Annotated in this window: 53 protein-coding genes and 1 riboswitch (2 of these 54 only partly in view); of the genes, 15 read left to right on the top strand and 38 right to left on the bottom strand. The window is 62.8% G+C overall.

Annotated elements, in window-relative coordinates; genetic code table 11:
• The 4 genes from ACXAHG_RS03575 to ACXAHG_RS03560 form a co-directional block, all read right to left on the bottom strand.
• Positions 1 to 179 carry the beginning of a glycerophosphodiester phosphodiesterase family protein gene (locus ACXAHG_RS03575; RefSeq protein WP_475041049.1) on the bottom strand. Its footprint begins 595 nt before the window's first position, so the window shows 179 of its 774 coding nt (coding positions 1–179); it begins with the start codon at positions 177 to 179; the stop codon falls past the left edge of the window.
• A complete protein-coding gene (locus ACXAHG_RS03570; protein ID WP_475041047.1) occupies positions 176 to 634 on the bottom strand; it encodes a RidA family protein in 459 nt (152 codons plus the stop codon). Before ACXAHG_RS03570 ends, ACXAHG_RS03575 begins: the two co-directional genes overlap by 4 nt.
• 150 nt (positions 635 to 784) lie before the next feature.
• Positions 785 to 2089 (bottom strand): HlyD family type I secretion periplasmic adaptor subunit, encoded by a 1305-nt coding sequence (locus tag ACXAHG_RS03565; protein WP_475055901.1) that lies wholly within the window; start codon positions 2087 to 2089, stop codon positions 785 to 787.
• Entirely contained in the window at positions 2086 to 3819 is a 1734-nt protein-coding gene (locus ACXAHG_RS03560; protein WP_475055899.1) for a type I secretion system permease/ATPase, read from the bottom strand. Before ACXAHG_RS03560 ends, ACXAHG_RS03565 begins: the two co-directional genes overlap by 4 nt.
• 162 nt (positions 3820 to 3981) lie before the next feature.
• On the opposite strand from ACXAHG_RS03560, the gene ACXAHG_RS03555 reads away from it, so the two are divergent.
• Together ACXAHG_RS03555 and ACXAHG_RS03550 are read left to right on the top strand one after the other, a co-directional pair.
• Positions 3982 to 4743: an MlaA family lipoprotein gene (locus tag ACXAHG_RS03555; protein WP_475041042.1), complete on the top strand. Its 762-nt coding sequence runs from the start codon at positions 3982 to 3984 to the stop codon at positions 4741 to 4743.
• A 2-nt stretch (positions 4744 to 4745) separates the two neighbouring features.
• Positions 4746 to 5333, top strand: a complete 588-nt coding sequence (locus ACXAHG_RS03550; protein WP_475041041.1) for an MlaC/ttg2D family ABC transporter substrate-binding protein — start codon at positions 4746 to 4748, stop codon at positions 5331 to 5333.
• Positions 5334 to 5547: 214 nt separating this feature from the next.
• Here ACXAHG_RS03550 and ACXAHG_RS03545 read toward each other — a convergent pair whose 3' ends face one another.
• Positions 5548 to 7761 carry a transglycosylase domain-containing protein gene (locus ACXAHG_RS03545; protein ID WP_475055897.1) on the bottom strand — a complete coding sequence of 738 codons (2214 nt, stop codon included), beginning with the start codon at positions 7759 to 7761 and terminating at the stop codon, positions 5548 to 5550.
• Between the two features lie 285 nt (positions 7762 to 8046).
• On the opposite strand from ACXAHG_RS03545, the gene ACXAHG_RS03540 reads away from it, so the two are divergent.
• Both ACXAHG_RS03540 and ACXAHG_RS03535 read left to right on the top strand, forming a co-directional pair.
• Positions 8047 to 8385, top strand: a complete 339-nt coding sequence (locus ACXAHG_RS03540; RefSeq protein ID WP_027257453.1) for a P-II family nitrogen regulator — start codon at positions 8047 to 8049, stop codon at positions 8383 to 8385.
• A gap of 26 nt (positions 8386 to 8411) precedes the next feature.
• Positions 8412 to 9746: an ammonium transporter gene (locus ACXAHG_RS03535; RefSeq protein ID WP_475055896.1), complete on the top strand. Its 1335-nt coding sequence runs from the start codon at positions 8412 to 8414 to the stop codon at positions 9744 to 9746.
• Positions 9747 to 9892: 146 nt separating this feature from the next.
• On the opposite strand, the gene ACXAHG_RS03530 is transcribed toward ACXAHG_RS03535, so the two are convergent.
• From ACXAHG_RS03530 to sseA, 3 genes are all read right to left on the bottom strand, one after another.
• A complete protein-coding gene (locus tag ACXAHG_RS03530) occupies positions 9893 to 10150 on the bottom strand; it encodes a hypothetical protein (protein WP_475041037.1) in 258 nt (85 codons plus the stop codon).
• Between the two features lie 331 nt (positions 10151 to 10481).
• On the bottom strand, positions 10482 to 11666 hold the full coding sequence (locus tag ACXAHG_RS03525) for an amino acid aminotransferase (protein ID WP_475055894.1): 1185 nt from the start codon (positions 11664 to 11666) through the stop codon (positions 10482 to 10484).
• Positions 11667 to 11669: 3 nt separating this feature from the next.
• Positions 11670 to 12524: a 3-mercaptopyruvate sulfurtransferase gene (gene sseA / locus ACXAHG_RS03520; protein ID WP_475055893.1), complete on the bottom strand. Its 855-nt coding sequence runs from the start codon at positions 12522 to 12524 to the stop codon at positions 11670 to 11672.
• A gap of 365 nt (positions 12525 to 12889) precedes the next feature.
• On the opposite strand from sseA, the gene ACXAHG_RS03515 reads away from it, so the two are divergent.
• The gene (locus ACXAHG_RS03515; RefSeq protein ID WP_475055892.1) at positions 12890 to 13897 is read left to right on the top strand and encodes a leucine-rich repeat domain-containing protein; all 1008 of its coding nucleotides are present in this window, start codon (positions 12890 to 12892) and stop codon (positions 13895 to 13897) included.
• Positions 13898 to 14195: 298 nt separating this feature from the next.
• Here ACXAHG_RS03515 and smpB read toward each other — a convergent pair whose 3' ends face one another.
• The 3 genes from smpB to ACXAHG_RS03500 all read right to left on the bottom strand — a co-directional run bounded on the left by smpB (position 14196) and on the right by ACXAHG_RS03500 (position 16220).
• Positions 14196 to 14678 (bottom strand): SsrA-binding protein SmpB, encoded by a 483-nt coding sequence (gene smpB, locus ACXAHG_RS03510; RefSeq protein WP_475041031.1) that lies wholly within the window; start codon positions 14676 to 14678, stop codon positions 14196 to 14198.
• A 45-nt stretch (positions 14679 to 14723) separates the two neighbouring features.
• A complete protein-coding gene (locus tag ACXAHG_RS03505) occupies positions 14724 to 15578 on the bottom strand; it encodes a DMT family transporter (protein WP_475055891.1) in 855 nt (284 codons plus the stop codon).
• Between the two features lie 81 nt (positions 15579 to 15659).
• Positions 15660 to 16220, bottom strand: coding sequence for a helix-turn-helix domain-containing protein (locus ACXAHG_RS03500; RefSeq protein ID WP_475055889.1), 561 nt, complete (start codon positions 16218 to 16220; stop codon positions 15660 to 15662).
• Between the two features lie 105 nt (positions 16221 to 16325).
• Here ACXAHG_RS03500 and ACXAHG_RS03495 point away from each other — a divergent pair, with 105 nt between their 5' ends.
• Together ACXAHG_RS03495 and ilvD are read left to right on the top strand one after the other, a co-directional pair.
• Complete coding sequence (locus tag ACXAHG_RS03495) at positions 16326 to 17504, top strand: benzoate/H(+) symporter BenE family transporter (protein ID WP_475055887.1); 1179 nt, start codon at positions 16326 to 16328, stop codon at positions 17502 to 17504.
• A gap of 134 nt (positions 17505 to 17638) precedes the next feature.
• Complete coding sequence (gene ilvD / locus ACXAHG_RS03490) at positions 17639 to 19483, top strand: dihydroxy-acid dehydratase (protein ID WP_475055885.1); 1845 nt, start codon at positions 17639 to 17641, stop codon at positions 19481 to 19483.
• 457 nt (positions 19484 to 19940) lie between these two features.
• On the opposite strand, the gene ACXAHG_RS03485 is transcribed toward ilvD, so the two are convergent.
• The gene (locus tag ACXAHG_RS03485) at positions 19941 to 20288 is read right to left on the bottom strand and encodes a DUF6678 family protein (RefSeq protein ID WP_475055884.1); all 348 of its coding nucleotides are present in this window, start codon (positions 20286 to 20288) and stop codon (positions 19941 to 19943) included.
• Positions 20289 to 20290: 2 nt separating this feature from the next.
• Positions 20291 to 21109: a sulfotransferase family protein gene (locus ACXAHG_RS03480; protein WP_475055883.1), complete on the bottom strand. Its 819-nt coding sequence runs from the start codon at positions 21107 to 21109 to the stop codon at positions 20291 to 20293.
• A gap of 142 nt (positions 21110 to 21251) precedes the next feature.
• Here ACXAHG_RS03480 and ACXAHG_RS03475 point away from each other — a divergent pair, with 142 nt between their 5' ends.
• Entirely contained in the window at positions 21252 to 22829 is a 1578-nt protein-coding gene (locus ACXAHG_RS03475; RefSeq protein ID WP_475041021.1) for a DUF5928 domain-containing protein, read from the top strand.
• 58 nt (positions 22830 to 22887) lie between these two features.
• Here ACXAHG_RS03475 and rpiB read toward each other — a convergent pair whose 3' ends face one another.
• Positions 22888 to 23337 carry a ribose 5-phosphate isomerase B gene (gene rpiB / locus ACXAHG_RS03470; protein ID WP_475055882.1) on the bottom strand — a complete coding sequence of 150 codons (450 nt, stop codon included), beginning with the start codon at positions 23335 to 23337 and terminating at the stop codon, positions 22888 to 22890.
• Between the two features lie 119 nt (positions 23338 to 23456).
• On the bottom strand, positions 23457 to 24389 hold the full coding sequence (locus ACXAHG_RS03465; RefSeq protein ID WP_475041019.1) for a LysR family transcriptional regulator: 933 nt from the start codon (positions 24387 to 24389) through the stop codon (positions 23457 to 23459).
• A 119-nt stretch (positions 24390 to 24508) separates the two neighbouring features.
• Between ACXAHG_RS03465 and ACXAHG_RS03460 the strand changes: the two genes are divergently transcribed.
• Positions 24509 to 26167, top strand: coding sequence for a BCCT family transporter (locus ACXAHG_RS03460; RefSeq protein WP_475055881.1), 1659 nt, complete (start codon positions 24509 to 24511; stop codon positions 26165 to 26167).
• Positions 26168 to 26272: 105 nt separating this feature from the next.
• Positions 26273 to 27925, top strand: a complete 1653-nt coding sequence (locus ACXAHG_RS03455; protein WP_475055879.1) for an ABC transporter substrate-binding protein — start codon at positions 26273 to 26275, stop codon at positions 27923 to 27925.
• Positions 27926 to 27977: 52 nt separating this feature from the next.
• On the opposite strand, the gene ACXAHG_RS03450 is transcribed toward ACXAHG_RS03455, so the two are convergent.
• Positions 27978 to 29063 (bottom strand): FAD-binding oxidoreductase, encoded by a 1086-nt coding sequence (locus ACXAHG_RS03450; protein WP_475041014.1) that lies wholly within the window; start codon positions 29061 to 29063, stop codon positions 27978 to 27980.
• A 4-nt stretch (positions 29064 to 29067) separates the two neighbouring features.
• A complete protein-coding gene (locus ACXAHG_RS03445; protein ID WP_475041013.1) occupies positions 29068 to 30303 on the bottom strand; it encodes an aromatic ring-hydroxylating oxygenase subunit alpha in 1236 nt (411 codons plus the stop codon).
• Positions 30304 to 30411: 108 nt separating this feature from the next.
• Positions 30412 to 30610: riboswitch (cobalamin riboswitch) on the bottom strand.
• A gap of 250 nt (positions 30611 to 30860) precedes the next feature.
• Between ACXAHG_RS03445 and ACXAHG_RS03440 the strand changes: the two genes are divergently transcribed.
• Both ACXAHG_RS03440 and ACXAHG_RS03435 read left to right on the top strand, forming a co-directional pair.
• Entirely contained in the window at positions 30861 to 31418 is a 558-nt protein-coding gene (locus ACXAHG_RS03440) for a dihydrofolate reductase family protein (RefSeq protein WP_475055926.1), read from the top strand.
• A gap of 63 nt (positions 31419 to 31481) precedes the next feature.
• A complete protein-coding gene (locus ACXAHG_RS03435; protein WP_475055877.1) occupies positions 31482 to 31973 on the top strand; it encodes a TetR/AcrR family transcriptional regulator in 492 nt (163 codons plus the stop codon).
• Positions 31974 to 32041: 68 nt separating this feature from the next.
• Here ACXAHG_RS03435 and ACXAHG_RS03430 read toward each other — a convergent pair whose 3' ends face one another.
• From ACXAHG_RS03430 to ACXAHG_RS03380, 11 genes are all read right to left on the bottom strand, one after another.
• On the bottom strand, positions 32042 to 32686 hold the full coding sequence (locus ACXAHG_RS03430; protein WP_475055875.1) for a DUF1523 family protein: 645 nt from the start codon (positions 32684 to 32686) through the stop codon (positions 32042 to 32044).
• A gap of 10 nt (positions 32687 to 32696) precedes the next feature.
• A complete protein-coding gene (locus ACXAHG_RS03425) occupies positions 32697 to 32963 on the bottom strand; it encodes a hypothetical protein (RefSeq protein WP_019297329.1) in 267 nt (88 codons plus the stop codon).
• Positions 32964 to 33085: 122 nt separating this feature from the next.
• Positions 33086 to 34438, bottom strand: a complete 1353-nt coding sequence (locus tag ACXAHG_RS03420; protein ID WP_475041006.1) for a DUF6638 family protein — start codon at positions 34436 to 34438, stop codon at positions 33086 to 33088.
• 139 nt (positions 34439 to 34577) lie between these two features.
• The gene (locus ACXAHG_RS03415) at positions 34578 to 35342 is read right to left on the bottom strand and encodes a hypothetical protein (RefSeq protein ID WP_475041005.1); all 765 of its coding nucleotides are present in this window, start codon (positions 35340 to 35342) and stop codon (positions 34578 to 34580) included.
• Positions 35339 to 37276 carry an AAA family ATPase gene (locus tag ACXAHG_RS03410; RefSeq protein ID WP_475055873.1) on the bottom strand — a complete coding sequence of 646 codons (1938 nt, stop codon included), beginning with the start codon at positions 37274 to 37276 and terminating at the stop codon, positions 35339 to 35341. Before ACXAHG_RS03410 ends, ACXAHG_RS03415 begins: the two co-directional genes overlap by 4 nt.
• A gap of 105 nt (positions 37277 to 37381) precedes the next feature.
• A complete protein-coding gene (locus ACXAHG_RS03405; protein WP_475055872.1) occupies positions 37382 to 38503 on the bottom strand; it encodes a hypothetical protein in 1122 nt (373 codons plus the stop codon).
• Positions 38504 to 38773: 270 nt separating this feature from the next.
• Complete coding sequence (locus tag ACXAHG_RS03400; RefSeq protein WP_475055871.1) at positions 38774 to 39856, bottom strand: hypothetical protein; 1083 nt, start codon at positions 39854 to 39856, stop codon at positions 38774 to 38776.
• 171 nt (positions 39857 to 40027) lie between these two features.
• On the bottom strand, positions 40028 to 40651 hold the full coding sequence (locus tag ACXAHG_RS03395) for a class I SAM-dependent methyltransferase (RefSeq protein WP_475040999.1): 624 nt from the start codon (positions 40649 to 40651) through the stop codon (positions 40028 to 40030).
• Positions 40652 to 40676: 25 nt separating this feature from the next.
• Positions 40677 to 41417 (bottom strand): CDP-alcohol phosphatidyltransferase family protein, encoded by a 741-nt coding sequence (locus ACXAHG_RS03390; RefSeq protein ID WP_475040997.1) that lies wholly within the window; start codon positions 41415 to 41417, stop codon positions 40677 to 40679.
• A 268-nt stretch (positions 41418 to 41685) separates the two neighbouring features.
• Positions 41686 to 42894, bottom strand: coding sequence for an aminopeptidase P family protein (locus ACXAHG_RS03385; protein WP_475055869.1), 1209 nt, complete (start codon positions 42892 to 42894; stop codon positions 41686 to 41688).
• A gap of 319 nt (positions 42895 to 43213) precedes the next feature.
• Positions 43214 to 43999: an alpha/beta hydrolase gene (locus tag ACXAHG_RS03380; protein WP_475040993.1), complete on the bottom strand. Its 786-nt coding sequence runs from the start codon at positions 43997 to 43999 to the stop codon at positions 43214 to 43216.
• 172 nt (positions 44000 to 44171) lie between these two features.
• Here ACXAHG_RS03380 and ACXAHG_RS03375 point away from each other — a divergent pair, with 172 nt between their 5' ends.
• Complete coding sequence (locus ACXAHG_RS03375; RefSeq protein WP_475055867.1) at positions 44172 to 45644, top strand: NAD-dependent succinate-semialdehyde dehydrogenase; 1473 nt, start codon at positions 44172 to 44174, stop codon at positions 45642 to 45644.
• A 27-nt stretch (positions 45645 to 45671) separates the two neighbouring features.
• Here ACXAHG_RS03375 and ACXAHG_RS03370 read toward each other — a convergent pair whose 3' ends face one another.
• From ACXAHG_RS03370 to ACXAHG_RS03340, 7 genes are all read right to left on the bottom strand, one after another.
• The gene (locus ACXAHG_RS03370; protein WP_475040990.1) at positions 45672 to 46070 is read right to left on the bottom strand and encodes a globin domain-containing protein; all 399 of its coding nucleotides are present in this window, start codon (positions 46068 to 46070) and stop codon (positions 45672 to 45674) included.
• A 205-nt stretch (positions 46071 to 46275) separates the two neighbouring features.
• Positions 46276 to 46740: an Hsp20 family protein gene (locus ACXAHG_RS03365; protein WP_475040988.1), complete on the bottom strand. Its 465-nt coding sequence runs from the start codon at positions 46738 to 46740 to the stop codon at positions 46276 to 46278.
• Positions 46741 to 46873: 133 nt separating this feature from the next.
• On the bottom strand, positions 46874 to 47689 hold the full coding sequence (locus ACXAHG_RS03360; RefSeq protein WP_475055865.1) for a trypsin-like serine peptidase: 816 nt from the start codon (positions 47687 to 47689) through the stop codon (positions 46874 to 46876).
• Complete coding sequence (locus tag ACXAHG_RS03355; protein WP_475045219.1) at positions 47686 to 48417, bottom strand: trypsin-like serine peptidase; 732 nt, start codon at positions 48415 to 48417, stop codon at positions 47686 to 47688. The genes ACXAHG_RS03360 and ACXAHG_RS03355 overlap by 4 nt, the downstream gene beginning before the upstream one ends.
• Before the next feature lie 186 nt (positions 48418 to 48603).
• Positions 48604 to 49926, bottom strand: coding sequence for a glycolate oxidase subunit GlcF (gene glcF / locus ACXAHG_RS03350; protein ID WP_475055864.1), 1323 nt, complete (start codon positions 49924 to 49926; stop codon positions 48604 to 48606).
• A gap of 3 nt (positions 49927 to 49929) precedes the next feature.
• Complete coding sequence (locus ACXAHG_RS03345; RefSeq protein WP_475055862.1) at positions 49930 to 51027, bottom strand: FAD-binding protein; 1098 nt, start codon at positions 51025 to 51027, stop codon at positions 49930 to 49932.
• 53 nt (positions 51028 to 51080) lie between these two features.
• Complete coding sequence (locus ACXAHG_RS03340) at positions 51081 to 52529, bottom strand: FAD-linked oxidase C-terminal domain-containing protein (protein WP_475055861.1); 1449 nt, start codon at positions 52527 to 52529, stop codon at positions 51081 to 51083.
• Positions 52530 to 52609: 80 nt separating this feature from the next.
• Between ACXAHG_RS03340 and ACXAHG_RS03335 the strand changes: the two genes are divergently transcribed.
• Together ACXAHG_RS03335 and ACXAHG_RS03330 are read left to right on the top strand one after the other, a co-directional pair.
• Entirely contained in the window at positions 52610 to 53332 is a 723-nt protein-coding gene (locus tag ACXAHG_RS03335; RefSeq protein WP_475055860.1) for a DUF599 domain-containing protein, read from the top strand.
• Between the two features lie 35 nt (positions 53333 to 53367).
• Positions 53368 to 53724: a hypothetical protein gene (locus ACXAHG_RS03330; RefSeq protein WP_475055858.1), complete on the top strand. Its 357-nt coding sequence runs from the start codon at positions 53368 to 53370 to the stop codon at positions 53722 to 53724.
• 52 nt (positions 53725 to 53776) lie between these two features.
• Here ACXAHG_RS03330 and rlmH read toward each other — a convergent pair whose 3' ends face one another.
• The 3 genes from rlmH to ACXAHG_RS03315 form a co-directional block, all read right to left on the bottom strand.
• The gene (gene rlmH / locus ACXAHG_RS03325) at positions 53777 to 54247 is read right to left on the bottom strand and encodes a 23S rRNA (pseudouridine(1915)-N(3))-methyltransferase RlmH (protein WP_475055856.1); all 471 of its coding nucleotides are present in this window, start codon (positions 54245 to 54247) and stop codon (positions 53777 to 53779) included.
• 92 nt (positions 54248 to 54339) lie between these two features.
• On the bottom strand, positions 54340 to 54702 hold the full coding sequence (gene rsfS, locus ACXAHG_RS03320; protein ID WP_475055854.1) for a ribosome silencing factor: 363 nt from the start codon (positions 54700 to 54702) through the stop codon (positions 54340 to 54342).
• Positions 54703 to 55179: 477 nt separating this feature from the next.
• Positions 55180 to 56205, bottom strand: the 3' portion of a protein-coding gene (locus ACXAHG_RS03315; RefSeq protein WP_475040975.1) for a mechanosensitive ion channel family protein. It continues 306 nt past the right edge of the window; 1026 of the gene's 1332 nt are visible here — the last part of the coding sequence; its start codon lies off the right edge, out of view; its stop codon occupies positions 55180 to 55182.

Raw genomic sequence — 56205 nt, 5'->3', positions numbered from 1 at the left:
TGAAAAACCATGGCGCAGCCGTCGCTGGACAGCTGCAGGTCGATTTCAATCCCGTAACCCGCTGCCAGTGCGGCCCGGATGGCGGCGCGGCTGTTCTCCGGACGTCCGTCGGACACATCATGCAGCGCACGGTGGGCCAAGGGGACAGTCAGAAAGGCGGCAGGCAGGGGCAGTCTCATTTGATCTGGAAAACCCCGTCGATCTCCACCGCGACGCCCAGCGGCAGCGACACGGAGCCCACGGCAGAGCGGGCATGGCGGCCGATATCTCCCAGAGCCTCAACCAGGAAGTCAGAGGCACCATTCACCACCATCGGCTGGCCGGTGAAATCGGGGGCGGAATTCACAAAGGCGCCCAGTTTGACGACGCGGACCAGCCGGTCCAGATCGCCGCCGCAGGCCGCTTTGAGCTGTGCCAGCAGCGCGATGGCGCAACGCTTGGCCGCCGCCTGGCCGGCCTCTACATCCATGTCCGCGCCCAGCTTGCCGGTGATCAGCCCGTTTTCATCCGCCGAAATCTGGCCGGAGATATAGACCATGTCGCCTGCAACGACATAAGGCACATAGTTGGCCGCCGGGGCCGGGGCGTCGGGCAGGGTCACGCCCAGCTCTTTCAGTTTTGCTTCGATGCTCATGGCGTATTCCTTCCGAGTCTTTGCTGGCCGGGACGCTACCCGCAGCAGCAGAATTCGAAAAGAGCAAATGCGAAGCGCCGCCCGCCCTTTCCGTCCCCCGGGACGGATACCGTTTTCATAGCCGGAAACCGTGCAGGTTTCCGGCGGGGCTCAGCTTTCGCGGAAGGCTTTGACGAAATAATCCGTAAGCGGCTTGACCAGATAGGCCAGCGGCGAGCGGTCGGCGGTGCGGATATAGCTTTCCACCGGCATCCCCGGGATCAGCACTGTGCCCGCAGGCAGGCGGCCCTGTTCGCCGGGATTGAGCTCAATCTCGGCGCGGTAGTAGGACAATCCGCTGCCCTGATCCTCAAAGGCATCCGCCGAAACCTGGGTCACATGGCCGAACAGCTCTGGTGTCGAGCGCTGGTCCAGCGCCGAAAACCGCAGCGTCACCTCCTGGCCGGTGAACAGCTGGTCGATATCGGTGGGCGCCACCTGCGCGGCAATCACCAAAGGCCGGTCCTGCGGCACCAGATAGAGCACCGGATCGGCCGGCCGGATCACCGAGCGCGGCGTCTGCACCTGCAGGCCGTAGACAATGCCCGAGACCGGCGCGGTGATGTCCAGCCGCGCCAGCCGCCCCTGCAGCGAGCGGCGGGTCTCTGCCTGCTCCAACTCCTGGTAGCGCAGATCGCGCAGCCGGCTGATCGCCTCCTCGCGCTGGCCGGTGGCCAGTTTCAGGATCTCAATGTCGATTTCGGTGATGCGGCCCTCGGATTGCGCTTCCGAGGCCACCAGCTCACCCAGGCGGCCCTGCAGGTCGGCCTGGGTGCGGCGCAGGTTCAGGACCGTCGCCGACTGCGCCAGGCCGCGGTCCAACAGCGACTGCTGGCTCTCCAGCTCCTCGCCGATGAGCTCCAGCTGCACCGTCATTGACTGCTGCTGCGCCTGGATGCCGCGGATCTGCTCCTGGATCTGGCTGCGGCGCTTCTCCAACTGGTCGATCTCACGCGCGGTGGTGTCCTTGCGGGCCTCGAACAGGCGGCGCTGGCCCTCCACCAGATCCTTCACATCCGGCATCCGCTCTGCTGCCTCCAGCAGTTCCGGGTCAAAGACAATCTCCGCCGCCCCGTCGCGCTCCGCCTCCAGCCGGCCGCGGCGCGCCATCAGTTCGAACAGCTGGCCCTCGGTGATCACCAGCTGCGAAGTCAGCTCATTGGCATCCAGCCGCAGGAGCGTGTCGCCCTCTGCCACCGTATCGCCCTCATCGACCAGGATCTCGGCGACGATGCCGCCATCCAGATGTTGCACAATCTGGCGGTTGCGGTCGACCTCGATCCGCCCCGTTGCCACCACCGCGCCGGAGATCGAAGACAAGACCGACCAGGAGCCGAAGCCGCCGACCAGAATCAGCAGTGCCAGCAACCCGATGATCATCGGCCGCCGGGCGGGCCATTTGCTTTCGATGCTCATCGTACACCTCCTGCGCCGGTCGCCTGGCGGATGTTCTGATGGTTGGCGACCATTTCCTGCAGCACCTTATCCTTGGGGCCAAAGGCGGTCTGGGTGCCCTTGTCGATCACCAGGAGCATGTCGCATTCCTGGATCGCCGCCGGGCGGTGCGCCATGATCAGCACCGAGCGCCCCTCGGCCTTGATCTGCTTGATCGCCTGGTTGAGCGCAATCGAGCCCTCGTTGTCGAGATTGGAGTTCGGCTCGTCCAGGATCACAATCACCGGATTGGCATAAAGCGCCCGCGCCAGCCCGACCCGCTGCATCTGGCCGCCCGACAGCCGCCCGCCGGTGGCAGTAACCTTGGTGTCATAGCCTTCGGGCAGCTTCAGGATCATCTCATGGGCGGCGGCCTTTTTGGCCGCTTCCACCACCTTCTCGGCATCCGGTTCCGGCTGCAGCCGGGCGATATTCTGGGCGATAGTGCCGTCAAACACCTGCACCCGCTGCGGCAGATAGCCGATATGGCCGCCCAGCACATCCGGCGCATACTGATCCAGCGCCGCGCCGTCCAGCCGCACCGAACCCGCCGCCGGCGGCCAGACCCCGGTCAGCGCCCGCGCCAGCGTCGACTTGCCCGACCCCGACGGCCCGATCACCCCGATCGCCTGGCCCGGCTGCACCCGGAAGCTCACATTGCGCAAAAGCGGCGTCTTGCTGCCCGGCGGCACCACCGCCATGCCCTGCACTTCCAGCAAGGCTTTGGGTTTGGGCAGCGCGGTGCGGCTTTCTTCCTCCGGCACCTTGGCCAGCAATTCGGCCAGGCTGTGCCAGCCCTTCATCGCCCGCTGCACCAGCGCCCATTGGCCCAGGCCCAGCTCAATCGGGGCCAGGGCCCGCCCCATCAGGATCGAGCCTGCGATCATCGCCCCCGGCGTCACCTCGCCCTGCAGCACCAGATAGGCGCCCAGGCCCAGCATCGCCGACTGCAAAAACAGCCGCAGCGTCTTGGTCAGCGTGGTGAAGCCGCCGCCGGTGTCATTGGCCGCCACGCTGTCGGTGAGCGCCGCATCGCGGGCCTGTTTCCAGCGGCTGAAGGCAGCGCCGCGCATGCCCATCGACTGGATCATTTCCGCCTCGTTGCGGATCTCCTCGGACATCAGATTGGCCTTGTGGCCGGTCATATTGGCCTGCTGCATCGGCGCTCTGGTGAAGACCTGGTTGAAGACCGCAATCACCACCAGCACCGCGCCGCCCGCCAGCGCCAAAAGCCCCAGCCAGGGGTGGAACAGGGCGATGCCTGCCAAAAACACCGGCGTCCAGGGCAGGTCGAAGGCGGCGGTCAGCACCGGCGAGGCAATCAGCCGCTGCACCGATTCCAGGTCCTGCAGCCCGGTCTGCGCCACCGGATCCTGCGCCACCGCCGAGCGCCGGGTCATCGCATCAAACACACGTTTGTCGAGCGCCGCCTGGAACCGCGCGCCCACCCGCGCCATGATCCGGCCGCGGGCATAATCCAACAGCCCCATCATGCCGTAGAGGAAGACAACCAGCAGCGACAGCGCCAGGAGCGTCGCCTCCGACCGGCTGCCCAGCACCCGGTCATAGACCTGCATCATGTAGAGCGGCCCCGTCAGCATCAACAGGTTCACGAAGAAGCTGAAGATCCCGGTGAACCAGTATAGCCCCCGGCTCTGCCGCCGTACGGCCAGAAGCTCGTCATAGCCGTTCTTATAAATGCTTTTATTCATGATCAGACTGCAATAGTAGTTCGCGGGATCTTGGTAGTGCCTGCCGTTGTATCAGAACAGACACAAGCTGGTGAAAAAATGTAATCGTACTGGAAACGGGCCGGGGAATCATTATTTGCCTCACGATCCGACGTTTTCAGCATAAATTGGACACTTAACCGAATGCCCTACATGTTGCGACCGCATAAATTTCTCATTGCGCTGGTTTTGGCCGTTTTTACGGCAGGCTGCGCAAGCCAGGATCCGGTTGCCCGTGCTGCCGGGGAAGTATTCGATCCTTATGAAAACACCAACCGGTCGATTCACAGCTTTAACCGAGGCGTCGACCGGCTGGCATTCCGGCCTGCTTCCAAGGGCTATGTGGCGATCGTGCCAGCCCCGATGGTGACCAGCTTCTCGCATTTCGCTGAGAACCTGTCGATGCCAGGGCAAATGGTCAACGCACTGCTGCAGGGCGATCTGAAACTGGCAGGCAATGCGTTTTCGCGCTTTGTGATCAACTCGACCGTCGGCTTTGCCGGCCTGGCCGATCCGGCCAGCGAATTCAATGTGCCCGCGGTGGACACTGATTTCGGCGAAACCCTGCACACCTGGGGCGTTGGCGAAGGCGCCTATGTGGAACTGCCTTTCTTTGGCCCCTCCACCACCCGGGACGCGGTCGGCATCGGCGTTGATTTCTTCACCAATCCGCTGGGCTATTCCAAGCAGAATACTGCCGAGAACATCAGCATCTATGCCGAGATCGTGCGCCGCCTGGGCGATCGTGGCAACTATTCCGATACGATCGATTCGATTCTGTATGAGAGCGCCGACAGCTATGCGCAATCACGCCTGATCTATCTGCAGAACCGCCGGTTCCAGCTGGGCGACGGCGCTGAAATCCAGGAAATCGACCCGTTCGACCTGAACACTGAGGGATTTTGATGATGGACCGACGCTACTTTCTGATGGGCACGGGCGCCGTTCTGGCTGCTGCCCCGCAAGCGCTCTGGGCACTGACCGAGAACAGCGCCAGCAAACTGATCAACAGCCTGGTTGGCGACATCAACCGGGTGATCGACTCCGGCAAGGGCGAGAACGCCATGTTCCGCGAGTTCGAGCGGATCTTCCAGCGTTACAGCGATACATCATATATCGCGGCATACGCCCTGGGCGTGGACGGGCGCCGGGCCTCCCCTGCCCAGAAGAAAGCGTTCTCCAAGGCCTTCCAGGGCTATATCTCGCGCAAATACGGCAAACGCTTCCGCGAATTCATCGGTGGCAAGCTGGAGGTCAAAGGCGTCAAGAAGGTGAAGAAATGGTACGAGGTGAGCACCATTGCCTACCTCAAGGGCCAGTCGCCGTTTGAGGTGACTTTCCTGGTGTCGGACCGCTCAGGCAAGGATCTGTTCTTTAACATGTTCATTGAAGGCGTGAACCTGCTGCTGACCGAACGCACCGAGATCGGCGCAATTCTGGACAGCAAGAAGGGCGATATCGACGCGCTGATCGACGAATTGAAGCGGCTGAGCTGAGCTGTCTCAGACACTGAAGCAAATTGAGGCTCCCGTCGCGGGGGCCTTTTTCTTTGCCCGGCAAAGCCCGTGCTGCTGATCAGCGGCCCTCCCGCCCGGCGCGGCAGCATCAAAGATGCCGCGCTCCGGTTGGGCCAGGCGCCCTGCCCGGCGGGCAGGGCGCGCGTTGCACCTTCAGGTGCGGTGCCGGGCGGGAGCACCCCGCCCGAGGCGGTCAATTGCCCAGGATATCCCGCAGGATATTGTCCACCGCGCGGCCTAGCTCCTGGCCCAGGTTCGGCCCCTGGCGGCGGCGGCGCTCCCGGCGCGTCTCTTGGGGCGGTGGGGCGATCGGTGCGGGTTCCAGCATCGGCAGCGGCTTCGGCGCCAGCCCCTCATGCACGCGCACCATGGTCTCGCGCCAGATTTCGGCGGGCAGGCCGCCGCCGGTCACACCGGACAAGGGCGTATTGTCGTCATACCCCATCCAGACGCCGGCCACATAATCCGCAGTAAAGCCGATGAACCAGGCGTCCTTGGCGGCTGACGTGGTGCCGGACTTGCCTGCCGCCTGCCAGCCCGGGATCTGCGCCCGCTGGCCGGTGCCGCCGGCAATCACCTTTTCCATCATCCAGACCAGCTGCTGTGCGGCCTCCGTCCGGATCACCCGCTCGCCGATGCCGCCGCTGGCGCCCATCAGCGCCTCATTATCCTCGACCAGTTTCAGCTCTGTCACCCCGTAAGGCGTCACCGAGGAACCGCCGTTCAGGATGCCTGCATAGGCTCCGGTCATTTCCAGCAGGGTGCTTTCAGACGCCCCCAGCGCCAGCGCCGGACCTGCGGCCAGGTCGCTGTCGATGCCGAAATCCTTGGCCACAATGCTCACCTTGTCGCGGCCCACCGCCTCGGACACTTTCACAGCCGGTACGTTCAGTGAATCCCGCAGCGCCCGGGCCAGCGTCACCTCGCCGTAAAACTTGTGGGTGTAGTTCTTGGGGCACCACTGGCCGGAGCCAGGAATGTTCAGGCAGTATTTTGCGTCCAGCACCCGGTCGTAAGGCGAGTACCCCAGCTCAAGCGCTGTGGCGTAGACAAACGGCTTAAACGCCGAACCGGTTTGCCGTTTGGCCTGTGTCGCACGGTTGAACACGCCCGACACCCGGGTCTTGCGCCCGCCCACCATGGCGCGCACGGCGCCGTCGGCGCTCATCACCACAATGGCAGCCTGTGCCTTGGAGCCCGGGCGGACCTTGTTCTCGAACACATATTTCAACGCTTCCTCGGCCGCGCCTTGCAAGCGCTGGTCCAAAGTCGAGCGGATAACAACGTCCTCAGTAGTCTGGTCGCCCAGGAAATCCGGGATCGTGTCCATCACCCAGTCTGCGAAGTACCCCCCGGCCCGCGCCGCCGCGGCTTCGCTGAGGACCGCGGGATTGTCCTGATTGCTCTGCATCTCCGCCGTGGTCAGGTAGCCCTGCTCCTGCATCAGCCTCAGCACGGTGGCGGCCCGGTCCTGCGAACGCTGCAGGTTGTTGGTCGGCGCCAGCGTGGACGGCGCCGTCAAGAGGCCCGCCAGCATTGCACCCTCAGCCGGGTTCAGCTGATTGGCGGACTTGCCAAAGTACCGCTGTGCCGCAGCCTCAGCCCCATAGGCGCCGCCGCCCATATAGGCGCGGTTCATGTAGATCGAGAGGATCTCATCCTTAGTGTATTTGGCTTCCATCGCCAGGGCAAAGATCGCCTCGGTGCCCTTACGCCACAGCGAACCTTTGCGGCAGTCGGCCTCATAGGCGCTTTCGCTTTTCCACTCCGCAGGGTCATAAACCCGCCCCAGGCACAGCAATTTTGCGGTCTGCTGGGTAATGGTAGAGCCGCCATGGCCCGACAACGGCCCGCGCCCTTCACGCAGATTGATGCGGATGGCACTGGCAACACCGCGCGGCGAGATGCCGAAATGGCGGTAGAAGCGTTTATCCTCGGTCGCCACGATCGCGTTCTTCAAATGCGGTGAGACCGTGTCCGCAGTCACCACGCCGCCGAACTGGTCACCGCGCCAGGCAAAGACCTCGCCCTCGCGGTCCAGAATGGTGACGGAGCCGCGGGCGCGCCCGTCCAGATAGGCCGCGACATCCGGCAGCTTGGCATATTGAAAACCCACCGCCAGGCCGACCAGCCCGCAGACCACCATGCCGACCCGCCAGGTAAAGCCCCAGACCAGCCGGAAGGCGAAGGCAAAGGGTGCCAGCAGCCAGCCGATGAGCCCGCGTTTCTTGGGTGCGGGCTTCGCGCGCGTTTTCTTGCGCCCAAACAGCCGGCCCAGCAGCCCAGGTTTCTTTGCCTTTCGCACGGCTTTCTTGCGCGCAGGTTTCTTGGCGGCCGGTTTGCCCTTGCCGCCCGCAGAATAGCGCTTTTCTGCCACCAGAGGCTTGCGCCCGGATCCTTGTGCCATCGTCTGTTCCTGCCCGGTTTGCCCGTTGTCCGGCGACAATACCCTGCCTGCGCCGGATTGTAGAGGGGGCAGAATCCGGACCTTTCCCCCTTTGCCAGATGGCCGGTTTTTAAGCGATGCGTGCAAAAGGCGCAAAATTATTGTGCGACCGCAGAAAGACGCGCGGAAACTTGCTGGCCTTGGCTTTGCACGACTCGGGAGCGTGGTTTTGCTGCAGGTGCACAATGCATCGGCCCAGACATGATGCACCGGGCCGGGGCAGCGCGAAACCAAAGGGATGCAGAGATGAAAATGATCATAGCCGCCATCAAGCCCTTCAAGCTGGACGAGGTCCGCGAGGCGCTGACCGGTCTTGGCGTGAGCGGGCTGATGGTCACCGAAATCAAGGGCTTTGGTGCCCAGGCAGGCCACACCGAGATTTACCGCGGCGCCGAGTACGAAGTGAATTTCGTGCCAAAGCTGAAGCTGGAGCTGGTGGTGCCCGCCGATCAGGCCGAACAGGCCGTCAGCGCGATTTCCGAGACCGCCCGCACCGGCAAGATCGGTGACGGCAAGATTTTTGTTCTGGACGTGGAACAGGCCCTGCGGGTGCGCACCGGCGAAACCAATCTCGAGGCGCTGTGAGCGCGCCCGGCATGGAGGAAAGACCAATGAAGACCCTGAAACTCCCCCTTGCGGCCCTGGCGCTGAGCGCGCTGCCGGGCCTGGCGCTGGCCCAGGACGGCCCGGCCCCGGGCGTGACCCCCGCAACCGACACCGTGTTCATTCTGAACTCGCTGCTGTTCCTGATTGGCGGTTGCCTGGTGTTCTGGATGGCGGCGGGCTTTGCCATGCTCGAGGCCGGGCTGGTGCGCTCCAAAAACGTCACCATGCAGCTGACCAAGAACATGGCGCTGTTCTCGCTGGCTGCCGTGTTTTACTGGCTGATCGGCTACAACCTGATGTATCCGCTGGGCAATTGGGCGGTCGACGGCGTGCTGTCCGGCGTCTTTGGACCCGGCGTGCTTGAGGCCGTTGGAGTTACCGCGGAAGGTGCCGATGACTATTCCTATGCGTCCACCGGCTCGGACTTCTTCTTTCAGCTGATGTTCTGTGCCGCCACCGCCTCGATCGTGTCGGGCGCCCTGGCAGAGCGTATCAAGCTGTGGCCCTTCCTGATCTTCACCATCGTGCTGACCTCGGTGATCTACCCGTTCCAGGCCAGCTGGAAATGGGGCGGCGGCTTTCTGGAGGAGATGGGATTCCTGGATTTCGCAGGCTCCACCGTGGTGCATTCGGTGGGCGGCTGGGCCGCGCTGACCGGCGCGCTGATCCTGGGCCCGCGCATCGGCAAGTACAAGGACGGCAAGACCATCCCGATGCCCGGCTCCAACCTGGCGCTGGCAACACTCGGCACCTTCATCCTGTGGATGGGCTGGTTCGGCTTCAACGGCGGCTCGCAGCTTGCGATGGGCTCGATCGGCGACGTTGCCGACATCAGCCGCATTTTCTCTAACACCAATGCTGCCGCGGCAGGCGGCGCGGTGGCTGCGCTGGTATTGACCCAGCTGCTGTTCAGGAAGCCGGACCTGACCATGATCCTGAATGGCGCGCTGGCGGGCCTGGTGGCAATCACTGCTGAGCCGCTGACCCCGGGCTTGGGCCTGGCCACCCTGATCGGTGCCATCGGCGGCGTGATCGTGGTCTTCACCGTGCCGCTGCTGGATAAGCTTCAGATCGACGATGTGGTCGGCGCTATCCCGGTGCACCTGTTCTGCGGCATCTGGGGCACCGTGGCCGTGGTGCTGTCGAACCCCGAAGCCAGCCTGCTGACCCAGCTGACCGGCATTGCCGTGGTGGGAGTTTTCACTGTCGCAGCCTCCGCCGTGGTCTGGATCATTCTGCGCACCACAACCGGCATCCGGGTGGAGGAAGAGGATGAGGTCAACGGCCTGGACATGGCGGAACTGGGCATGGAGGCCTACCCCGAGTTCTCCCCGAGCTGAACCGCAGTACAGAAGCAGACAGCGGCGCCCCATCCGGGCGCCGCATTTCATTTGAGCGGGAGGGAGGCTCCCGCCAGTTGATCAATCATCAAAGATAATTTCCGCCTGTTGGGCCGGGCGCCGCTGGCGCGGCGCGAGCCTTGGGCTTAGCCTTGGGGCACAACAATAACCTTGGGCGCCTTCTGGTCGCGGTAGTCGCGGCGGTCTTCGGCGCGGTCCAGGTGGTCCTCCACCACATCCCACACACCGGTGTCCACGGCCTCGTCGCGGCGGTTCTCACGACGGTCGGCGCGGTTTTCCACCCGGTCGATAACCTCCCCATTGGCAGCAAAGGCAGGCGCAGCCATCGGCAGGGCAACGGCGGCGGACAGGATCACGGCGAGAGCGGATTTTACGAGGGTCATTTCAGGTCTCCTAGACTGTGTTTCAATGTGACTTCCGCTAGCACAAACGCGGGTCCCCGCCCCTTCCGTCGCCTGGCTTTACATGACCTGGCGTCAAGCGTCCGCCTGCACCGCGCCAGCGGTGCCACGCCCAAGCCTGCAAGGGCCTTGGCACAGCCAAGGCACGCGGCCAGGCGCGGGAGCCCTGCCCCGCAGAAACGCAGATCGCTGGATTTTGCGGGCAAAAGTTTTCTGCAAACGTTGCCTAAGACTTTTCAGAAAAATCTTAGAGGCCCCAAGAAAAAACGCGCCCATTAAAGGGCGCGTTCCTGAATTTCCAAGTGCCTAAGACTTAGACGCCGGCGTCAACAATCGCCTTGGCCAGCACCGGCACAGTCTGGGCATTGAGGCCTGCAATGTTCAGGCGGCTGTCGCCGACCATGTAGATGCCATTGTCCACCCGCATCTTCTCGACCAGCTCCGGCGTGGTACCCAGGAGCGAGAACATGCCGCGGTGCTGGGCGATGAAGCTGAACCGGTCGGAGCCGGTCAGGCGCTGCAGCTCATCCGCGAGGCCTTGGCGCAGGCCCAGCATGCCGAGGCGGGTTTCCTCCAGCTCGGCCGCCCAATCGGCGCGCAGGGCATCATCGTTCAGGATCATAGTCACCAGACGCGCACCGTGGTCCGGCGGGAAGGAATAGTTCTGCCGGTTCAGGAACGCGAGTGTGCCCTGGTTCAGTGCTTGCGCACCGGCATCGTTGGAGACCGCCATCAGCAGGCCGGTGCGCTCGCGGTAGATGCCGAAGTTCTTGGAGCAGCTGGCGGCAATCAGCGTCTCGGGGCAGCTGGAAGCCACCAGGCGCACGCCCAGCGCATCCTCTTCCAGACCGTCGCCAAAGCCCTGGTAGGCAATGTCGATCATCGGGATCAGGCCGCGCTCGTTCAGCAGGGCAATGACCTCTTTCCACTGCACCTCGTTGAGGTTAGCACCGGTCGGGTTGTGGCAGCAGCCGTGCAGCAGCACCACGTCGCCTTTGCTCGCCCCCTTCAGATCTTCCATCATAGCGTCGAAGTTCACACCGCGGGTCTCACGGTCGAAGTAGCGGTAGACCACGGTTTCGATGCCGACGTACTTCAGGATCGACACATGGTTTGGCCAGGTCGGGTCCGACACGAATACGCGCGCCTTGGGGTTGGCCATCTTGATCAGCTCAAACGCCTGGCGCACGGCGCCGGTGCCGCCGGGGGTGGCCGCAGCGGCGATATTGCCGCGGGCAACCGCATCGCCCAGGATCAGCTTGATCATTGCATCGCCATAGGCCGGATCGCCTGCCAGGCCGACATAGGCCTTGCTGGTCTGCTCTTCCCACAGCTTGTGCTCAGCCGCCTTGATGGCGCGCATCACCGGAGTGACGCCCTCGGCGTTCTTGTAGACGCCGACACCAAGGTCGATCTTGTCCGCGCGCGGGTCGTCGCGGAACATCTGCATCAGCGCCAGGATCTTGTCGGCGGGCTGGGGTTTCAGGGTCTCGAACATTGCTCAGTTCTCTCCGGTAGCAACGGGAAGGGTCGGGAAGGCACCCCATTCCACCCAGGACCCGTCATAAAGCGAATGGTCGGTCTTGCCGGCCCGCTCCATGGCGAGGCTGAGGATGGCGGCGGTGACACCCGATCCGCAGGAAGTAATCGCAGGTTTGTTCAGGTCAACGCCGGCGGCCTCGAAGGCGGCACGGATACCCGCGGCATCCTTCATGGTGCCGTCAGCGTTCAGCACCTGGCCAAAGGGCACATTCTTGGAGCCAGGGATATGGCCTGCCCGCAGGCCCTCGCGCGGCTCCTGCGCATCGCCGCGGAACCGCTCGGCAGAGCGGGCATCAATGATCTCGTGATCGCCGAGCTTGGCGGCGGCAGAGACCTGGGTCACGTCGCGCACCATGTGGTTCTGCACCCGCACCGTCATGTGGCGGTCGCGGATCACCGGCGGCAGATCCTCGACCGGGTGGCCTTCGGCCTGCCATTTCGGGAATCCCCCATCCAGCACCGCAACATTGGTCTGCCCCATCAGCCGGAACAGCCACCAGACACGGGCAGCGGAAAACAGCCCGGCACCATCATAAACCACCACCTGGTGGCCGTCGCCCACGCCCATGGCGCGCAGCTTGGACATGAACTTCTCGACCGGCGGCACCATATGCGGCAGGTCGGAACGGTTGTCGGAAATCTCGTCGATGTCAAAGAAACGGGCGCCGGGAATATGGGCGGCCTCATACTCCGCCTTGGCGTCGCGCCCCTGCTGCGGCAGATACCAGGAGGCGTCCAGCACCCGCAGATCAGGGTTCTTCAGATGGGCAGCCAGCCAGCCGGTGGAAACCAGCGTCTTCGGATCATCCTGCATCAAAGCACCTCCCTATCTGCGCATGGGCCATGGGTACATCCGGCAGCACAGCGGTGCAAGCTATCCCCTGCCTCTACCTGCGGTTACAAAATTCTTGCGGGCCTTTAACGGAGCGGTAATAACATGGACCCCTGTTTCAGCACTTCCTTGCAAAGGTTTATTGCATGCCCGGTTTCCGCCGCCTCCTTGCGTCCTTCCTGATTGCCTGCGCAGGCTCTGTGCCTCAAGCAGCCCAGGCTGATTGTGTTGAAATCGGAGGGACATGCATCAAAAGCAATGACTTAGAGGCCAAAGTCCGGATCGGAGAACATACCCCCGATCTGCAAGCCCTGTCACAGTTCACACAGCTGCAGGAACTGACGCTGATGGCTGACTTGCGCTACGAGACGCCGCTTGACCTGGCCCCGCTTGCGGCCTTGCCCGGTCTGGAGCGGCTTGCCCTGGTCAGCGTAACCGCTCCCAGCCTGGCCCCCCTGGCCCGGCTTCCCGGCCTGAAGCGGCTGAGTCTTGATTCTGTCAGCGCACCGGATTTCACCCCGCTGGCCAGGCTGACCGGTTTGGAACACCTGTCGGTTTGGGGGATCGAAGAGGTCTCAGACCTGTCATTCCTGCGCGGCCTGACCCGGCTGCAAAGCCTGAATATCGCGGACTCAGGCGTCACTGACCTGGCACCGCTGGAAGAGCTTGAGCAGTTGGAGATTTTCCTGGCCTTCAACACTGAAGTCACCGATCTCAGCCCTTTGGCAGCCGCAAACCTGCGGGTTGCCTGGATTTCCAATTGCCCTGTCGAAAGCGTTGCTGCCCTGGCGGCATCGGACCGGCTGGAGATGCTGCGCGCAGACGGCACCCGGCTGCAAAGCCTGGATGGGCTGCAGAACAAGCCGCAGCTCCACACCCTAATCCTGTCAGACACCCAGATTACGGATCTGACCCCAATTTCTGACGCCATCAGCCTCACGGAGCTGGAGCTGGACGGCACCAGGGTCAGCGACATCGCGCCGCTTTCGGGGCTGCAAGCTTTGCGAAAGCTGTCATTGAAAGGCACCTCTGTCGCCAGCATTGACCCGCTGGCGGGCAAGAACCTGCGAGAGCTGTCTGTAACCAATACCTCCGTAGCCAGCCTCGCGGCGGTCCGGGATATGCAAGAGCTTTGGGAGTTCAGCATCTCAGGCACTGGCATCACTGACCTCAGCCCGCTTAAAGGTCTGAAAAATCTGTCCATTTTGCGGGTCATTGGCCTGCCCGCTGAAGCTTTGCCGCCGCTGCTGGAGGTGGAGAACCTGCGGATCGTCTTTGCCGGGCCCGATCTTGGCTCTCACAAGCGGCTGCTAGGCAAGGAGAACATCGCGGCATATATCAGCGGTTCGCGCTGACCGGGCAGGTTCAACCGGATCTCAGGTGCGGCGGTTATGACGCCTTGCCCGGCTGATCTTTTGCTACCACCTTCCGGCGCGGCTCTCTTCTGCTGACGGCTGGACCGGCTGGCGATCCATGCACGCCTGACGGCTCTTGGCCGTTGCGCCAGCCTTCGAAACAGGTTCCTTCAGTAAGCCATACAAGCGCCGAGCGCATTCAATCCGGCGGACAGGCCGGTCAAGCCCGCTTCTTTCTGGCTGCAAATACTCCGGGTGAATTGGCCGTCAGGCCAAGAGGGCAGCGCCCTCCCAGCGCTTAACGCGCGTCTTTCAGCAGCCGTTGCTTCTGGCGGCCCCAGTCGCGCTTGGCCTGGGTTTCGCGCTTGTCGTGCAGCTTCTTGCCCTTGGCGATGCCCAGCTTGATCTTGGCCCGGCCGCGGTGGTTGAAGTAGATCACCAGCGGCACCAGGGTCATGCCCTTGCGCTGGGTGAGGTTCCACAGATCCGCCAGTTCCTTCTTGGACACCATCAGCTTGCGGCGGCGGCGTTCTTCATGCTTGAACACCTTGGCCTGCTCATAGGGCGGGATGTAGGAGTTCACCAGCCACAGTTCACCGTTCTCTACCGCGGCGTAGCTATCGGCGATATTGGTGCCATTGCCGCGCAACGCCTTGACCTCGGACCCTTCCAGCACGATGCCGCATTCGATATCGCTTTCGATCGCGTAATCGAATCGCGCCCGCCGGTTCTCGGCGATCACCTTGTAATTCGGGTCTGATGTCTGCTTCTTCTTGGCCATGGGCGGCAGATGTAAGGCCGCACGCCGGCGGGCGCAAGATAGCGCTTACGCCTTGCGGCTGCGCAGCAGCGTGAAAACACCACTGCCGACGATCACCGCGCTGCCGATCAGGGTCAGCGCGTCGGGGCGTTCACCGAACACCAGCACCCCCAGAACCATGGCAAAGACCAGACGCGTGTAACGGAACGGCGCAACGACGGAGATTTCCCCCGCCCGCATCGCCCCCGACAAAGCGTTATAGGCAATCACCCCGATTACCGTCGCCGCACCGATGTCCAGCCAGTTGCGAGGCGCGGGCCAGACCGCACCGCCCGTCCAGCCCAGCGCAATCGCCCCGGCCGCCACCAGCATGGCAAAACCCAGGAACCCCAGCTGATTGTTGCTCATGTCTTTGGGCGCAGCACGGGTAGCCAGATCACGGCCGGCAAACCCCAAAGTGCCAGCCACCGCAAACAGCGAGGCCGGTTCAAAACCGCTCAAGCCAGGCCGCAGGATCAAGAGCACCCCGGCAAAGCCCAGCCCGATGGCCAGCCAGCGCCGCCAGCCGACGGTCTCGCCAAAGAACACCACTGCACCGGCAGCCACTACCAGCGGCGTCGCCTGCAGGATGGCGGAGGCCGAGGACAAAGGCGTCAGCGCAATCGCTAGCGTGAAGCACAAGCGCCCGACCACTTCCGCCACGGAGCGCAGCAGCATCGGGCGCGTGCCAAAGCCCGGGTGCCAGGGGGGGTGACCTTGCGCACGCGCCAGGCCTGCAAAGATAACCATACCGCCGAGGCCGAACAGGATCAGGATCTGCCCCACCGGCAGGCTGGCGGCGGCGGATTTGATGAACATGTCCTCCAGCGCAAAGGTGGCCATGGCCAGCACCATCAGGAGGCTTCCGCGCAGCGTGTCCATTCCGGTGCTCCTCAAATCCCTAAAACTCAATGACTTGCGCCATTGGTAGGGGGGCAAAGGAAAATGCACAAGTGAAGCAATTCAGTCCCGCTGCGTCAGTACAGCCTGCCGGTAGTGATGCATGTTGAGAAACGCCGCGCCGGTCTCTTGGCTGCGGTAGCCATGCGGCTGGTCGGCGGCGAACCGCAGCCCTTGGCCGGGCTCCAGCGCCACCCACTCACCATTCCGCAGCACCTCCATGGATCCGTGCAGCACATAGACTTCCTCGGTCACACCGGTGTCATGCGGCTGCGACTGATGGCTTTGGCCGGGCTGCAGCGTCACCTGAAAGGTCTCCGCCCCCAACAGCGGATCAAACGGAAACACAATCTTGACCCCGATGCTGCCTGGGAACTGCACCGTCTCGTAGACGCCTGTCACGTCGCTCACCGGCCGCGCCGCCTCTCCCAGAAGTGCGGTCAGCGGCAGGTGGAACCCCTTGGCGATCTTCCACAGTGTGGCAATCGTCGGACTTGATTCGCCGCGCTCGATCTGCCCCAGCATCGCCTTGCTGACGCCCGTCGCCTCCGCCGCCTTGCTGAGGCTAAGCCCCGCTGCCGCACGGATTTCCCGCAGGTTCAGGGTGATGCCGTCTTCACTCATTTCCGCCGCCTGTCAAAAAAGCCTTGTGCGTTATAACGCACGAATTGTAGTGTGCGCTATAACGCACGAAACCCCTAGCCGATCCGGCGCCAAAGGAAAACCCGCATGCTCAAGGATCTGAAGCTTTCGCATCTCGTTTCTGGCGCTGTTGCCGTACTGGTCGGCTACACCGGATCAGTCGCCATTATTTTTCAGGCGATTGAGGCCGTGGGTGCCAGCCAGGCCCAGGCCAACAGCTGGATGCTTGTTCTAGGGCTCGGCATGGGGATCACCTGCCTGATCCTGTCCCTGATCTACCGGATGCCAATCCTGACAGCCTGGTCGACACCGGGCGCAGCTCTGCTGGCGGTCAGCCTCAATGGCGTGCCGCTGGCAGAGGCGGTGGGCGCCTTCCTCCTGTGCGCTGTGCTCCTGACCTTCACCGGCATAACCGGCTGGTTTGCGGCCCTCTCCCGCCTGATCCCGGACAGCCTGGCCAGCGCGATGCTCGCGGGCATCCTGTTCCAGTTCGGGCTTTCCGCCTTCACCTCGTTGCAGACGGACACTGCACTGGTGGCCGTGATGGGCCTGACCTTCCTTGCAGGCCGCAAGCTGTTTCCCCGCTATACCATTCCCGCGGTGCTGGCCGCGGGCGTAGCCTGGTGCGCAGGCACCGGAGCCTTCGGCAGCTTTGAGGTACTCGACTTGACACTCGCCCGGCCTGAGTTCGTGATGCCCGCCTTCTCGCTGCCGGTGCTGATCGGCATCGGCCTGCCTCTCTACATCGTCACCATGTCCTCGCAAAACATGCCCGGCGTGGTGGCGCTGCGGGCTTGCGGCTATGAGCCGCCGGTCTCTGCCAGCCTGACCGTCACCGGCCTGGCCTCGCTGATCCTCGCCCCCTTCGGCGGCTTCGCCTTCAACCTCGCCGCGATCACCGCCGCCATCTGCGCCGGGCCAGAGGCGGACGAGAACCCGGAGACCCGCTATCTGGCAGGCGTGATGACCGGGCTGGTCTACATCCTGGTGGGGCTTGGCGGCGCCACCGTGATCAGCCTGTTCCTGATCTCTCCCAAGGCGCTGGTTGCCACCGTCGCGGGCCTGGCGCTGCTGGCGACCATCGGCAACAGCTTATCAGCAGCGCTGGCAAAACCTCAGGGGCGGGAAGCAGCCTTGATCACCTTCATGACCACGGTCTCCGGCATCAGTTTCTATGGAATCGGCGCGCCATTCTGGGCACTGGTGCTGGGGATTGCGGTGAATCACTGGCTGAAAAGCCCGGAACCCGCTCCGGCCCGTGCCTGAGAGACCCTGCCAGAGACATTTCACCCCGCAAAAACCGGCCTATACTGCGCCAAAATTACCGAACAGCCCCCCGGCAGGTTGCCTTTATTGCGCAAATCGTGTCCCTGAGGGCAAAGACTAAGGGAACCAGCCTGATGCCAAAGTACCGATCCAGAACCTCCACCCATGGCCGCAACATGGCGGGCGCGCGCGGATTGTGGCGCGCCACCGGCATGAAGGACGATGATTTCGGCAAGCCGATCATCGCCATCGTCAACTCCTTCACCCAATTCGTGCCCGGCCACGTCCACCTCAAGGACCTGGGCCAGATGGTCGCCCGCGAGGTCGAGGCGGCCGGCGGCGTCGCAAAGGAATTCAACACCATCGCGGTGGATGACGGCATCGCCATGGGCCATGACGGCATGCTCTACTCGCTGCCCTCGCGCGAGGTGATCGCCGACAGCGTCGAATACATGGTCAACGCGCATTGCGCCGACGCCATGGTTTGCATCTCCAACTGCGACAAGATCACCCCAGGCATGCTGATGGCCGCCATGCGCCTGAACATCCCGGCGATCTTTGTCTCTGGCGGCCCGATGGAGGCAGGCAAGATCGACATCGCCGATCTCGACATGAAAAAGATCGACCTGGTGGACGCGATGGTGGCCGCGGCGGACGACAAGTTCACTGACGAGCAGGTGAAGCACATCGAGGAAAACGCCTGCCCGACCTGCGGGTCGTGCTCGGGCATGTTCACCGCCAACTCGATGAACTGCCTGGCCGAGGCGCTGGGGCTGGCGCTGCCGGGCAACGGCTCGACGCTGGCGACGCACGCTGACCGCAAGGGTCTGTTCCTGGAGGCCGGGCGCAAGATCGTCGAGATCACCAAACGCCACTATCAGGACGAGGAAAAGGGCCTGCTGCCGCGCGAGATCGCAACTTTCGAGGCCTTTGAGAACGCGATGAGCCTCGATATCGCCATGGGCGGCTCCACCAACACTGTGCTGCACCTGCTGGCCATCGCCAACGAGGGCAAGGTGGACTTCAACATGTCCCACATGGACCAGCTCAGCCGCAAGGTTCCTTGCCTTTGCAAGGTCGCGCCGAACATCCACAACGTCCACATGGAGGACGTGCACCGCGCCGGCGGCATCTTCTCGATCCTGGGCGAACTCAGCCGCGCAGGCCTGCTGCACAGCGACTGCCACACGGTGCATTCCTCATCCATGGGCGAGGCGATTGCCAAGTGGGACATCAAGGTTGCCAACAACCCGGAGGCCGAGGAGCTGTTCAAGGCTGCCCCCGGCGGCGTGCGCACCACGCAAGCCTTTTCCCAGGCAAACCGCTACAAGGAGCTGGACACCGACCGTGAAAACGGCGTGATCCGCGCCAAGGAGCACGCCTTCAGCCAGGACGGCGGCCTCGCCGTGCTGTTCGGCAACATCGCGCTGGACGGCTGCATCGTGAAAACCGCAGGTGTGGATGAACACATCCTCAAGTTCACCGGCTCGGCTTATGTCTGTGAAAGCCAGGACCAAGCGGTGAACGACATCCTGACCGGCAAGGTCAAGGAGGGCGACGTCGTGGTGATCCGCTATGAGGGCCCGCGCGGCGGTCCGGGGATGCAGGAAATGCTCTACCCGACCTCCTACCTGAAGTCGAAGGGCCTGGGCAAAGCCTGCGCGCTGCTGACTGACGGGCGTTTTTCCGGCGGCACCTCCGGCCTGTCGATCGGCCATGTCTCCCCCGAGGCAGCCGAGGGCGGCACCATCGGCCTGGTGCGCCAGGGCGACAGGATCGAGATCGACATCCCCAACCGCTCGATCCATCTGGCGGTGTCCGACGAAGAACTGGCGGCGCGCCGCGAGGAACAAGACGCCAAAGGCTGGAAACCCGCCGAGCCGCGCAAGCGCAAGGTTTCCAAGGCGCTGAAGGCCTATGCGCTGCTGGCAACCTCTGCCGCCAAGGGCGCCGTGCGCGCACTGCCCGACGAGGACTGATACCGCTCAGACTTGGTGCATACAGAACCCGCCGCCTCTACGCGGCGGGTTTTCTTTTGGCTCCCGCGCCTGAAGCAGGGTCAAGAGCCGCGCGAACGCGCGGCGGCGCAGCCGCTTGCCCTTGAGGCGGTTTCAGGTGCTTTACCATGGGGAAAGCGCGTTCAGGGCAGTCCTGTCCCTGAACCGCTTCTCAGAAAATTTTCTGCATCCGCCAATCTCTCCCGCCCCCGCTGCGGCCCTCTGGCTCACGCCAGTGCACCGAGCGGCGTTGGGCGTGGCGCCGTGCAGGCGCACGGCGCGCCTCCGGCGGGGGGTATTTAGAACCAGAAAGAAGCGGGACCGCCGCGCTTTGAACGCAACCGCGCCGCGCCAGCGGCGCCCGGCCCAAGTCTTATGCTGCTGCATCTATGATGCGGCGGCATGGCGCGGGAGCCCCTCGCTTCGGCACTCAAGAAATCTAGGCGAAGGACAGTTTCTCTGCTGTCTCGCCGCATGTCACAAAGCCAAAAATGCGCACTGCATTACCTTCGGCTTTCCCAGCCAATCCAATCTGCGCAAGCCGTTTTTGAAATTCGGCATCAGCCAGGCAGCTGCCACGCATTTCCACCCATTCCAAATCCGAAAAACTACCGTTGGGAAAATGATAGTGCCATTCGCGATCCCAGCCGCTTACGTATCCGTTGACAATACAACGAGACCGGAAATCAGGCCTGTCACCGAGGTCCAGCGTCAGGACCAAGTCCCTGAGTTCCATCCATTTGGTATGGTTGGAAACCGGATAATAGCCCTCAAACGCCCGCGTCACGGTTACTCCCCCAGCTTGGCGTGCACCTCGTCCAGGTCGATCTCGCCCACCGGCATCTTGTTTCCCGGGTTCTCGAAATCGTATTTGAACAGCTCGAAATCGCGCTTGTAGATCTCGTAGACCAGATGCATCGACAGATCGTCGAAGTATTCCTCGACCGGATGGGCACGTTTGGGGCCGTGGCCCTCGCTTTCGTTGAAGCGCGGAATTGATGCCAGGTCCACGGGATGCGGGGTTTCGATTGCGTCCAGCACCCCCTGCATCCCGTCGTTGAAGGCCTCGGTCCAGAAGATCTGGTTGTAGCGCCCGCCGTTCAGGATGAAGGTCGACACATGCCCCGACATCGCAGACCAATGGATGTCCGGATCCATCGGGCGGCGCCAGCGGATGGTGTCGCGCGCAAACAGCAGGAACCGGCGGAAGCTGGCGATCTGGTCGAATTCCTGCTTGCCGTCCTCGCCGCCGACCTCGATACCGTATTCATAGGCAAGCTTGGGCACCAGGTTGCCGCGGTAGCGCTTGCCGTTGCGCTGAATGCCGCAGATCTTGTCAAAGAACGACGACAGGATGCGGGTATAGGGATTGCGCACGCAGGTGAAGGCATAGGACCGCTGCCCCTGCACATTGCGGGTGATCGGCCCCTGGCTGTGCTCCAGCGCCCATTTGTGCAGACCGTTCTTGGCGTCATGAATGTCGCCGTCGAAGAACTGCCCGTGATCCGAGTAATACAGGATCTGCCCGATCGTCGAGCAGGCGCATTTCGGCACCACCCGGTAGACCACACTTTCACTTTCCGTCATCCAGGTGCCGGGAAACCCCATCCGCTGCCCTCTTCTTTTTGATGCGCCTTTATGCGCAGTAATCGCATATGTTTACCGAAACCGGAACTATCTGGTTTATTCGCGCCCTCAGGCCGCTTATCAAGAGAAACAATCAGGCAAAACCAAGCAGTCCGTCCCCGCCATGGCAAAAATCGCATATATTCTGCTCTGCCATAAAGACCCCGAGGCGATCATCCAGCAGGCTGAGCGGCTGACCGCGGCCGGGGATTACATGTCGATTCACTTTGACGGGCGGGCCGCACCCGAAGACTACCAGCTGATCCGTTCAGAACTGGCGGACAATCCCAATGTCGCATTTGCCAAGAAGCGGATCAAATGCGGCTGGGGCGAGTGGTCGCTGGTCGAAGCCACGCTGCACGCGCTGCGCAGCGCCGTTGAGGAGTTTCCGCGCGCCACCCATTTCTACATGCTGTCGGGCGATTGCATGGCGGTGAAAACGGCAGAATACGCGCATAGGTTCCTGGACGAAAACGACAAGGACTTCATCGAGAGCTTCGATTTCTTCGAAAGCGACTGGATCAAGACCGGCATGAAGGAAGACCGGCTGATCTACCGGCATTTCTTCAACGAGCGCAAGCACAAGCAGCTGTTCTACTGGAGCCACGGGCTGCAAAAGCGGCTGGGCCTGCAGCGGGAGATCCCCGCCGATATCCAGGTGCAGATCGGCAGCCAGTGGTGGTGCCTGCGCCGCCGCACTGTCGAATGGATCCTCGATTTCATCCGCAAGCGCCGCGATGTGATGCGCTTTTTCCGCACCACCTGGATCCCGGATGAGACCTTCTTTCAAACCCTGGTGCGCCACCTGATCCCCGAAGCGGAGATCGAAACGCGTACCCTGACCTTTCTGATGTTCACCGACTACGGGATGCCGGTGAATTTCTACAACGACCACTATGACCTGCTGCTCAGCCAGGATTTCCTGTTTGCGCGCAAGATCAGCCCCGAGGCCAAGGAGCTGAAGTCGCGGCTCGGGCGTCTCTATGCGGCGCAGGGGGTGGATTTCCAGATCTCCAACGAGGGGCGCAGCCTGTACAAGTTCCTGGTCCAGCGCGGCCGTATCGGGCGCCGCTTCGCGCCGCGGTTCTGGGAAACCGAAAGCACCCTGGGGCGCGAGCGCGAGCTTCTGATCGTGATCTGCAAGAAATGGCATGTGGCCAAACGGCTGTTGGAGCAGATCCGCCAGGTCACCAACATCCCGGCGATCGAATACCTGTTCAACGAAGAAGACACGCCGCTGCCCGACCTGGGCGGCATTCAGGCCGCGCTGATGAAGCGCACCCGCCACCGGCGGGCCCTGATGCGGATGCTGTTTGAATATTATGAATCCGACCAGCTGATCATCTGCCTGGACCCGGCGGCCATCGACCTGATGAACGATTTCCACTCCGACCGCTCATCGACCCGGTTCCTGCATATCGAATGCGATTTCAGCGATGATTACCTGATCGGCCATGCGCATCGTGTCGGCCTGGCGGGCGAGCGCACGCCGCAGCTGACGCTGGAACGGCTGCTGCCGACAATCCGCAATGACATAGTGCATGAAAGCGACCGCATCCGGGATGCCGGTTTCAGCCAGCTCTACCACATGCGCGAAAGCAGCAGCCCGGAAGACAACGCGGGCCAACTGAGCAGTTTTCTAAGCCTCGCAGAAGACAAGGCCCGGCAGATTGCCAACACGGACTATCTGTTTGCCGACTGACCCCGCGGGGGGGGGGCATCGCGGGGGCATAGGCCCCCGCCGCTGCAAGCCTGTGAATTTAGTCTTCCAGCGCCTTGATCATGTCCACCCGCGTTGCGTGGCGGCCGCCTTCGAATTCTGCATTCAGGAAGGCATCCACGATATCCAGCGCCAGGCCCTCGCCCACCACACGGGCGCCGATGGACAGCATGTTGGCGTCATTGTGGGCCCGGATCATGCCGGCCGAAAACGTATCGGAGCACACACCGCAGCGGATGCCCTTGACCTTGTTCGCCGCCATCATGATGCCCTGGCCGGTGCCGCAGAGAACGATACCCAGACGGCAATCGCCAGACGCAACAAGCCGCGCCGCGGCAGCGCCGTGGTCCGGGTAATGGGTGCTTTCCGGTGTTTGCGGCCCGATGTCGGCCACCTCCCAGCCCTGCGCCGCGATATGGGCGGCAACGGCTTTGCGCAGTTCGATGGCGGCGTGGTCGCTGGAAAGGGCAATCCGGTTGCTGGATGTCATGGTTCGGTCGTCCTGTGTAACAAAGGAATGGTGCAGCTTGGCGGCCTTGGATCAAGTCCCGGCCCCGGCGTCAATCCCTTTGTCCTGATTGGCGCAGCGGCAAGCCGCCGCCCGCTGATCTACAGCAAGGCTGAACTTGCCAGATGTTCTGCAATCCACTCGAACACCAAACTCGGTCCTTGCAGCCGGCTGGAATAGTCGCGAGACATCACATAGCCCGCATCGCTGACCACCACATCCGGCACTGCCTGAACCAGAGATCCATTCTGCAGCAGCCGGTCGATCAGCCCAAGCCAGCCCAAAGAAATGCCGTCCCCGGATACCGCCGACTGCACAACCATATCATAGTTGTTGAAGCTAATGTAATTCTTCGAACGCTCCCCGGCGATGCCCAGCCGGTCGAACCAGCCCTGCCATGTCTGCCATTCTGCCGAGGCAGGTTTTGACAGGCTGAGCAGCTGGAAATCCAGCAGGCTTGCGGCGGAAGTTACCGGGCCATGTTTCTGCAGAAAGGCCGGGCTGCAGACGGCCCCGACCCGTTCCTGCAGCAGCATGACGTCTCCGTCGCCCATGCTGCTGCGCGGACCGACATGAATTTTGATGTCGCAGTCTTCGCCATAGTCGTCCGGCGGCACCTGGCTTGCGAGGATCTGGATCTCGATCTCATCTCCCAGCTCCGCCCGCAGATGCGACAGCCGCGGCAAAAGCCAAAAGCTGGCAAAGGCGAAATCTGCCGATATCCGCACCCTGGGCCGGGACTTGCGCTCCAGCAGCGACGCCAGGGAATTGCCCATTTGCGTCATCGCCGGGCGCACCACATTAAGCAGCCGCACCCCCTCGTTGGTCAGCGACACCCCGCGGTGCTCGCGCCGGAACAGGGCAACGCCCAATTCTGTCTCAAGCCCTTTGATTTTCTGGGAAACCGCCGACTGCGTCAGCCCCAGCGCCTCAGCCGCGCCGGTGAAGTTGCCATGCCGGGCCACAAGGTCAAACGTGTGCAGCGCAACCAGGTGATAGCTGAGCTTCCTATTAACAGAGCTAATGTCATTCATAAATTATTGCCTACTGCAAAAGGCAGAATTTTTATAACAAAAAATGCCCTGCGTAAGCTCTGCTAAGACCGCAGCCCCGGCGGTTAAACCCGGCAGAGCAGGGAAAACAGGGATACTCTATGTCAATCAAACCACCTTTAACGGATCTGCCGATCGGCACATCCGACAGCGGATTTTACCGGGGCTTCAGCCAGATCGTCACCATTTCCTCCAAGCTGATGATCGGCGGGCTGGTGATCTGGGCCATCGCTTTCCCCGAGCAGTCCGGCGCCATCCTCAACTCGATCAACGGCTTCATCCTCGCCTCCTTCGGCGCCTGGTACATCTGGACCGTGGCGCTGTTTGTGCTGTGCTGCATCGCTCTGGCAATGTGGCCCACCGCAGGCCGTCTGAAACTGGGCCAGGACGGCGACGCGCCGGAATTCTCCAACTTCTCCTGGTTCTCGATGATGTTCGGCGCGGGCATCGGGGTCGGCATGCTGACCTGGGCGGTGGCTGAGCCGATCTATCACTGGAACAACAATCCCGAAGTGATCCAGGGCCTGACCAACGGCGGCACCGCGGACAACATCCGCATGGCCTACAAATGGTCCTTCCTGCACTGGGGCCTGGGCGCCTGGGCCTGCTATGCGATTGCCGGGCTGGCGCTGGGGTTCTTCAGCTACCGCCGCGGGCTGCCGCTGACCATGCGCTCCTCGCTGACGCCGCTGTTCGGCGCCCGACTGTCTGGCTCCATCGGCCATGTGGTGGATATCGTCGCCGTGGTTGCCACCATCCTGGGTGTCGCCCAGACCCTGGGTTTCGGGGTTGAGCAGTTTGTCTCCGGCCTCACCAGGATCGGCATCACCGGTCTGACCAACGAGGCAGGCACCGCCAACACATCCGGTGTCATCGTCGCGATCCTGGTGATCATGCTGGCCTCCACCGCCTCGGCGCTTTCGGGTGTCGGAAAGGGCATCAAGTGGCTCTCCAACATCAACATGGTGCTGAGCATCGCGCTTTTGGGCTTCTTCCTGCTGTTCGGCTCCACCTTCTTTGGCATGCAGGCGCTGCTGGTCGGCCTCTGGGACTACCTGATTGCCATGCCCGACATGATGTTCCGCGTCTGGACCGGTGACGGCAACCCCGACAGCGTCGCCTCCAAGCTGGAAGGCTGGCAGGGCGGCTGGTCGGTGTTCTACTGGGCCTGGTGGATCGCTTTTGCACCCTTCGTCGGGCTCTTCCTGGCCCGCATCTCCAAGGGCCGCACCATCCGCGAATTTGTGCTGGGCGCCATGATCGTCCCGTCGCTCATGTGCTTTGTCTGGTTCACCTGGGCCGGCGGCACCGCCATCGACCTGGAGCTGAACGGCGGCGCAGGCGGCCAGATCGCAACCGCACCCGATGGCGACAAGATCTTTGCCATGGTACAATACATGCTGTCGCCCTGGCTGGGCTGGGCAATGTCGGTGATGATCGTGGTCCTGCTGATGACTTATCTGGTCACCACCGCCGACAGCGCCGTGCTGATCGTCAACACCATCAACGCCGCCGGCGACGAAGGCCCCAAGGCCCGCCCGCATATCATCTTCTGGGGCGTCGCCCTGGGTTCAGTGGTAACGGCGCTCTTGCTGGTCGGCGGCCTGAAGGCGATCCAGACCGCGATGGTGATCGGCGCCCTGCCCTTCTCGCTGGTGATGGTGCTGCAATGCGCCGCCCTGGTGAAAGCGATCTACAACGACGGCCGCCGCGAACAGGCAGGCGTCGCCACCACCGTCACGCAGGAGCCCGCTGAATAAGGCATCTCCCCGGAGCGGCGGCCAGCGGGCAGGGCCGCCGCTCCATTCTCCATACTGACTGCCCGCACCCTTTCCGACGCTGAGCACAGCAACAAAGGAAGCAAAATGACCCAATACTATAACAGGGAAACCCTCCACCCCGCCATCCGCATGCATGCGGAGGAAGCCGCCCAGGGCAAACTGGACCGGCGCGAGTTCCTGAGCCGCGCAACCGCGCTTGGCGTCACCGCCTCTGCCGCCTACGGGCTTATCGGCCTCAGCCAGCCGGTTCAGGCCGCCGCCAGCCCGCAAGCGGGCGGCACCATTCGCATTCAGCAGGTGGTGCGCGCATTGCTCGACCCGCCGCTGTTCAACTGGCCGCAGCTTGGCAACCTGGTGCGCGGCTACCTGGAGTACCTGGTGCAATACAACGCCGATGGCACCTTTGAACCACGCCTGCTGGAAAGCTGGGAGGTCAACGAGGACGCCACCGAATACCTGCTGCACATCCGCCCCGGTGTGAACTGGAACGACGGCCGCGGCACCCTGACCGCCAAGGACGTCGCCTATAACTTTGCCCGCTGGTGCGACGGCAAATGGGAAGGCAACTCGATGGCGGCCCGCATGGGCTCGCTGCAGAACGAGGCCGGCGACGGCCCCGCCGAGGGCGCGCTGGAAGTGGTCGATGACCTGACCCTGAAACTAAAGCTCACCCGCCCCGACATCACCATCATCCCGGCAGTCACCGAATACCCCGCAGCCATCGTGCCGGACGGCTGGTCCGGCGATCCGGGCGCCGATCCGGTCGGCACCGGCCCCTACAAGCTGGTGGAATACGAGGTCGGCGTGAAGGTCGCGCTGGAGAAGAACACCGATCACGAATGGTGGGGCGAAGGCGCCTATCTCGACCGGATCGAGTTCATCGACTTCGGCACCGATGCCTCCACCCACCTGTCGGCAGCCGAGGCCGAGGAAATCGACATGACCTACGAGACCGTGGGCGAATATGTCGACATCTTCACCTCCATCGGCTGGAACGTCAGCGAATCCGTCTCCGCCAATACCCTGGTGCTGCGCACCAACCGCGACGCCATCGTGGACGGGGCAACCCCTTACGCTGATGCCCGCGTCCGCCGTGCCCTGGCGCTGGCCTGCGACAACGCTGTGCTGCTGGAGCTGGGCTATGACGGCCGCGGCACCCTGGCCGAGAACCATCACGTCTGCCCGATCCACCCGGAATACGCCGACATCGGCGCGCCGGTGCGCGACGCCGAAGCCGCCCGCAAACTAATGGAAGAGGCCGGCATGCTTGATTTCGAGCATGAGCTGATCTCAATCGACGACGACTGGCGCCGCAACACCACCGACGCGCTGGCGGCACAGATGCGCGATGCGGGCCTCAATGTGAAACGCACCGTGCTGCCCGGCAACACCTTCTGGAACGACTGGGACAAATACCCGTTCAGCTCCACCGACTGGGGCCACCGCCCGCTGGGTGTGCAGGTGCTGACACTGGCCTACAAGACTGGAGTTGCCTGGAATGAAACCGGCCTCGCCAGCGCCGAGTTCGACAGCATGCTGGAGGCTGCCTCAGCCATTGCCGATGCCGATACCCGCCGCGGCCATATGGAGAAGATCGAGCAGTTCATGCACGACGACGGCACCGTGATCCAGCCCTATTGGCGCTCGCTCTACCGCCACGCCCGCCCGGGCATCATCGGCGCCGAAAGCCACCCGATCAACGAGATCCACGTGCACAAGCTGGCACTGGAAGCCTGATCAATCTGCAAATGAATGGGCGCGCGCCGGATCCGGCGCGCGCCCTGTTTCTTTAGATGTCCACTTCAACCCGGCCAATCGGGTTGGAGCAGCAGGCCAGGATATACCCCGCCTCCACATCTTCCTCCGAGATGCCGCCATTGTGGACCATATGCACCTCGCCCGCGGTCTTCTTGACCTTGCAGGTGCCGCAGATGCCAAAGGTGCAGCCCGACGGGATGTTGAGGCCCGAGGCCTTGGCCACCGCCAGCACCGTATCGGTCTCGGTGCAGGTCGCCATCACGCCCGACGCCGCAAAGCTGATCTCGGCAGTTGCGCTTTCTTCCGGAACCACATCGTCCAGCTCCGGCGCATCCGCCTCAGTCTCGACCGGCGCGCCAAAGCTTTCCTGGTTGTAGTTCTCCATGTCAAACCCGAGACCGATCAGCATGTCGCGCACCGCCTGCATGAACGGCTCCGGACCGCAGCAGTAGACCTCACGCTCCAGATAGTCGCCGGCAATCAGGCCCAGCATGATCTGGTTGAGCTGCCCGCGGTAGCCGGTCCAGACCTGATAGGGGTCATCTTCCTCAACCACGAAGTTCAGCTTCAGCCCCGGCACCCGCGACGCCATGCTTTCCAGCTGCTGGCGCGCGATGATCTCGCTGGGCCGCTTGGCGCAGTTGATGAAGCAGACGTCAGGCGACTGGCCGCGGTCGAACAGATACTGGGTCATCGACAGGCTGGGCGTGATGCCGGAACCAGCGGAGATGAACAGGAACTTGCCGTTCGGGCGCTTGGGCAGGGTGAAGACGCCTGCCGGGCCAGAGGCCCGCAGGAACATGCCCGGCTTCAGGTGGTCCAGCATCCAGCGGGTGCCGATGCTGTCGGCCTGCGCCTTGACCGTCACCGAAATCGACAGCGGCCGCGACGGCGAGGAGCTGATCGTGTAGGTCCGCCAGACAGTCTCCCCCGGCACCGGCAGCTCCAGCGTCAGGAACTGGCCCGGCTGGTACTTGAACCACGCGCCGGACGGCGCGCGGAAGCTGAAGGTGGCGGTGTTCGGCGCTTCCGGCACAACAGAGACGCATTCCAGCATCTCGTCGTCCTTCCACGCCAGGGTTTCGTCCAGCGTCTCGAAATTGGCCTGCAGTCCCATGCGCTTACTCCGCCGCGATCAGGTGGCGGCCAGTCAGGGCGCGCATCAGATGATCGGCATACCAGTTGGAGAACTGGATGACGCCGCTTTCCTGCACTTCCGAGTACGGACCGGGCTCATACGCGGGCGAATTGATGCCGCGCTGATTGTCCTCGACCACGATGCGGTCTTCGTCGTTGGTGGCAATCCAGACCTCAGTGAGGCGCTTCAGGTCGTAATCCTGCCCCTCGACCGCGTCCTTATGCACCAGCCATTTGGTGGTGACTTCGGTCTCGGTCGGGCTGATCGGGGTCACACGGAACACGATGGAATGATCCGGCAGGAAGTGGTTCCAGGTGGTCGGGTAGTGGAACTTCAGCAAGGTGCCCGCATCCGCGAACGGCACCCGGCCCAGCTTCCTGGCCACAGCCGCCTTGCCGTCCAGGGTATAGCTCTCGGCGCCCTCATTCAGCGGCATCCGCGCCAGCCGGTGCTGGCCGCGCGCGTCGATGGTAAAGGCCGACGGAACCCCCGCCGCCTCGATCCGGTCGAAATGCTTTTGCAGGTGCGCCGGTGTCTCGCCGCCTTCGATGCCGGTCACCGACGGGTCTTCCGGGAAGGTCCGGCACAGCGAGGGGTGGTTGCCGCCGCAGTGATAGCACTCGCGGTTGTTCTCCCAGACCAGCTTCCAGTTGCCGTTCTCGATGATCGAGCTTTCATAGGCGACCTTGGCGTTACCCAGGTCATGCGGTTCCAGATACGGACGCGCCACAGCGGCAAAAGCGTCGAAATCCGGCGCCTCATCGGCCAGGCAGATATAGATCAGCCCAGCCAGATCGCGGCAATGCACCGGCTTCAGCCCGTGTTTGGAAGCATCGAAATCCGGCCCCATGTCGCGCGCCCACAGCAGCGAGCCATCCAGCTCATAGGTCCACTGGTGATAGGGGCAGACCAGTTTCGGCGCATTGCCTTTCTTGGCCTTGCAGACAACCGAACCGCGGTGGCGGCAGGCGTTGTGGAAGGCACGCACTTCGCCATCGGTGCCGCGCACGATGATGACGTTGTAGGACCCCACCTGATGGGTCACGTAATTGCCCGCCTTCGGGATCTCGCAGGCCGGAATGGCAAACAGCCACTCGCGGTAGAAAATCTGGCGCATGTCCAGATCCAGAACCCCCGGATCGGTATAGAACGCCTGTTCCAGGGAATAGTTTTTCTGCCGGCCCATCAGCTTGGCCAGAATCTCGCTGTCCTGAAGCATCTGCTTCTCTCCTTTGCCGCATCCCCGCGGCGTCTTGGCTGGGTGCAGGCATGGGAAGAGAGATTGCAGGCCACGCGCCCGCAACCGCCCGACCGCCGCCCGCGGTTGACGTGTTTTCATGGCAAGGCTGGTTTCCGGACTGTCCCGGGGCCGCGTGGCGGCGGAGCCTGGCACCTTCCCGAGGCATGCGCCTCAGTGGTCTTTGCCAGGCCTGACCCGGGGTCACCGTTGCGGGGGCAGTGCCGGAGTTTCACCAGCTTCCCAATTCTCCGCCCCGAAAGGCGGCACCTTGCTGAGATGGAAATTGCCCGATCGCGGCCCCCAGCGCGAAAACAAATCCGACCCGCCGAAACCGGAAAAAGACATGCATGTTTGCCACCCCAAATCGCACAGGGATGTCCAGAATCTCAAACCGGCACTCGCCAGCCTGTTTGCGGCAAGCGCTTATCTTTCATGCGTTTACCCGTTGCCCGCTGCCGCGAATCGATTCGCGGACACCCGAAAATGCGCCGGTCACTTGGAACTGGAACCACGATTAACTATATGTCGTATAATTAATTGCGACTCAGGAGAACCAGATTACCACCGGCCACGTTTTCATCGCCACCAGCCTCGACGGCTTTGTGGCCCGCCAGGACCACTCGCTGGATTGGCTTTACAAACAGCCTGTTGCCGAAGATGACGATGGCGGTTTTGCGGCCTTCATGGACAGCGTCGATGGGCTGGTCATGGGAACAGGATCATTCCGCACCCTGCTGGGGTTTGATGCATGGCCCTACGCCAAACCGGTTGTGGTCCTCAGCAGCAGCCTGAGCGAACAGGACATTCCCGAGGAGCTGAAGGACAAGGTGCGCCTCAGCACCGCTACACCCCCAGACCTTATGCAGGAACTGCAGGAAGAGGGCTGGAAACGCGCCTATATCGACGGCGGCCGGATGGTGCAGTCCTTCCTGCGGCAAGGGCTGATCGCAGATCTGACCATCACAACGGTTCCGATCCTGATTGGCAGCGGCATCCCGCTGTTTGGCCATCTGGAGCGGGACATCGACCTCCAGGTGGCAAGCTCCCGCACCCTGCCCACCGGCATGATCCAGACCACCTTCCAGGTGGCCTGATCCATGCCCCCGCGCATGGGGCGCCCTCCCCGGAGCAGCCGGGCTCTCAGCAAGGATGATGTATTGAAAAAGGCCCAGCAGCTGCTCGATGAGGGCGGCAGAAAGGCCTTGACCTTCAAAGCACTGGCAGCGGCGCTTGGCGTCACTCCGATGGCTGTTGCCCATCACGCCGGAACCAGGGACGAGATGATTGCATCTCTCGTCGCCATTGCGTTCGAAGGTGCTGATGCACCGTCAGAAGCGGCAACGCCAAAACTGCGCCTGCGCGGTCTGATGACCCGCTACTGCACGCAGGTGACCCGGCACCCGGAGCTGGCGAAATGCATCCTGGAAAACCCGTCCTTGATCGGCCCCTCTCTAACAAGGCTGACGCAGCTCATCGAGGCAGAGATTGCAGCCGCAGGCGTGACCGGCCCAGAAGCCCGCACCCTTCTGTGCCTGCTCGTGGACTACACACACGGGTTTGCCTTCACCGCCGCTGCGGCACCTCGCGGGGCGCTTGCGGCTGACGACTTCACCCCTGCTCTGGACTGGGTGCTCGACCGCATCGAATAAAAAACGCGGGCCATTCAGGCCCGCGCATCCGCTTGTGTCTTCCGGAACCGCCCATCCAGCGGCCCCTCTCACTTTGATTTCCAGGTACCCAGCCAGCGCCGGAACCGCCCCTTGCGCTCGGCAATCGCATCGCCGGCCGCATACAGGCTGTCTTCGGCGCTTTCGATCATCGGGTCGATCCGCGCCTGCCGGAACCGGCGCCAGCGCACATAAATCGCCCACAGAAGCGCCGCCAGCAGCACCAGGAAGATGATCGAGAACCAATTGGTCGGCTTGTCCTCCGGCCCCGCCACCGGCTTGATCGTCACCGCATTGGGGAAGATCGACAGGAACTCGTTGCGCCAGCCGTAATGCATCACCGCCACCCACTCCGGGTTCGCCTTGGTCGAGATGCTGTCATTGGCGTCCGTATACAGATTCGCGGTGTCGAACTTGAAATAGGGCGGCCAGTTCCAGCCGGTGTCCTCGTTACGGTAGACCATGTTGCGGCCGTTGGCGCGCACCGCCTGGATGAACTGCACATCCCGGTTGATCAGCTGCGCCGACTGGTCGTCCGGCTTGGACCAGAAAACCCTGGTCCAGTCGTTCAGCTCCTGCCGCTCCTCATAGGTATTGACGATCCGCACCACGTCATACTGCGGCAGCGTGTAATGCAGGAAGGCGCCGAACAGCACCCAGAAGGTAATCAGGAAAGCCCATTTGATGAAACGCATGGGGTGGACCTCACATGAAGTTAATGACGTAGATCAGGAGCGCCAGCGCCCCCAGCGGGATGATATAGACCAACAGGATCAGCTTGCGCCGGAACGAGTTGTCGTACTGCTTCAGCCCTCGCTGGATGAAGGCCGCGCGGTCGCCGGTCAACCCCTTCTCTTTCCAGCGCCGCTTCAGCTTCAGCCGCCGCATCTCGCGCGAGTAGAGCGACACCGCGGCATAGACCACGGTCAGCACCACCAGAAGGATCAGGATCAGGCGGATAAATCCGAACATCTCAGCACGCCTCCTGAGCTTGTGCACGTAACATAGGTTCGCGCCCGCCCATGGGGGCGGGTCGGGCGCGAACCGGATCGCAAGCGGTCCGGGAAGAATTAAGTTGCTCCAATAGGACCACCCTATCGCCCCCGCACCCGGTTCACAGCCCCCCAGGGGCCGACCCGCTCAACCATCCCCTTGCGCCGCACCCGCGGCAGCCGCCCCTCCATATCCGGCTCATGCCCGAACAGCGCCTCCCGCGCGCCGGCCTTGTCCACCGCATATTCCCGCGCCAGGAACTCCGCCGAATAGGCCTTCTTGGTTTCCGGCCAGCCGCGGTACTGGCTGTAAAACAGCTCCTTGTGGCAAATGAACATCTGGCGGAAATCATGCGGGCACAGCTCCGCCAGCAGCATGTTGACCAAATCCCGGTCGGCCGTATCCGCCGCCCGCAAGGAATAGAAATAGGCCGGATGGTCCGAGCGGATCTTCGGCCATTTGCCGCCCCCCTCGGCCCAGCGCACCAAGGCTGCCAGCCCCTCGAACTCCTCCGGCAGTTCCTCCGCATGGCGCGCCGCCAGCCGCCGCAGGTCCGCACGTGACAGCCCCGACAGATCCCGCCCCTTCTCCGTCAGGACTGAGACCGCCAGGAACCCCATCTTCTGCCGCAGGATCGCCGCGCCATCAACGCCGCGCGCCCGGATCACCGGCTCTGCCAGGCCGTTCAGCTCCAGGAACTTGGCAATTGCATTGCGCTGCCCCAGATCGAACACCCGGTCGAGCGGCACACCCTCAGGCTTCTCCCCGCTGGCAATCACCGCCGGATGCTCCAGCCCCTGAAACACATACAGGCCGCCGAAATGCGCGGTCCAGAAGTTCGACTGCTCAAAAGCCTCATGCTCCAGATGCACCGGATTGCGGGTCACATCGCCGGTCTTCTCGGCGGTCGAGATCATCTCCCCGATCAGCGCATCATCAAACCAGGCATCCTCGCCTGTCTTGAACCGCTCCACCAGCGCCGCCAGATGGTCCGCATGGCGCAGGGTGCCCTTAGTGGTATCCGCCTCGATCCGCACCTGCTGGATGTCGAACAGCTTGGAGGGGGTTGAGACCTCAAACACCGAATTCACCAGCTCCCCCGCCACCGCATCCGTCGCGGTCAGCGCAAACAGCTGGCGTTCATTCACCTCGATGAACCGCCGCAGAATGTCCCGGCTGGTGGAAAATTTCACGTGAAGCAGCGGGCAGCGCTTCTGCTCGGTGCTGAGGAGAATGAACTGCCGGTTCACGCCCGCATGGTTCAGATAGTGATCATCCCCCAGCTCATCGCCGATCTCCGGCGAAAAGCCCGAGATATCGACGTGGAAATCCGTGAGGCTCGTGGTCTTTCCGGTCAGATGCTTCAGCGCGCGATTGTACCGCTCCACCAGCGCGGGCGAGGCCACATGGAAGAGATTGCCGAACATCAGGCCATGCTGGATGAGGCGTTTCATGCAATCCTCCTATCCGTATCACGAAAGCGATGCGCCCGGCACGAGGGTGGGTGCGGAACGCGCCCGCCCTGGGGGGCGGGTCGGGCGCGTCGCGGCTTCGCCGCGGAACCGAACGGCCTACGATTTGCACCAAACAGTTTCAGATCGCCCCCTCCACAATTATTAGAGGAACCTTCTGATCCCCCGCTCCCGCAACCATTTCTGGTTCGAGTTCAAGTTCAATCCACTGCCAACTCGGTTGCTCACGGCCTTTGAATACAAACTCCTGCAAAAACTCATCGAACAAGGGCATCAGTGCCTTTGATGCTCTAATTATCCATGAAAACCAGTCCGCAAAGGCTGGCAAGCGCTCCTCAGTCTTCCTGCTGCCTACCGTTCGGTTGAAACATGCAGCGAAAACTACTTCTTCACCAAAAGGAAAGAACGAATTTGCTTCTCGTTCGTCGAAGTAAAAACTTGTAGTTGCTGCCGTAGAGACATGCCCCAAGCGCTTTTTCTTGATGTGGCCAACATCGAGGTGGTTGGTAGCTTCATGTCTAAAGTTCCCAATGATGGACTTCAGTGACTTTTCCTCGCCTTCAAGCAGTTTCTCTTTTGCACTCGCCAGAAAGTCCTTCAGAGCTGCATCATTGATTTCACAGTCTAATTTAACCGCCAGTTCAAAGATCTTTGCCGACCAGATGCGAAGAACCAAATTTTGCTGAATAGAAATGGCTGAATCAACATCCTCGTTCCCAGTCGTCCTGAATTTACAACTATCGTATATCCGCCACAAAGCGTTAACCTCGCTAATAGCGAAGCTCAAAGCCGCTAAGACAGCAATCGTTTCCTCGGGAAGGTCCTGAATAGTACTCTTGGGTATTTCCAATTTGCGCACCCGGCGTACATTCTTCGTACTGCTCACCCCCGCCCCTCCAGATACCGCCGCTTGGCCTCCTCCTGGCGGCCGAAATCGCGCACCATGTTTTCAATCGCCACCTCATCCGACTTGTCGGCATAGCGGAACTCAGAGTCGGCGTAGCGGTTGATCTCCTGCACCACCATGTCGACCGTGATGGGCACCCGCAGCTCCGCAATCATCGCGGATTTGGTATCAAAGTCCTTGAACAGGAACAGCTCCGGGTTCTCCATCCATTCATCCGGCAGCTCGAAATCCATCGCCCGGACCTTGACCGCATCGGTGATGTTCTTGATGGCGCGGCCGGTGAAGCGTTCATCCGCCTGCTGGATCGCCTTGAGATACGTACCCAGCTTGGCCAGATCATCCAGCGCGCCGATCTGGTCATGCACCCGGCCGAATACCTCGGCCAGCCCCGGCTCCTGCGGGCGGTTATGCGCCTCGAATGAGCGCGCGACCGCCTTCTTGATCTCTTGCGCGCCATAGAGGTCATGATCGCCTTGCGGAATGCTGTGGTTCTTGCCCATCAAGAGCGTCAGGATGTCGATGTAATCCTCCCGCGTCTGCGGCCCGTCCACCAGGAAGCGCGCCCCGGCCCGCTGGCGCAGCGCGTCGTCCACATTCTCCGGGTAGTTGGAGAACATGCCAAAGGTGCAGTTGCCGCGCACCACGGTGTTGGCACCGGCAAAGGCCTCCATGAACACCGCCGTCACCTCCTGCTGGCCCGCGGAGGACTGGCGGTCGCCGCGCTTGCCCGCAATCTGGTCGATGTCGTCGATGGTGCCAAAGCCGATCACGCCCGGGTCGATCACATTCTGGATGAACGATTTGGCGTTCTGCCCCGACTTGCCCTGGTAGCTGTCGATATTGTCGATGCCGAAGTTCTGATAGCGGAAGGCATAGCCCGCATTCTGGCAATAGTCGTGGATCAGCCCCGCCATCATCTGGATCAGCGTCGTCTTGCCGGTCCCGGGTTTGCCGTCACCCATGAAGGTGAAGATGAAGCCGCCCATTTCGGCAAACGGGTTCAGGCGGCGCTCAAAATCATAGGCCATCAGCATCTTAGACAGCCGCAGCGCCTGATATTTGGCGATATGGTTGCCCACCACCTCATGCGGCTTCTTGAACGCCATGGTGAGTGTGGTGGACTTCGCCTTGGCCGCGGGCTCAAAGCCGCTGATGGTCAGATCATCCGCCTCCACCCGCCAGGCGGCTGCGGTGAAGGCCTCCAGCCGCGGCGCGTTCTGCGCGCGCAAGGCCGCCTTTTCCATCAGCTGCTCGGCATAGGCCGCCGTGGCCGCAATCAGATGCGCATCATCGGGGGCATGCAGCGCCAGCTTCTGGTCCAGCTCCCACAGCGCCCCATGCAGCGCCAGCGGCGCGTTATCCGTCAGCAGCTCCTCCGCCTCGCCCACCTCGGCCTGCGCCTCGGACCCGTGCGGCGCCAGCAGATAGGCCGCGGCATTGGCAAACACATGCGCCGCAATCAGCGCCTCGGCGGCCAGCAGCTCGGTAAACTCGCCCTTGCGGGCGGCGTCCAGAGACCCGGCCAGATTGGCCCGCTTCAAATCGCCCAGGCCAGAGACATCCGCATAAGCCTCACCCATCGCCAGCGAGACCGCTAGCGCCCGGCGCAAGGCATGCTGCAAGGTCGCCTGCAAGGGCGAGGTCAGCGGATCATCCTCATCCGCCGCTTCGATCCGGGCAATCAGATGCACGCCTTCAGGCCGCGCGGTGGAGCGGGTCACCAGCCCCGGCGTGGTGGAACGGAAGCGGCGGGTGCGGGCAATCCCGGGCGAGCGCTCCGGCACCTTGCCCTCTGCCTGCGGCTTGGCAATGCGCGGGGTGTGGTCAAACCCCTCCAGCATCGCCGCCGCAGCCGCGTAATGCTTGCGGATATCCTCTTCCCGCAGCTCCATCTGATTGCCTGAAATGCTCATCTCACCCTCTCAATCCGTAACTCGCGGGCAAAAAACCACCCGCGCTTCTTCTGGCTCGAAATATCCCCGCCGGAGGCTCCCGCAGTCGGCTGCACGCGCACCCGCTCAATACCGCAGCACCTGCCCCGCCTCGCTCACCACGAACTTCTGCACATCCGCAAACCCCGGCGGATCCAGCTCTGCCAGCACCTGGAACGGGCGCTGCGGCAGGATGATCGCGCGCTGGGTCCGCGTCGCCCCGGTGTCCGCGCCGCGCCCGCCAAAGGGGTCGAGCGCAAACACTTCCCGCTCCACGGTGCCGAACCAGCCCGAGCGCTCCTCGCGCACGTCCTCGCTCTCCAGCTCCTCCAGCGTCCAGGCCAGCGCCCAGTCCTGGCCCATGGGCGCCTCGGCTTCCTCCAGCACCCGGCGCAGCGGCCCGGTCTGCTCGGTATAGGCCGAGGAATACATCGGCCCCACGTGGTAACGGCGCAGATGCTTGGGGTGGAGGTCGCCGAAATCCTCGTCAAACCCCTTGGCAATGGTCACCAGCTTCAGCCCCGCCAGGGCCTGCGCCATCAGATGCGCCTGCACCTCGGGCCAGCGCCGCTCATCCTTGGGCAGCGCCACCTTGCCGCTGTCCTCCAGCTCCATCAGGTAGATCACCGGCAGGTTCACCTGGCTGTCATAGGCCGCCCAATGGAGCAGAAAGCGCCGGCGGCGCGGGCCAAGGTTTTCCAGCCATTCGCATTCCGGATCGTTCTGGGTCCAAAACAGTTCCCCCTTCAGCAGCTCCTGATAGTAAAGCCGCTGCGACAGTGCGAATTGCAGTTTCGAAGGCACCACCCGGTCCGAGATGATGGTGCGCACCATATCGTCCTTCAGCACCTCCTCACTGGCCATATTGGCCAGATGCCGCTCTGCCTGCTGCGCGTCATTGGCCATGGTCATCAGCTCGGCAGCCACCGGAAAACCGCTGTCGCGCTTGTCCATCGCCAGGCTGCCGAAGAAGCGGCCGGTATCGCGCCCGGTCATCAGGTATTTCATCGAAAGCGCGCGGAAGGTGAAGTTCAGTCGCATCAGATAGGCGGTCAGCACCTTCACGTCGGATTTTGAGAGCCGCCCCTCCGCCTGCATCGCCGCCGCCACCCGGGTCAGATGCCGGATGATGGTCTCGAACTTCTTGAAATACCGGCGCGAGGCAAAGGTATCGCTGAGGCCTGCGTGGTCGTGGGAGGGATCGGTCATTCCTCACCTCCCCCCATTCCACCATTGTAACCCGTTCCCCCGCCAAGCCGACCGCGGATGGAGATGTGCCGTAACCCTTGAGACACGCGAAATTTTCTCAAGAGAAAAGCGGAAGCTGCAAAACCCAACACTCCAAGAACAACAACCCCCATCCAATTGTTAGCAAGTCCAAGAACGGCAAAGGTTAAGCAAGCGACCCCCAGCGCGCCCCAAACCAGTTCTCCATTACGCTCAGCCCAAGATTTCCTTTCATTCGTCTTGGGCAACATTTCAGCCCCCATACAGGTTCTTGTCGTGCTTCTCGACAATCGCCGCGAACCGGCGGGCAAAGCGTTCATCGGCCTTGGCCTTCTTCTCCAGCACGTCGCGGGCAAACACCATGTTGCCCTCATGGGCTTCCAGCATGTCGGCCATCTTCTGGTTGGTCGCGGTGCCGATCGCAGCCATCGCGGTCTGGGCTTCCTTGTCGGTCTGCACGCCGATCTCGTTGATCCGGTGCGCCACATCCTGCTGCTGCGCCGTCTTCAGCGATTTGGTCAGCGCGTCATACAGCACCACCCGCTGCTGGGTGTCCGTTTGCAGCTTGTTGATCAGCACCATCTGTGTCGCCGCCTGGTTCTGCAGGCTGTCGACCCAGGTCTTGCCCTTCTCGATATAGCGCTCCAGCGTCTGAGACTTCGCCAGCTTCACCTGCTCCTCCTGCACCAGCGCGTTGTATTTTGCGTTCAGCTCGGCCAGCTCGGTCTCCAGCTTGGTGCGCGCCGCGGCGTCCTGCTCGACCGAAATCTTGTTCTCCAGCTCGATGATCTGCGGGTCCAGCGCCACAATCTGGGCGCGCACCCCCTCCAGCTCCTGCACCGTGAACTCACGGTCGTCCAGGGTTGCGGACAGGTTCACCTGCACCTTCTCGCGCTGCTCTTCCAGGGTCGCCAGCTGGCCCTCCAGCAGCTTCACGATCACATCCGACTTGGCGATCAGGTCCTGCAGCTTGTCGTCGATATTGGCGGTGCGCATCCGCTCCTGGCGCATCGAATCCGATTTGCCGCGGCTGAAGAAACCGACAAAACTCTCCCAGCCGGTTTTGTTGCGCATCTCGTCAAAATCCTTGGAGAACGCCGCCGTCACATCATCAAGCCCCATGATCAGCTCGGCGATATTGGCATTCATCACATCGGTATGCGCATGCACATCTTCCAGCGTCGCGTTCTCGATGTCGATGCTGGCGTCCTCACCCGCCTCGATCTTGCTGCGCGCCGCCTCAATACGCGAGGTCAGCGCCTCAATGCGGGACTGCGACTCCCGCACCTTGTCCTGGCTGTCCGCCACCATTTTCTCAAATTGGGAAACACTCATAGTCTCCGCTCCTCCCCTTGAAATAACTGATCCTTAGATGGGTATGTAAAAGCAATTTACATCCCTCGAGCGGCTAAATTCCGCCCGTTTCACCAGCACTGTTGCAGAGAGGCCGCACAAAGAAAAGCCCCGGGGGATCCCCCCGGGGCTGCCTTGCGGAAACAAGCCGTTTCACATGGTTTGCCGTTTGCCCAGCACCAGGAATGTCATCATGCCGAAGGGCGGAATGCTTTCCTGCGCTTCCACTTGCAGCCGGTCTTCCTGCAGCACCGTTTCCAGCGCGAAATCCGAATGCCAGCCAATCACGTTGGCCAAGGGCGCAGACAGTTTCTCCAGCGAGGCCCGCACCCCCTTGCCGCTCTTGAAATGATTGGTGATCACCACCTTGCCGCCAGGTTTCAGCACCCGCGCAATCTCGCGCATCACCAGTTCGGGGTCAGGCACCACCGACAACACATGCATCGCAGCAACGGTGTCAAAGGTATTGTCCGGAAAATCCAGCTGCCGGGCATCCATCTGCCGCAACGCCTCAACCTGATTCAGCCCCAGCTCCTGCACCTTTCCCTGGGCCTTCTTCAGCATGTCGTGGCTGAAGTCGATGCCCGTCACCTGCAAGTGCGGCGCGTAATGCTGCAAGGACAGCCCGGTTCCGACCCCGACCTCCAAGACCTTGCCCTTGCGGGAATTGATATACTTGGTCGCCCTGCGGCGGCCCGAGCGCGTCACCGCGCCAAAGGTCCTGTCGTAGACAGGCGCCCAGCGCGCGTATGATTCCTCAACTGCTTTGATATCCAATTCGTCCCTCCCCGGACGTACTGGGCTAGCCCTTTGGCTTGGAAACCAGCCCCCATATCACCATCGCAACGTAAGCAAGGCATAGCACAACCAGCACTGTCCATGCATAGGTCATCAATGCCGCAGCCATGAAGGCAAAGCCCACAAGCAGGTATTTAACATGCTCGCGGGAGATTTTCATCGCTTTCGGGGACCAGGTCTGAATGTGGCTGATCATTGCCAGTCCAGTCACCACCATATGCAGGCAGATCAGCAGTTCCGGCACCATTACAGCGCTGTCCGAGGCAAAGAAGACAAACATCGGCAGCAAAGCCAGCAAGGCACCCGCGGGCGAGGGGATGCCCTCGAAATAGCCCTTGCGCACCTTGGGTTCATCCTCCGACTTGGTGCTGACATTGAACCGCGCCAGCCGCACCACGCAGCAGACTGAGAACACCAGCACCGAAATCCACCCTGCCCCGCGCACGTCCTGCAGCGCCCAAAGATAGATCACCAGCGGCGTCGCCACCCCGAAGTTCAGAAAGTCCGCCAGCGAATCCAGCTCCGCACCCATCTTGGACACGCTGCGCAGCGCCCGGGCCAGCCGCCCGTCCAGGCCATCCAGCACTGCGGCCAGGATGATCATCATCACTGCCAGTTTGAAATTGCCGGACACGGCAAAGCGGATCGCTGTCAGGCCCGCGCAGATGGCACCGATGGTCATCATGTTCGGCATCAGCTGAATCAGCGCAAATTCTGACTTTTTCTTTTCCGGGGCGTCATACATGGCAGCGGCTCTTTCTTCCTCCCCCGGGCACGGCGGCGCGGCGCTGCCCGGGGCAGCTGGGAGGCAAATTTCGGGGCTGCGCGCACATATGCCCCAACCGGCGCCCCGGCGCAATGTTTGCAGCACAGCAGCCCGGCCCCGCACGGGGATTTCCAAAGGTTTTGCACCCCGCCCAGCCAAAGAAAATGGCACCGTGAGAAACACGGTGCCACAACCCGCGGCGGCGCCCGCCTCCGGGAGGCAGGCAGGAGCCCTGCCTGCAGGTTTGTCAGCCGACGACGTTGAACTCCGGCCCATAGGGGTATTTGGTGATGTTCTCGTTGCCGTCCTCGTGGATGATCAGGATGTCATGCTCACGGTAGCCGCCGGCACCCGGCTGGCCATCGGCGATGGTCAGCATCGGCTCCATCGAGATCACCATGCCCGGCTCCAGCACCGTGTCGATGTCCTCGCGCAGCTCAAGGCCCGCCTCGCGGCCATAGTAGTGCGACAGAACGCCGAATGAGTGGCCATAGCCGAAGGTGCGGTACTGCAGCAGGTCCTGCTCTTCAAAGAAGGCGTTGATCTTATGGGTGATTTCCGCACAGCTCGCACCCGGTTTCAGCAGCGAGATTCCCAGCTCATGGGCCGCCACATTGGCCTCCCAGATGCGCAGGGACTCGGCGTCGACCTCTTTCACGAACATGGTCCGCTCCAGCGCGGTGTAATAGCCGGAGATCATCGGGAAAGTGTTCAGCGACAGGATGTCGCCGCGCTCCAGCCGGCGCCCCGTCACCGGGTTGTGGGCGCCGTCGGTGTTGATGCCCGACTGGAACCACACCCAGGTGTCGCGGTATTCCGCATCCGGGAAGCGCTTAGCAATCTCCAGCTCCATCGCATCGCGGCCGGCCATCGCCACGTCGATCTCCCGCGCGCCTTCCTTGACTGCATCCCGGATGGCAAAACCGCCCACGTCCGCCACCGCGGCGCCGGCCCGGATCATCTCCAGCTCAGCGGCGGATTTGCCCATCCGCTGGCGCATGGTCGGCTCATAAAGATCAACCAGCTGCGACGGCTTCAGGAAGCCTTCCAGCTTGGCCTTCTGCAGCAGGGTCAGGTGGTCGCTTTCATAGCCGACAACCGCGCCCTCGCCGCTTACCGATTTGATTGCACGCCAGAAATTGTCGCGCTGCCAGTCGGTATAGGTGATGTTGTCGCAGAACGAGCGGCGCCAGGGCTGGCCCGCGTCGATACCGGCGGAGATGGTCACGGCTTCGGTCGCGGTAACCACCATCCCGTAGGGGCGGCCAAAGGCGCAATAGGTGAAGCCAGAATAATAGGAAATGTTGTGCATCGAGGTGAAGACAGCGGCGCTCACCCCAGTTTCAGCCATGATCTTGCGCAGGCCTGCGATCCGCGCCTCGTATTCGGAGACAGCAAATTGCAGCGGCGCCTTCTCACCATTGTGAAAACGGTACATTTCAGGACGTGAAGTCATATCAGACCCTTCCTTCTTACAAGAAAGGTCCCGGCGTTCAGGACAGTTTTGGATTTTGAGGGCGGCATGTGATCCATGCGGCGACGCCATCGCCTGGCCCTTGGGCTGGAAGATGCGGCGGAATCATCATTCTGGCAAGAGAAAAGATAAACTGCCTCCAGCCAATTCTCACTGAGGACAGCGCCCGATCCTCGGGGTGGGGGCTGAAAGCGCCCTCCCCGTGGGGGAGGGTCGGGCGCTGTCCGGCCTGTCGGCCGGACAGGAGTGCTCAATTCATGGAACACACGCAGGGCGGGCGGTTCCGCCCGCCGCGCCGCCCTCAATTCACAATCAGCGCCACCAGATCGCTGTCCGGGTCCGCCAGCGGATCAATCACGTTGAAATGGTGCTTGCCAAAGGCGATGACGTGATCCGCCTCCCAGGCCTCGACCAGCCAGATCGCCTGATCCAGGAACGCCGGCCTCTCTTCCCCGCCGACCCAGACCGTCACCTCCGCCGGATAGCGGTCCGTCATATCCACCGGGCTTTCGGCAATGGCAGCCGCCGAATCCATCTGGAACTTCTGGTTCATCGAGGTCCGCAGAAGGGGGCGCAGATCCGCCAGCGGCGAAATCGGGATCACCGTCTTGATCCGCTCCCCCACTTCGGCAGGCAGCAGTGCCTTGTCCAGCATCCGCGCCACCAGATGGCCGCCCGCGGAATGCCCCGCCAGGGCAATCGGCCCCGCGACCTCACCCGCAATCCGGGTCACCGCCGCGGTGATCTGCCGGGTGATACCGGCAATCCGCACCTCGGGGCACAGGTCATAGGACGGCATCGCCACCGCCCAGCCATGGGATATCGCCCCGCGCGCCAGATGCGACCAGGAGCTTTTGTCGAAGGCCAGCCAGTAGCCCCCATGCACAAAGACAAACACCCCCTTGGGCGTGCCCTCCGGCAGGAACAGGTCGAACTTCTGCCGTTCCCCTTCACCATAGGGGATGTCCAGCCGGGCGCGCTCATGCAGGCTGTTGCGGAAGTCCTCCGCCGAGGCAGCCCAGCGCGGAGGATAGTCCGCGGCATTCTCGATATAGGCCCCGTTGGCATAGGCATCGTCCAATTCCATGCGCTCTCTCCTCAAATCCTGTTGCGGTTAGCTGACAGGCTTGCATCCGGCTTGTCAAATCGGCTCAATGAATAACCGTAATATGGTATACCATCTGGACTCATCAAAGTTTCTGGACATACTTAGGCGCAACTGATTTGCATGTCCCAAACGAATTCCCGGGAGGCCCGCAATGCTCGACGCAACCACAGATCTCAAATCCCTTCTCAAAGACCCCAGCCTGCTGGAGACCCGCGGCTATATCGGCGGCCAATTTGTTGACGGCGAAAGCACCTTTGACGTGACCAACCCGGCCCGCGGCGATGTGATCGCCCGGATGGCCGATATCAGCCGCGCCCAGGTGGCCGGCGCCATCGCCCAGGCCGAAGCGGCGCAAAAGGACTGGGCCAAATGGACCGGCAAGGAACGCGCCGCCGTGCTGCGCAAGTGGTTCGACCTGATGATGGCAAACCAGGAAGACCTCGCCGTGATCCTGACCGCCGAAATGGGCAAGCCGCTGGCGGAATCCCGCGGCGAGATCGCCTATGGCGCCTCCTTCATCGAATTCTTCGCGGAAGAGGCCAAGCGCATCTACGGCGAAACCATCCCCGGCCATCAGCGCGACAAGCGTATCACCGTGCTGAAGCAGCCGATCGGCGTTGCCGCCTCGATCACGCCCTGGAACTTCCCCAACGCGATGATCACCCGCAAGGCAGGCCCGGCGCTGGCCGCCGGCTGCGCCTTTGTCGCCCGCCCCGCCGCCGAGACCCCGCTGTCGGCCACCGTGCTGGCGGTGCTGGCAGAGCGCGCCGGCATCCCGGCCGGCGTCTTCAACGTGGTGCCGTCGTCGCGCGCCTCTGAAATTGGCAAGGAATTCTGCGAGAACGACGCAGTGCGCAAGCTGACCTTCACCGGCTCCACCGAGGTGGGGCGCATCCTGATGCGCCAGGCCGCCGACACCGTGATGAAATGCTCGATGGAACTGGGCGGCAACGCGCCTTTCATTGTCTTTGACGACGCCGACCTCGACGCCGCCGTCGAAGGCGCCATCATGTGCAAGTTCCGCAACAACGGCCAGACCTGCGTCTGCGCCAACCGGATCTATGTGCAGGCCGGCGTTTACGATGCCTTTGCAGAGAAGCTGAAGGCGGCGGTCGAGGCGATGAACGTCGGCGACGGCCTCAAGGACGGCATCCACTTCGGCCCGCTGATCAACATGGAAGCGGTCGAAAAGGTGCAGGAGCACATCGCCGATGCGACCGCCAAGGGCGGCGAAGTGATCCTCGGCGGCAACCCCTCGGAACTGGGCGGCAGCTTCTTCCAGCCGACCATCGTCAAGGGCGCCACCCAGGACATGGCCTTTGCCACCGACGAGACCTTCGGCCCCCTCGCCCCGCTGTTCAAGTTCGAGGACGAGGACGAGGTCATCGCCATGGCCAACGACACCATCTTCGGCCTTGCCTCCTACTTCTACGCCAAGGACCTCAGCCGCGTGTACAAGGTCGCCGAGGCGCTGGAATACGGGATTGTCGGCGTCAACACCGGCATCATCTCCACCGAGGTGGCCCCGTTCGGCGGCGTCAAGCAGTCCGGCCTCGGCCGCGAAGGCAGCCATCACGGCATCGAAGATTACCTGGAGATGAAATACATCTGCATGTCGGTCTGATCCGGCCTGCGGATCACGGCAGCCGGGTCAGTGACGGGCCATGGTCCCCGCCACCCGGCTGATGGCGCTGGCCCAGGCAAGCTCTGTCTCCGGGTCCAGGTCTGCCCCCAGAACATCGCGCAAAGCGGCGATCAGCGCCCGCTTTGCCGCTTCCGTCTCGCGGGAGCCAACCCCCAGGTGGGCATGCATCTCAACCAGTTGGGCGCCTAGCTCCTCCAGCGTGCGCGGATCATCCAGATTGCGCACACAGGAGGCAATCATGGCTGTCAGCATCGCTTTCTGCTTCACGAAGTTGCCGCGGAACATCGCCCGTGCTTCCGGCAGGCGGGTAAACAGATGCACATAGAACCGCTCCGCCAGATCGGCCTTGCGGGCAAAGATGCCGGCAAAGCTTTGCTGCACATGCTGAATCTGCTGGCGTTCCATGCAACCTGCCCCGACCGCGCTTTGAAAGCACCAGCGGGCGGTCAAACGCCGGCACAAAATCAGTAACCAGCCCAGTGTGCCGCCAAAATCCTAACAACCGGTTGCCCTTTGCAACCTCAGGATGCCCCCGCGGGGACAGCCCGCCAATACAAAAAGCCCCCCGGCTAAGCCAGGGGGCGGGACACTCGAACCGGGGTCCGTGGGATCAGTTGACCGATTTGGCCTCGATCTCCGGGCGGTTCGGGCGGGAGGAGGAGATTTCGATCCGGCGCGGTTTCAGCGCCTCCGGCACCTCGCGGTGCAGATCGATATGCAGCATGCCGTTCTCATGGCTGGCACCGGTCACATGGACATGGTCGGCCAGGGTGAAACGGCGTTCGAATGCGCGGGTGGCGATGCCGCGGTGCAGGAAGGTGCGGCCGTCGCTATCCTCTGCCTTCTTCGCGGACACGACCAGCGCGTTTTCCTTCACTTCGACATTCAGGTCTTCGTCAGAAAAGCCGGCAACAGCAATTGAGATGCGGTAGCTGTCGGCGTCGGTCTTCTCGATGTTGTAGGGCGGGTAGCTGGACTGTGCCGCGTCGGCGCTCAGGGCGCGGTCCATCAGGCTGGCGATCTGGTCAAAGCCGATGGTGGCACGGTGCAGCGGTGCAAAGTCAAAAGTACGCATTTTCAATCCTCATTCATGAGCGATTTCAGGATGCCTTCCCCGCAAGGACAGGCTGGTTTTGCTCCGGGCCCCAATCAGCGGCTGCCCGGATAGTCCTGAGATAGGAACGGAAAAAATGGCTTCAAGAGGTGCCTCAGTCGCCAACGCCGACAAATTTCGCACCGCCCGCCGAACCGCCGCCGCCAACCCGGATCCGCTTGATCCGCCGGTCCGGCGGCGCCACCGGATTGCGGCGCAGCTGTGCCTTCAGCTCGGCCACCCGCTGCGGCAGTTTCATGCCAAAGGCCACCTGTTTGCCGCGGTAATTGCCGCCACCCGAAACCAGCGCCAGAATGCGCCCGCGCCCGCCGACCTGGGAAAACACCGGCGCCCCGGAGGAGCCGAAAGTCACATTGCAGTCGATCATCATCACATCGCCGCTTTCGGCCATCAGGTTGCACTGGCGCTGGCGCGACAATGCCTCCGCCCGGCCCTGCCCGTAGGAGGTGACCGAGATTCCGCTGCCATAGCCCCGCCCCGAATGCAGCGCAAAGGCATCCGCCTCTCCGCTCAGGACCGGCTCCGACAGGCGGATCAGCGCCACGTCATGGCGGATATTCTCCAAGGTCAGGCGATTGCGCGGATCATAACCGGGATGCGCTGCAACCTGCAGTGCCTGCCGCTCGGCAATCGCCACCCCGTCCCGCAATCCGGCCCGGAACCGGATCTGCTCTGCCGGGCGCTGATTTCCGTTGCGGTCATAGACGCAATGCGCCGCCGTCAGCACCAGTTCCGGCGCAATCAGCGTGCCGGTGCAGAAGCCCTGCCCGTTCAGCTCCAGGCGTCCGACGGCCTCCCATCCGAACAGGTCATCGCGATCGGTCAGCCGCCGCAGGCCGGTGCTCTGGGCCGTTGCGCAAGCAGCGTACGACAGGGTGGCAACACCCAGGATCAGCGCCCGCCAGATCATTGCCTGATAAACTTCGCACCAGAGGAGCTGCGCCCCTCCCCGACCCTGACGCGGCCCACACCGGGCGGCAGCTGCCCGCCCGTGTTCACCCCGGTCAGCTGCGCCTGCAACAGGGTCAGCTCATCGGCCAGGGCAGACCCCAGCGACACCCGCTCGCCGCTGACCTCAGCCTTGGCGGAGATCACCGAAACAATCCGCGGCGTGCCGTCCTCAAAGGAAAACACCGGCGCCCCGGAAGAGCCGAAATCCACATCGCAGGACATCACCAGCACCCCTTGCTGGCGCGCCATCACCGCGCAGACCTCCTGCAGGGAGGGCGCCTCGGAGCGGTCGTGGGCATAGGAGACGACGCCGATCCTGGCGCCCTTGCGCGGGCGCTCGTCGGTCTCAAAAGGCGTTACGGTGGTGTTGCGGATCGGGCGCTGCAGCTGCAGCAGGGCAATGTCATTGCGCACCCGGTCGGTCGACAGCTCGCCGTTATAGACATAGGAAGGATGCTGCACCGCCCGGCGCACAGAGCGGTAGGCCGAGGCGCGCCCGTTGCGCCAGCCCGCCAGGAATTCGATGGTGGCGGGGTCGATCGGCGCCTTGGTGCGGCTGTCATAAAGGCAATGCGCGGCGGTCAGCACCAGATCCGGCGCAATCAGCGCGCCGGTGCAGAACCCTTCGCCATTCACATCGAGCCGCCCGACTGCTTCCCATTTGCGGCCTGCATCCAGCGTGTCCATCCGCTGCAAACGGCTGTCCTGCGCCAGTGATGCAGCTGGCACCAGCACCGCCAGAACCGCCAGAATCCACTGCCTCACATGTCTCTCCTCTTATCCACCAGGTGGGAGATTATTGGTCTGTTCAGGCAAAATTACGGCAAATGCGCGGTTTATGCAGCCCGATTCTTTCCGCTGTGCAAAAACCGCTCAGCGCAGGACCGGCACCTCCGGCACCCGCTTGCCCGGCGCCGCCAGCGCAGGCGGCTGCGGGCCGCCGGAGGCCCAGTCCAGCAGCTCGACCGTATGCACGATCGGCACCTGCGTGCCGGAGCCGATCTGCATCATGCAGCCGATGTTGCCCGCGGCGATCAGGTCTGGCTGTTTGGCCTCCAGCGTCTTCACCTTACGCGCCTTCAGCTGGGCCGAGATTTCCGGCTGCATCAGGTTGTAGGTGCCGGCCGAGCCGCAGCACAGATGGCTGTCGGCAGGTTCCACCACCCTGAAGCCAGCCCGTTTCAGCAGCGTCTTGGGATGTGTCTTGATCTGCTGACCATGCTGCAGCGAGCAGGCCGCGTGATAGGCCACGGTCAGCCCCTTGTCCGCGCCCTCCGGCAGCTCCAGCTGCATCAGCAGTTCGGAGATATCCATGGCGATCCCTGACACCCGCGCGGCCTCCGCCGCCAGCGCGTCATTGCGGAACATATACCCGTAGTCCTTGACCGTGGTACCGCAGCCGGAGGTATTGATGACAATCGCATCCAGCCCCTGCCCGTCGATCTCTGCCGCCCAGGCACGGATATTCCTGGCGGCGGCGGCGTGGCTCTCCTCCTCGCGCCCCATATGGTGGGTCAGCGCGCCGCAGCAGCCTGCCCCCCTGGCCACAACCACCTCGCAGCCCAGCCGGGTCAGCAGCCGGATGGTGGCGTCGTTGATATCCGTGTTCAGCGCTTTCTGGGCGCAGCCGGTCATCAGTGCGACGCGCTTCTGGCGCGGCACTGCAGCGGCAAAGCTTTGCGGATCATCATTGCGGCTGACCGGCGGAATGGTCTTGGGCGCCATGTCCAGCATTGCCCTGAGCCGCGCGTCAGGCATCAGCCCTTTGAGGGGCCTCGCCAGTTTAGCCCCCATCAGCGCCAGCCGGAACCTTGTGGGATAGGGCAGGATCCGTGCCAGCAGCCAGCGCAGGGCACGGTCGCTCCAGGGCCGGTCATAGTGCTTCTCGATATAGGCACGGGCATGGTCCACCAGATGCATGTAGTGCACACCCGACGGACAAGTTGTCATGCAGGCCAAGCACGACAGGCAGCGGTCGATGTGCTTGACGGTCTTTTCGTCCGGTACACGGCTGTTCTCCAGCATGTCCTTGATCAGATAGATCCGGCCGCGCGGTGAATCCAGCTCATCCCCCAGCACCTGATAAGTCGGGCAAGTGGCGGTGCAAAACCCGCAATGCACGCAGGAGCGCAGGATTTCATTGGCACGCCTGGTGCCGGGGTCCTGCAGCTGTTCATCAGAGAAAGTGGTCTGCATGTGTTACCCCATCAGCCCCGGATTGAGGATGCCCTTCGGATCGAACTTCTGCCGCAGCCCTGCGGAGATTGCCGCCAGGGGGCCAGGCTGCGGCTGGAACACGCCCAGCCGGGCGCGGGTCTCTGTGCTGGCGCGCACCAGGGTGGCATGGCCCGGCACATTGATCCGCCCCCGCAAATCCGTGCCTTCGGCGACCCGTGCCCAGATCAGCCCGCCGCCCCAATCGACCTGCAGCGCCTCCGCCTGCAACCGCGGCGCCAGCACCACCGCATCGGAAGGTTTCACCGAAATCCGCCAGACATCCCCCTGTGTCCCATGGAAGGCGGAGACATCCCCGATGCCCTGCCAGAGCGCATCGCAATCCGGCACAATCCCCGCAGCTCCAAAGCGGCCAAGCTCCGATGCCAGTTGTTCGCTCCGGTAAGCCACTGACTCCGCAAAACCCTCCACCCGGACAAGGGCGGTCTGCCCGTCCGGGTCATAGGCCGCACCGGTCACGTCATAGGGTGAGCCCAGGGCCGCCGACATTGCCGCCACCGCCTGGGCCAGATCCACCCCCTCCACGGCAACCGCCGCCGCAGCCTCGGCCTGCGGCAGAACCTTCAGCGACACTTCCGTCAGCACCCCCAGGGTGCCATGGGCGCCGCACATCAGCTTGACCAGGTCATAGCCGGTCACGTTCTTCATCACCCGGCCGCCGTTTTTCACTGCTTGGCCGCTGCCATCCACGAACCGCACCCCCAGCAGGTGGTCGCGTGCCGCCCCCGCCTGAATACGCCGGGGTCCGGACACATTCGCTGCAATCACGCCGCCAATGGTCGGCTCTCCCTCGGTGCCCAGCAGCCCGCGGTGGTCCATCGGCTCAAACGCCAGCCGCTGGTTTTCCGCAGCCAGAAGCGCCTCCACCTCTGCCACCGGCGTGCCTGCCCTGACCACCAGCGTCAAAGCGCCCGGTTCATACAGCTCCACACCGGACAGCCCAGCCGTGCTCAAGACCGCGCCCTCCACTGCCAGGCCGCGGCTGCCGCCGCCCTGAAGGCACAGCGGCCCGCTTGCGCCTGCAATGATTTCGGCCACTTCGGCCTCGCTCCCTGGTGTCATCATTTTCATCTTGCCAAAAATACTCTGGGGGTTTGGGGGCTAGCCCCCAAGGATCACTCGGCAGCCAGTGCCACCGCACGGCGGCCTTCGGTTACCGGCAGCGGGAACACCTTGGCCGGGTTCAAGAGCCACTTGGGGTCAAACACATCCTTGACCTTCAGTTGCGCCTCCAGATCCGCTTCGCTGTACTGATGCAGCATCAGATCGCGCTTCTCGACCCCCACCCCGTGCTCGCCGGTCAAACAGCCGCCCGCCTCGACACAAAGCTTCAGGATTTCGGCCCCAAAGGCTTCGCAGGTTTCCAGGTCGCCGGGCTTGTTGGCATCAAACAGAATCAGCGGGTGCATATTGCCGTCGCCCGCGTGGAACACATTGGCCACATCCAGCCCGAACTCCTTGCTCATCTCACCGATGCGGCGCAGCACATAGGGCAGCGAGGACACCGGAATAGTGCCGTCCAGGCACATGTAATCGTTGATCTGCCCCATGGCGCCAAAGGCCGATTTGCGGCCCAGCCAGATCCGGGCGGCCTCATCGGCATCCCCCGCCTCGCGCAGCTCCACAGGGCTGTGCGACCGGGCAATCTCTGTGATCAGCCCCAGCTGATGCGCAATCTCTGCTGCGCTGCCCTCGACTTCAACGATCAGCAGCGCCTCGCACATCGGATAGCCCGCCTTGGCAAAGGCCTCGCAGGCCTCGATGCAGGGGCGGTCCATGAACTCAATCGCCACCGGCAGCACGCCCGCCTTGATGATGTCGCTGACGCAGGCGCCGGCCACCTCATTGCTGTCAAAGCCGATCAGAACCGGCCGCGCGCCCTCGGGCTTGCGCAGGATCCGCAGGGTGGCCTCCGTCACCACACCCAGCTGCCCTTCGCTGCCGCAAATGACGCCCAAGAGGTCCAAGCCCCCGGCGTCCAGATGCGCGCCGCCGATCTCCACCACGGTGCCGTCCATCATCACCATGGTGACGCCCATGAGGTTGTTGGTGGTGACGCCGTATTTCAGGCAATGCGCCCCGCCAGAGTTCATTGCGATATTGCCGGCAATCGCACAGGCCAGCTGCGAGGAAGGGTCGGGCGCGTAGAAGAACTCTTCCTCCTCCACCGCGCCGGAGACGCTCAGGTTGGTGCGCCCGGTCTGCACCCGGATGATGCGGTTCTCAAAATCGGTTTCCAGCACCCCGTTCATCCGCGCCACCCCCAGGATCACGCAATCCGCGGTCGGCAGCGCCCCGCCCGCCAGCGAGGTCCCAGCCCCGCGCGGTACCACCGGCACGCCTTCCTGGTGGCAGATCCGCAGAATGTCCGAGACCTCCTGCGTCGTGCGCGGCAGCACCGCCAGCAGCGGCGGGCACTTGTAGGCCGTCAGCGCATCGCATTCATAGGCCCGGGTTTCCGCCGCATCCTGGATCACCGCATCCGGCGGCAGCACGGCCCGCAGCCGCGCCGCAAGCGCCGCTTTGCGCGCCAGAATGGCGGGGTTCGGGGATGGCATCTGCATCGGGTTCTCCTATTTGGTAAAATGATATTACCAATTCTTCCGATCTGGCAAGTGCCAGATCGCCGCGCTAGGGTCAGCCCATGATCTGGACCAGCCGCCTTGCCCAATTCTCTGTCTTTGACCTCGCCGCGCTCACCCTGCTGATCGCAGGCTGGCTGTGGATCGGCTGGCGGATCGAGAACCCGCCTGCGGGGCGGCCTTCAGTCACTTTACTGATGGAGGATTTCCGGCGCGACTGGATGAAGCGGATGGTGGAGCGCGACCCGCGGATCTTTGACGCCCAACTGGTGGGCAACCTGCGCCAGGCCACCGCCTTCTTTGCCTCTGCCGCAATGATTGCCATTGGCGGCGGGCTGGCGCTGATCGGCAATACAGAGCAGCTGGCGGGCGTCGCCGAAGACCTGATTCAGGACAGCGCCCCGGCCTTTGTCTGGGAGGTGAAGATCCTGGTGGTGCTGCTGCTGCTGTCCAATGCGTTTCTGAAATTTGTCTGGTCGCACCGGCTGTTCGGCTATTGCGCCGTGCTGATGGCAGCGGTCCCGAATGATCCCGCCCATGATCTCGCCTATCCCCGCGCCGCGCAGTCGGCCGAAATCAGCATCACCGCCGCACGCAGTTTCAACCGCGGCATGCGGTCGACCTATTTCGCGCTGGCCGCTGTCGCCTGGCTGGCGGGCGCCCTGCCCTTGGGGGCGGCGGCGCTGATCACCATAGCCGTCCTCTACCGGCGCGAATTCGCCTCCCATTCCCGTCGGATACTGCTGCGCATCCCGCCCGATAGCAAAGGGGACACGGTTTCGTGACTGCACTGCAGCGTCGCCGCAGCTAAGGTGCGGGCATGAAACACCTGCTTGTGACCTGCGCGCTCAGCGCCGCTGCCCTGCCCGCATTTGCGGATGAACCGGTGATCGAAAACGCCACCGCCCGCCACTCCGGCGGCAGCTGGTCCTTCAGCGTCACCCTGTCCCACCCTGATACCGGATGGGAGCATTACGCCGACGGCTGGCGGGTGCTGGACATGGACGGCAACGAACTCGGCCTGCGCGTGCTGGCGCATCCGCATGAGCACGAACAACCCTTCACCCGGTCCCTCAGCGGCGTGCAGATCCCGGATGGCACAACCCAAGTGCAAATCCAGGCCCGCTGCCTGGTCGACGGCTGGGGCAAGGAAACCTACGTCCTCACCCTGCCCTGACTTTCATCTTTCCAAAAATACTCGCGCCGCAGGCATGCGCCGCAAGGCGCATTCACACCCGGTGATACGGGCTGCCCGCCAGAATGGTTGCAGCGCGGTAGATCTGCTCCGCCAGCATCACCCGCACCAGCAAATGCGGCCAGACCATCTTGCCAAAGGAGATTGAGAAGTCGGCCTCAGCCCGCAAACCGGGATCAATCCCGTCTGCGCCGCCGATGATCAGCGCCAGATCCTGGCGGCCGCTGTCGCGCCAGCCGGCCAGCTTGTCCGCAAAATCCGGTGAAGACAGAAGTTTACCGCGCTCATCCAGGGTGCAGATCACCGCCCCCTTGGGCAGCGCCTTGCGCAACAGCGCGGCCTCTGCCGCCATGCCTGCGTTCTTCTTGTCCTCGATCTCCACCACCCGCGCAGGCCCCAGGCCCAGCGCGCGGCCGGTCCGGTCGAACCGGGTGAGATAATCGTCGATGAGGGATTTTTCCGGGCCAGAGCGCAGACGCCCGGCCGCACAGATATGCAGACGCATGAAATTCCTGAAGCGATCCGGCCTGTTGTATTCAGGCCTGAAGCAATCCGGCCCGCACCCAGGCGCGGGCCCGCATCAAATCAGTCCCGGGATCAGCCCTCGGCAGCGGCGGAGCCTGCAGGCATCCACATCTTCTCGAGCTGGTAGAACTCGCGCACTTCGGGGCGGAACAGGTGAACGATCACATCGCCAGAGTCGATCAGCACCCAATCGCCGGCGCCTTTGCCTTCGGTCTTGCAGATGATGCCGTAATCCTGTTTCAGGCGGTCCATCAGCTTTTCCGCCATCGCAGCGACCTGACGGGTCGAACGGCCGGAGGCGATCACCATATAGTCGCCGATCTCGGTCTTGCCGCGCAGGTCGATCTGCACAACATCTTCCGCTTTGTCATCGCTGAGTGAGGAGAGAATCCGCTCCAGCAGCTGTTCGCTGGTGGGCTGGGACTGGGAAGCCATCACGGCTGCCCCATTAACAGCGGCATCTGCCGCTTGAGGTACGGGTGACAGGACATAGTCCTCCTTACAACGCGCCGCCAAGCCCCGGCGCCGGGCCTGTTAATAATGTAGCAACCAGAGGGTAAACTTTCAATGAAACCCGCCCCGGCGATGCAAGCCCTGTGCTTTATCCGTCATTGCCGCCGGGTGCAACCCTCACCGGCAGCGGGTCAGGTCCTGCTGACATTCCCCCTGCTGCACTGGTTTCAGCCAAAATCCGCCAGCACAAGGCAATTTCGCGCAGACAGGGTGGCCCCCTTTCAAGCGGAATTAACGCAGGGATGGCGGATTTTGGCGAAATCCCTTCGGGACGCGGTGAATTTTGCCCCCGGCGGCGCGAATTTCCCCTTCTGGTCAACCAGACCACCGCGGGTAATTTCGCTGACCGGACACAAAATTCGCCTCGCGCCAGTGCAGCAGGGGGAACGTCAGCAGGCCCTACAGCATCCGCACCTCGCGCTGCGGGAACGGGATAGAGATGCCTTCAGCCTGGAACGCATCCCACAGCGCCAGATAGACATTGCCGCGAATATTGGTGAGGCCGCCGGTGGGATCGTCGATCCAGAAGCGCAGAACATAATCGACGCTGCTGTCGCCAAAGCCGGTGATGTGGCAGACCGGCTTTTTGCTGCCGTACTGCAGCACCCGCGTAACACCGCAGGCGGCCTCGATGGCGATCTTGCGGACCTTGTGGGGATCGTCGCTGTAGCCGGTGCCGAAACGCAGATCCAGGCGCACATATTTGTCGGAATGCGACCAGTTCACCACCTGGGTGGTGATCAGGTCCTCGTTCGGGATCAGGTATTCCCGCCCGTCGCGGGTCACAACAGAGACATAGCGCGCACCCAGCGCGTTGATCCAGCCGAAGGTGTCGCCAAGGCTGATCACATCGCCCGGCTTGATCGACTTGTCCAAAAGGATGATCAGCCCCGACACCAGGTTCGACACCACTTTTTGCAGGCCGAAACCAAGGCCCACGCCGATGGCCCCGGACAGCACCGCCAGGCCGGTCAGGTCAATGCCGATAGCCTTCAGCCCGATAAAGAAGGCACCGCCGAACAGCAGGATCTGCGCCAGCTTGGCCCCCAGCACCTGCATCGACGGCGAGATGTCAGGATTGGCCCGGATCCGGTTGGACGCCACCTGGGAAATCACCCGCGCCAGCGTCAGCATCACCCCCAGGATCACCACCGCCTGCACCACCAGATACAACGATATCCTGAGATCGCCGAAATCGATGGCGACACCGTCCATAAGATGGACCGCGTCCTCGGTGATGCCCAGGATCCGCAGCGTGATCCAGGTCCAGGCGCCGTATTTCACAAGGTTGCGCAGCAGCGGATTGCCGACCAGCCGGGTGGCCAGCGCCACAATCAGCCAGGCCAGAGACAGATTGGCAATCACCGCCAGCAAGCGGGACCGGCTGGGCCAGGTGGCTTCCTGCATGATCAGAACCACCAGCCA

The organism is Leisingera sp. ABD4_442 (genome assembly GCF_056160905.1).
This window is presented reverse-complemented; position numbering and strand designations above follow the sequence as displayed.

Excerpts from the sequence above, each read along its gene's own strand:
- ACXAHG_RS03460 (WP_475055881.1), top strand. The coding sequence starts at position 24,509 with ATGTCAATCAAACCACCTTTAACGGATCTGCCGATCGGCACATCCGAC.
- ACXAHG_RS03390 (WP_475040997.1), bottom strand. The coding sequence starts at position 41,417 with ATGTATGACGCCCCGGAAAAGAAAAAGTCAGAATTTGCGCTGATTCAG.
- ACXAHG_RS03380 (WP_475040993.1), bottom strand. The coding sequence starts at position 43,999 with ATGGAATTGGACGATGCCTATGCCAACGGGGCCTATATCGAGAATGCC.
- glcF (WP_475055864.1), bottom strand. The coding sequence starts at position 49,926 with ATGCAGACCACTTTCTCTGATGAACAGCTGCAGGACCCCGGCACCAGG.
- ACXAHG_RS03405 (WP_475055872.1), bottom strand. The coding sequence starts at position 38,503 with ATGACCGATCCCTCCCACGACCACGCAGGCCTCAGCGATACCTTTGCC.
- ACXAHG_RS03495 (WP_475055887.1), top strand. The coding sequence starts at position 16,326 with ATGCTCAAGGATCTGAAGCTTTCGCATCTCGTTTCTGGCGCTGTTGCC.
- ACXAHG_RS03550 (WP_475041041.1), top strand. The coding sequence starts at position 4,746 with ATGGACCGACGCTACTTTCTGATGGGCACGGGCGCCGTTCTGGCTGCT.
- ACXAHG_RS03465 (WP_475041019.1), bottom strand. The coding sequence starts at position 24,389 with ATGAATGACATTAGCTCTGTTAATAGGAAGCTCAGCTATCACCTGGTT.
- ACXAHG_RS03400 (WP_475055871.1), bottom strand. The coding sequence starts at position 39,856 with ATGAGTGTTTCCCAATTTGAGAAAATGGTGGCGGACAGCCAGGACAAG.
- ACXAHG_RS03450 (WP_475041014.1), bottom strand. The coding sequence starts at position 29,063 with ATGGGACTGCAGGCCAATTTCGAGACGCTGGACGAAACCCTGGCGTGG.
- ACXAHG_RS03340 (WP_475055861.1), bottom strand. The coding sequence starts at position 52,529 with ATGCAGATGCCATCCCCGAACCCCGCCATTCTGGCGCGCAAAGCGGCG.
- ACXAHG_RS03420 (WP_475041006.1), bottom strand. The coding sequence starts at position 34,438 with ATGAAACGCCTCATCCAGCATGGCCTGATGTTCGGCAATCTCTTCCAT.
- ACXAHG_RS03345 (WP_475055862.1), bottom strand. The coding sequence starts at position 51,027 with ATGACACCAGGGAGCGAGGCCGAAGTGGCCGAAATCATTGCAGGCGCA.
- ACXAHG_RS03445 (WP_475041013.1), bottom strand. The coding sequence starts at position 30,303 with ATGCTTCAGGACAGCGAGATTCTGGCCAAGCTGATGGGCCGGCAGAAA.
- ACXAHG_RS03330 (WP_475055858.1), top strand. The coding sequence starts at position 53,368 with ATGAAACACCTGCTTGTGACCTGCGCGCTCAGCGCCGCTGCCCTGCCC.
- ACXAHG_RS03535 (WP_475055896.1), top strand. The coding sequence starts at position 8,412 with ATGAAGACCCTGAAACTCCCCCTTGCGGCCCTGGCGCTGAGCGCGCTG.
- ACXAHG_RS03365 (WP_475040988.1), bottom strand. The coding sequence starts at position 46,740 with ATGCGTACTTTTGACTTTGCACCGCTGCACCGTGCCACCATCGGCTTT.
- ACXAHG_RS03565 (WP_475055901.1), bottom strand. The coding sequence starts at position 2,089 with ATGAGCATCGAAAGCAAATGGCCCGCCCGGCGGCCGATGATCATCGGG.
- ACXAHG_RS03430 (WP_475055875.1), bottom strand. The coding sequence starts at position 32,686 with ATGCGTTTCATCAAATGGGCTTTCCTGATTACCTTCTGGGTGCTGTTC.
- ACXAHG_RS03385 (WP_475055869.1), bottom strand. The coding sequence starts at position 42,894 with ATGACTTCACGTCCTGAAATGTACCGTTTTCACAATGGTGAGAAGGCG.
- smpB (WP_475041031.1), bottom strand. The coding sequence starts at position 14,678 with ATGGCCAAGAAGAAGCAGACATCAGACCCGAATTACAAGGTGATCGCC.
- ACXAHG_RS03500 (WP_475055889.1), bottom strand. The coding sequence starts at position 16,220 with ATGAGTGAAGACGGCATCACCCTGAACCTGCGGGAAATCCGTGCGGCA.
- ACXAHG_RS03335 (WP_475055860.1), top strand. The coding sequence starts at position 52,610 with ATGATCTGGACCAGCCGCCTTGCCCAATTCTCTGTCTTTGACCTCGCC.
- ACXAHG_RS03530 (WP_475041037.1), bottom strand. The coding sequence starts at position 10,150 with ATGACCCTCGTAAAATCCGCTCTCGCCGTGATCCTGTCCGCCGCCGTT.
- ACXAHG_RS03355 (WP_475045219.1), bottom strand. The coding sequence starts at position 48,417 with ATGGACACGCTGGATGCAGGCCGCAAATGGGAAGCAGTCGGGCGGCTC.
- ilvD (WP_475055885.1), top strand. The coding sequence starts at position 17,639 with ATGCCAAAGTACCGATCCAGAACCTCCACCCATGGCCGCAACATGGCG.
- ACXAHG_RS03515 (WP_475055892.1), top strand. The coding sequence starts at position 12,890 with ATGGCTGACTTGCGCTACGAGACGCCGCTTGACCTGGCCCCGCTTGCG.
- ACXAHG_RS03480 (WP_475055883.1), bottom strand. The coding sequence starts at position 21,109 with ATGGGGTTTCCCGGCACCTGGATGACGGAAAGTGAAAGTGTGGTCTAC.
- rsfS (WP_475055854.1), bottom strand. The coding sequence starts at position 54,702 with ATGGCTTCCCAGTCCCAGCCCACCAGCGAACAGCTGCTGGAGCGGATT.
- rlmH (WP_475055856.1), bottom strand. The coding sequence starts at position 54,247 with ATGCGTCTGCATATCTGTGCGGCCGGGCGTCTGCGCTCTGGCCCGGAA.
- ACXAHG_RS03560 (WP_475055899.1), bottom strand. The coding sequence starts at position 3,819 with ATGAATAAAAGCATTTATAAGAACGGCTATGACGAGCTTCTGGCCGTA.
- ACXAHG_RS03505 (WP_475055891.1), bottom strand. The coding sequence starts at position 15,578 with ATGGACACGCTGCGCGGAAGCCTCCTGATGGTGCTGGCCATGGCCACC.
- ACXAHG_RS03545 (WP_475055897.1), bottom strand. The coding sequence starts at position 7,761 with ATGGCACAAGGATCCGGGCGCAAGCCTCTGGTGGCAGAAAAGCGCTAT.
- ACXAHG_RS03425 (WP_019297329.1), bottom strand. The coding sequence starts at position 32,963 with ATGTTCGGATTTATCCGCCTGATCCTGATCCTTCTGGTGGTGCTGACC.
- ACXAHG_RS03455 (WP_475055879.1), top strand. The coding sequence starts at position 26,273 with ATGACCCAATACTATAACAGGGAAACCCTCCACCCCGCCATCCGCATG.
- ACXAHG_RS03370 (WP_475040990.1), bottom strand. The coding sequence starts at position 46,070 with ATGGAACGCCAGCAGATTCAGCATGTGCAGCAAAGCTTTGCCGGCATC.
- ACXAHG_RS03570 (WP_475041047.1), bottom strand. The coding sequence starts at position 634 with ATGAGCATCGAAGCAAAACTGAAAGAGCTGGGCGTGACCCTGCCCGAC.
- sseA (WP_475055893.1), bottom strand. The coding sequence starts at position 12,524 with ATGCAGGATGATCCGAAGACGCTGGTTTCCACCGGCTGGCTGGCTGCC.
- ACXAHG_RS03410 (WP_475055873.1), bottom strand. The coding sequence starts at position 37,276 with ATGAGCATTTCAGGCAATCAGATGGAGCTGCGGGAAGAGGATATCCGC.
- ACXAHG_RS03360 (WP_475055865.1), bottom strand. The coding sequence starts at position 47,689 with ATGATCTGGCGGGCGCTGATCCTGGGTGTTGCCACCCTGTCGTACGCT.
- ACXAHG_RS03525 (WP_475055894.1), bottom strand. The coding sequence starts at position 11,666 with ATGTTCGAGACCCTGAAACCCCAGCCCGCCGACAAGATCCTGGCGCTG.
- rpiB (WP_475055882.1), bottom strand. The coding sequence starts at position 23,337 with ATGACATCCAGCAACCGGATTGCCCTTTCCAGCGACCACGCCGCCATC.
- ACXAHG_RS03540 (WP_027257453.1), top strand. The coding sequence starts at position 8,047 with ATGAAAATGATCATAGCCGCCATCAAGCCCTTCAAGCTGGACGAGGTC.
- ACXAHG_RS03475 (WP_475041021.1), top strand. The coding sequence starts at position 21,252 with ATGGCAAAAATCGCATATATTCTGCTCTGCCATAAAGACCCCGAGGCG.
- ACXAHG_RS03555 (WP_475041042.1), top strand. The coding sequence starts at position 3,982 with ATGCCCTACATGTTGCGACCGCATAAATTTCTCATTGCGCTGGTTTTG.
- ACXAHG_RS03375 (WP_475055867.1), top strand. The coding sequence starts at position 44,172 with ATGCTCGACGCAACCACAGATCTCAAATCCCTTCTCAAAGACCCCAGC.